Origin of the sequence: Kitasatospora sp. NPDC007106 (assembly GCF_040634455.1) — a bacterium.
GTDB lineage: Bacteria > Actinomycetota > Actinomycetes > Streptomycetales > Streptomycetaceae > Kitasatospora > Kitasatospora arboriphila.
The window spans coordinates 1-46,689 of record NZ_JBEYFP010000008.1 but is presented as its reverse complement, the minus strand read 5'-3'; the positions used below and the strand labels follow the sequence as shown (position 1 = coordinate 46,689).

The window sequence follows — 46,689 nt, the reverse complement described above, 5'->3', positions numbered from 1 at the left end:
CCGCTTGATCGAGTCGATCCCCAGATCCGCCTCCACGTCCATGCCCAGTTCGAGCATCTCCGCCGGGTACCCGGTCTTCTGCGCCACCACCTCCAACAGCGCGGCCGACACCTCGGAGGCACCGAAAGCCGGAGCAGCAGCAGCCGGGGCCGCAGCGGCAGGCGCCGCACCCGCGACCCCCACCATGAAGTCCACGATCTGGCCCAGCGTCCGCAGCTCACCCAACTGCTCCGGACCCACCGGCACCTCACTCGGGAACCGCTCCGAGAGCACACCCAGGATCTCGACCCGCTTGATCGAGTCGATCCCCAGATCCGCCTCCACGTCCATGCCCAGTTCGAGCATCTCCGCCGGGTACCCGGTCTTCTGCGCCACCACCTCCAGCAACGCGGCCGACACCTCGGAGGCACCGAAAGCCGGAGCAGCAGCAGCCGGGGCCGCAGCGGCAGGCGCCGCACCCGCGACCCCCACCATGAAGTCCACGATCTGGCCCAGCGTCCGCAGCTCACCCAACTGCTCCGGACCCACCGGCACCTCACTCGGGAACCGCTCCGAGAGCACACCCAGGATCTCGACCCGCTTGATCGAGTCGATCCCCAGATCCGCCTCCACGTCCATGCCCAGTTCGAGCATCTCCGCCGGGTACCCGGTCTTCTGCGCCACCACCTCCAACAGCGCGGCCGACACCTCGGAGGCACTCACCGACGGTGCCGGAGCCGCCGGCGCCACCGGTGCGGGCGCGGGGGCCGGAACCGGGGCCGGCGGCAGGGCCGGTGCGACCGGGGCTTCGGCGGCGGGCAGCGGCTCGGCGGCCACCGGCACGAACTCGGCGACCGGGGCGGCGGCCGGCAGTGCGGGGACGGCCACCGGCGGCGCCGCGGCGGCAGCCTGCGGCTGGGCGGGCGCGGCCGGTGCACCGCCGAGCTCCAGGGCGGCGAGGTCGCGGAGGATCTCGTTGGCCCGCAGGTGGGTGCGGCCGATGGCGAGGCCGTGCTCCTTGACGGCGGTGACGCCGGCGAGCACCTCGTCGACCCGGCCCTGCCCGGCGGCGTTCTCCAGCAGTCCGGCGAGCCGCTGGGCGCTCTGCAGCTGGCCGTTGAGGTAGTCGTCGTGGAGTGCGAGGTGGTCGGCGATCAGCTCGGGCAGTCGGTCGGGTGCCGCGGCGGCGGCGTGGTCGTGGTCCACGGGTGCGTTCTCCTGGACGGCGTTCCTCGCGGGGAGGGGGACGGGTGCGGGCTCCGGCGGTACGGCGGCGGGCGGCGGCACGGGGACCGGTGCGGGTGCGGGCGGGGCAACCGCCGCCGGAGCGGGGGCCACGGGCTCCACGACCGGCGCGGGCACCGCCGGTACGGCCGCCGGGGTGACCCGGTAGCCGTTCTCCAGGGCCTCGCGGTAGGCGGCCTTGCGGGCGTCCGAGACGTGGTTGATGCCGTTCAGCGGCACCGTCATGCCCTTGCTCGGGAGTGCCTCCGGCGCGGCCGCGGCGTAACGGTCGGCGACGGACAACGGGATTCCGAGGACGGCGAGTTGGGCGACGGCCCGCTTGAGGGCGAGGTCGGCGTCGGCGCCCGGTCCGCCGTCCAGCCGGACGGCGTGGTGCGGGCGGTCGCCGAGGATGCGGGCGACCAGCTGGGTGAGGACGCCCTTGGGGCCGAACTCGACGAAGGTGCGGAATCCGGCCGCGTACATCTCCTCGACCCGGTCGGCGAAGTGCACCGGGTTGATCAGCTGTTCGGCGAGCAGGGCGGCGTTGGCCGCGGGGTCGTCGCCGTAGCGGCCGCCGGGGGTGTTGGCGTACACGGGCCGCAGCGGCGGGCGGACCTCCACCCGGTCGACGGCGGCGCGGAAGGCCTCGACGGCGTGGCCGACGAAGGGGGTGTGGAAGGCGGCGGAGACCGGCAGCCGGGAGATCCGCAGCCCGGCTCCGGCCGCCGAGGCGACCAGCCGTTCCACCGCGGCGGTCGGGCCGCCGACGACGATCTGGTCGGCGGCGTTGCGGTTGCACACCACCAGTTCGGGGTGGTCGGCGAGCAGTTCGGCGACCTTCGCCTCGGGGGCGCTGACGGCGGCCATCGCGCCGGCGTCGAAGCCGGGGTCGGTGGGCGGGGCCATGGCGGCGCCGCGGGCCCGGGCGAGGGCGAAGTAGGCGTCGTCGGTGAGGGCGCCGGCCGCCCAGAGGGCGGTCAGCTCGCCGAAGCTGTGGCCGAGGTGGCCGTCCGCGGCGAAGCCGAGTTCGCCGAGGTAGCGGTACTGGCCGGCGGCGAGCGCGCCGATCGCGGGCTGCGCGTACGCGGTGCGGCGCAGCGACTCCTCCTGGGCGGTGCGGGCCGCGGTGGAGAAGGCGGGCGGCGGGAAGGCCACCCGGGAGAGCAGTTCGGCGCCGTCGAACTCGCGGTTGGCGCGGTCGAAGGCGGCGCGCAGCGGCGGCAGGGCGAGGACGGCGCGGTGGCCGGGGTTGACGTACTGGCTGCCCTGGCCGGCGTAGAGGGCGCCGACCTTGCCGTGGTCGGCGGCGCGGCGGCGGTACCAGAGTCCGCGGGGGTGGGCCCAGTCGGCGGCGTCGGGCTTGGCGCGCAGCTCGGCGGCGGCGAGGGCGCGCAGCTCGGCGAGTTCGGTGTCGTCGCGGGCGGCGAGGGCGAGCCGGGCGTGGTCGGCGGGGGCGGGGCCCTCGGCGGCGGGGGCGCCGTCGGCGAGCTGCGCGCCGAGGGCGGCCGGGTCGGCGGCGTGCCAGAGGTGGACCCGGGCGACGGGGAACATCACCTTGAGGTCCTCGCCGTCGCCGTGCTCCTGGAGCACGAAGTGGAAGTTGGTGCCGCCGAAGCCGAAGGAGGAGATGGCGGCGCGGCGGTCGGTGCGCCGCGGGTCCTTGATCCAGGGCCGGCTCTCGGTGTTGACGTAGAACGGGCCGGCGGTGAAGTCGATCGCGGGGTTGGGCTCGTCGACGTTGATGGTGGGCGGGAGCACCTTGTGGTGCAGGGCGAGCGCCAGCTTGATCATGCCGGCGGCGCCGGCGGCGGCCTTGGTGTGGCCGATCTGGGACTTCACGCTGCCGACCGCGGCGTACTGCCGCTCCCCGGTGGCGTCGGCGACGACGGCGGCGAGGGCGGAGAGCTCGGTGGCGTCGCCGACGGCGGTGCCGGTGCCGTGCGCCTCGAAGAGCTCGACGCTGTCGGGGGTGCAGCGGGCGTCCTCGTACGCGCGGCGCAGGGCGACCATCTGGCCCTCCTTGCGCGGGGCGTAGATGGACTTGAAGCGGCCGTCGCTGGAGGAGCCGATGCCGCGGATGACGGCGTAGACCTCGTTGCCGTCGCGTTCGGCATCGGCGAGGCGGCGCAGCGCGAACATGCCGATGCCCTCGCCGATCAGGGTGCCGTCGGCGTCCTTGTCGAAGGGGCGGATCCGGCCGGCCTTGGAGAAGGCGGGGGTCTTGCTGAAGCAGAGGTACATGAAGATCGTGTTCTCGGCGTCGCAGCCGCCGGCGATCATCGTGTCGGCGCGGTGCTCCAGCAGTTCGCTGACGGCGGCCTTGGTGGCGGCGAGCGAGCTGGCGCAGGCGGCGTCGATGGTCATGTTGGTGCCGCCGAGGTCGAGCCGGTTGGCGATCCGGCCGGCGACGACGTTGCCGAGCATGCCGGGGAAGGAGTTCTCCTCCCAGGGGGCGAAGGCGAGCTTGAACTTCTCGGCGATCTCCTCGGCGTCGCGCTCGCTGAGGCCGCAGCTGCGGACGACCTCCTTGAGCACGGGGGTCTGCAGCCGGGCGGAGAGCGGCTGGGTGAGCTGGTTGGCGCCGGTGACGCCGAGCACCACGCCGGTGCGGTCGGGCCGGTACCAGGGGCGGTCGGCGCCGGCGTCGCGCAGCACGTCGCGGGCGACGACGAGGCTGAGCAGCTGGAGGACGTCGGTGACCTCCAGGGTGGTCGGCGGCAGCCCGAACTCCATCGGGTTGAACGGGACGGTGGGCATGAAGCCGCCCCGTCTGGCGTACGTCTTGTCGGGCACGGACGGGTCCGGGTCGTAGTGCTCGGAGACGTCCCAGTGGGTGCTCGGCACGTCCTCGATGCAGTCGGCGGCGGACATCACGTTGCCCCAGAACTCCCGCAGGTCGCGGGACTTGGGGAAGAGCGCGGAGAGGCCGACGATGGCGATCGGCTCGTCCGCGAGCCGGCGGCCGAGTTCCGCGTCGGGCAGGGGGCTGGTGGGCTTCGAGGTGTTCACGGCAGGGCTCTCTCGAACTCGGAGGGCCGGGCGCCGGCCTGGGCTTGCGGGCGGCCGGGCCCGTACGGACGGGCCTGCGTCAGACCTTCGTTGCGGGTGCGAGCCGCGCGGGGGCGGCGGGGCGGACCAGGCGCGCGATCACGGCGGCGGCGTCCGGCCGGCTGAGCATGGTGTAGTGGTCGCCGGGGCTGCGGTGGACCTCCAGCCCGTGCGGGGCGAGCGGCCCCCAGCCGAGGGTGCGGTCGCCGGGCAGCAGGCTGCGTTCGGCGGTGACGAGCACCAGCGGGACGGAGGAGGGCCGGGCGGTGTAGGGGGCGGTGAGCCGGTTGTTGCGCAACAGCCCGTCCACGTAGGTGTCGTAGAGCTTGCGCAGGCCGGCCGGTGCGGTGTCGGCGGGCAGGGCGCCGCCGGCCGCGGCGGCGGCGAGGACGTGGCGCAGGCCGTCCTCGGTGCCGCCGCCGGCGAGCAGTTGCGGGTCGACGTCGACCGGTCGGCCGCGCTTGGCGCCCAGGTACATGGCGAACCAGCCGAGCAGCAGCGGCGGTTCGAGGGCGTCGTCGGGCTGCTGGTACTCGGGGGTGGGCGCGATGCTGTCGAGCAGGACGAGCCGGTCGGGCCGGCGCCCGGCCGGCATCCGTTCGACCAGGGCCTGGGCGACCACACCGCCGAAGGACCAGCCGGCCAGGGTCCGCGGCCCGCCGCCGTCGAGGGCGTCGAGTTCGTCGCCGATGCGGTCGGCGAGCTCCTCGACGGTGGTGTCGGCGCGACCGCCGGTGAGTGCGGCCTCCCAGTAGGCGGGGTGCCCGGACAGGTCGAGGACGGTCAGTCCGGTGCCGGGCGGCAGGGCTTCGGCGAGGGTGCGGTGGACGCCGGCGGCGAGTGCGCCGGGGTGGACGAGGAAGACCGTGCCGAGGCCGTCGCCGGCCTCGGCCAGCCGGTGGACGACGGCGGGGCCGGCGTCACGCCGAGGCCGCATGGTTCTCCCCGGCGCGTGCGGCGGACTCCTCCGCGATGTACTCGGCCAGGTCCTTGATGCTCGGGTGGTACCAGAGGGTGGTGGTCCCGAGTTCGAAGCCGAGCCAGTTCTCCATCTCCCCGGCGAGGATGAGCGCCTCGGTCGAGTCGAGGTCGAGCTCGTCGAAGTACGTCTCCGGCGGAACGTCCTCCGAGGGCACTGAGAGCCGGTGGGCGATCTTCTCGATCAGCCACTGCTGGGCCTCAACGGCGGTCACGACAGGCACGGTCGATCCTTCCCCAGGGTACGGTGATTTCGTCCGGTCGGAACATTTCCGATAGCCACCCGCAGGTAAATCGGCGGCAAAGCCGAGACTGCGGGAAGGCAGCCCGAATCACGCGCTCGCAGCGCGCGGCAGACACGGAATCCGGGCTCTTCACACGATGGTTCGACCGGCCGCGACCGGCGCCGGACAGGCCGCGGCCTGCGACAACTCCGGTACGGCGGACGATCGTTCAGTGGGTGAGCGGTGACGGTGGGCGCACAGCGGGCAGTTCCGCCGCGTCCCGGGTCAGGACCGTACGCGAGTGACATTCGCGCATGCAACCAACTCCGCGTAAATCAACGCGGTTGCAACGCCAAAGAAATGTACTGACCGGACGGAATATCCCGTCGAAACTCGTCCCGAAAAAAGAAAATTGATGCGCCGTCCGACTCGTGCTTCGAATACGCACGCGCCTTGCCGCGTCCGGTCGGCGGGCGGCGGCGGCCCGGGCGGCCGGCGCCGCCGGCATGGTCCAGAGTTCAACGACACCTTGCAGGCCGCTCCGGCGCCTGGCTATGGTCACGTCAGCGCGCCGCGGCGACCCCGCGGCCGTGCGCCGACCACCGCACGGAGGGGGATCGAGGACGCCATGCCCGCGGACCGGCAGGGGAAACGGCCGCCGGGCGACGGCCCTCGGCCCGGACTCCCGCGGCGGCGAACGACGAAGGGCGGGCCCGCCGCCCGGCAGGCCCGCCCCTCCGACACCTTCTCAGCCCAGCTGCACCACGGCTCGGGACATGCCGAGCACCTTCTGGCCGCCGCTGGTCGCCAGCAGGTCGACGCGCACCCGGCGGCCGTCCAGCAGCGCCGCGACCTTGCCGGACACCTCGATCACCGCGCCGACGCCGTCGTTCGGCACCGGCACCGGCTTGGTGAACCGCACGCCGTACTCGACCACCGCGGCCGGGTCGCCGACCCAGTCGGTGACGACGCGGACCGCCTCGGCCATGGTGAACATGCCGTGCGCGATGACGTCCGGCAGGCCGACCTCCAGCGCGAACTTCTCGTTCCAGTGGATCGGGTTGAAGTCGCCGGAGGCGCCCGCGTACTGCACCAGCGTGGCGCGCGTCACCGGGAAGGACTGCGCCGGCAGCTCGGTGCCGACCTCGACCTCGTCGAAGCTGATCGCCATCGGGTTCACTCCCCCGCCTCATCGGCCGCACGAGCGACCAGGGTCATGACCGACGTCACCACGTGCTCGCCGGACTCGTCGTTGACCTCGCCGCGCACCGAGAGCACGTCGTTGCCGGCCAGCGACTTGATCGAGTCGATCGTCACGGTGACGGTCAGCCGGTCACCGGCCCGCACCGGGCGGGTGTACGCGAACTTCTGGTCGCCGTGCACCACCCGGCTGTAGTCCAGGCCGAGTTCCGGGTCGGTGACGACCTGCGCGGCGGCGGCGTAGGTGATGACGAACGGGAAGGTCGGCGGCGCGATCACGTCCGGGTGGCCGAACGCCTTGGCGGCCTCCGGGTCGGTGTACGCGGGATTGGCGTCGCCGACGGCGACGGCGAACTCGCGGATCTTCTCCCGGCCGACCTCGTACGGCGCGGTGGGCGGGTAGGTCCGCCCGATGAAGGAGGGGTCGAGCGGCATGGGCAACTCCTCTGATCAACCGTCATGCAGACATGCAGAAATGACTCCAGGCCGCGCCCCACGAGGGGGAGCGGCCTGGAGTCGAGGCAAAGTCAGCGGGTCTCGCGGTGCGCCGTGTGGGCGTTGCAACGCGGGCAGTGCTTCTTCATCTCAAGACGGTCCGGGTCGTTGCGCCGGTTCTTCTTGGTGATGTAGTTCCGCTCCTTGCACTCCACGCAGGCCAGCGTGATCTTCGGGCGGACGTCGGTGGCAGCCACGGGAGTGCCTTCCTGGGACAACGAATAAGAACACAGACAAGTGTAGCCGATCGGGAGGATGACCCCCCGATCGACTACGCGGGGTAGCGGTGACCGGACTTGAACCGGTGACACAGCGATTATGAGCCGCTTGCTCTACCAACTGAGCTACACCGCTTTGATGAGCGACCTCCCGCCGGAGCGGAGGGCCTTTCACCAGAGCCCCCATGCGGAATCGAACCGCAGACCTTCTCCTTACCATGGAGACGCTCTACCGACTGAGCTATAGGGGCGAACGAGGAAGAGATTACACGGTTCCGGGCCAGAGGTGAAATCCGTATCCGACACGGAAGATCCCAGGTGGGGCGGGCCGCACGGACACCCGCAGGCCGTGCGGCCGTTCGAGGCTCCGCGCATCCCGGCGGCCCGACCGATACGACTTTCGCCCGCCTCCGCGGCGACCGTGCGCCTGCGTCCTAGGCTCGACCGGCAGGCCGCGGCCGACAGGATCCGGAGGAGCGCCGATGACCGGGGCAGACGCACCCGCCGACGGGCCGCCCGGCCGGGAGCCCGTCCTGCTGCTCACCGGCGCCCGGCTCGCCGACGGCCGGGTGGTGGACGTCCGGATCGCCGGCGAGCGCATCCTGGCGGTGGGCACCCCGGGCGGCCTCGGTCCGCTGCCGCCGGCCTCAGGGGCGGCGGACGGCAGCGGCGGGACGCGGATCGACCTCACCGGCTACCTGCTGCTGCCCGCCCCGGCCGAGCCGCACGCCCACTACGACACCGCCTTCTCCGCGGCGCTGCCCGGCCCGCCGCCGGACGGCCCGCCGGAGCTCGTCCGCCGGGTCACCGAGGCCGCGCTCACCGCACTCGCCTACGGCGCCACCGCCCAGCGCACCCACGTCCGGATCGGCGACGTGCACGGGCTCGGCCGGCTGGAGGCGGTGCTGACCGCGGCGCAGGCGCTGCGCGGCCTGACCGACCTCCAGGCGGTCGCCATGCCCCGGCTGCTCACCGGCCGGGCCGGCGCGGACGGCCGGGCGCAGCTGCGCGAGGCGCTCCGACTGGGCGCCGCGGCGGTGGGCGGTTGCCCGGAGGCCGACCCCGACCCGGTCGGGTACGTGCAGGTGCTGCTGGAGGCCGCCCGCGAGGCGGACCTCCCCGTCGACCTGCACTGTTCGGGCGCCGACCCGGGCCGGCTCGCCCGGATGACGGGTGTGCTGGCGCCGCTCCGGCCGAGGGTGACACTGGGTCCGTGCGACGCGCTGGCCCCGGGCGCGTCCACCGTGCTGGCGAGCGCGGGCGTCCGGGTGGTCTGCCTGCCGCAGTCCGGCGGCTGCGCCGGCGGCGAGCGCCCTCCCGGCGGTCTGCGGCCCTCCGTGGTGCGCGAGTTGACGCAGGCCCGGGTGCCTCTGGCGGCGGGCAGCGGGGCGCTGCGCGATCTCGCGGCGCCGGTCGGGCGGGCCGATCCGCTGGAGGCCGCCTTCCTGCTGGCGTCCTCGGGGGCGCTCGGCCCGGAGGACGCGTACGACGCGGTCGCCGGCCGGGCGCGGGCCGTGCTGGGGCTGCCGCCCGTCCGGGTGGACGCGGGTTTCCCGGCCGAGCTGCTGGCGGTGCGCGGCGACGACCTGGCCGGGGTGCTGGCGGGCGGGCACAGCCGGCTGGTGGTGCACCGCGGCCGGGTGGTGTCCCGCACCAGCGCCGTCCGGGAGTTCGCCGACACCGTGGCCCTGGCCCTGCCCCGGCAGCCCCTCCCGGAGGACTGACCCGCCGGAGCCGGACGCCGGGCACGCAGCGCGGGCGGACCGTCCCCCGTGGCCGGCCCGCCCGCGCTGCTCCCCCGTGGCCCCGTGCGCTCACCCCCGGGCGCGGCTCCCCCGTGCCGCGCTCCGCGGGTGAGCTCCCGTCAGCGGCCCCAGGCCGAGAACTGGACGCTCGCGTTGTTGCCCGAGCCGCCGCTCCGCGAGACGTAGAACTTCAGGTCCGTGCCCGAGGAGTCGTACGAGTTGGAGCCCGCGTACGGGTCGTTCCAGTGCACCCGCACCAGGCGGCCGTTCAGCACCGGGTCGGCGCAGTTCTCCGAGAAGAACCGGGCGTAGCCCTCGGTGCCGGTGGCGAAGCCGTTCGACTCGGAAGCCCAGCTGCCCGTGCCCTGGTCGTAGATCCGGACGGGCGGCTGCGCCGTCCAGATGCCGTGGCTGAGGCCCCACTCCTCGCGGGTGAGGGTGCAGCCCGTCCAGTTGCTGAACGACACGTTGACGCTGCGGGCGGCCGAGGCCAGTGCCGGCGCCTCGGCCGCCTTCGCGCCCTTCGCCGTCCTCGCCGTGTCGGCGGCGGAGGCCGAGCCGGCCGCGCCGAGCGACAACGCCCCGGCGGCGGCCAGCGCGAGTGCGGCTGTTCCGATCCTGCGTGCGGTTCCCATCGTGATTCCCCCGTACGGTCCGGCCCCGGGACTTCCCCGCGGCCCGGCAACCACTCTGCGCTCGACGGATAAACACCGGATCGGCAACGGCTGAGCGCACCGTCGACGCCGGGACGTCGTTCCTCACCGACGGGACGCGGACCCGGCTCACGGCCGAGGACCGCGCCCGGGGCCCGAGGTGGCGGCCGGGGTGCTCGCGGCACTGGCCCGTTCGCCGCGCGCCTTCGCCGCGTCGTTCGGCGACATGGCCCCGCCCCTGCAGTTCCAGAGCGAGCCGTACCGGCGGCTGCTCACACCGGCGCTGCTCTGGCGGGTCGACGCCCGCTGAACCCCGCCGGCCGTGCTGACGCCACGCGGCCCGCGGCCCGGACCGGGCGTCACCTCCGGGCGCCTCCTGGGTTGCCGGGCGGTCGGGACCGTGTGGTGATTGCTGACGGAAACGAATCGGGCTGCGGCGGCCCACGTGCGGCGACGGTCGGCTGGAGGTCAGGGATGGCGAAGCAGGCGGCTCCGGCGGCAGGGGGACGGAGGGCCGCAGCGAAGATCGTCTTCGCGCTGGGGCTGGTGCTCTTCGCACAGGCCCTGCTCGCCCTGTGCCTCGTCAGTGCCCAGCAGCTGCTCGTTCCGCGGAACATGCCCTTCGGCGTGACCGGGCCTCCCTCGCCCGTGGTCGCCGCGGTGGCATCGCGGACGGGGCTCGACCTGGCCGGCTATCCGAGCGCCTCCGCCGTCACGGACGCGGCCGATCGGGGCGAGCTGTACGGCGCGTACGTCAGCGGCGGTGCCAGTGACACGCTGATCGTGGTTCCGTCGAAGAGCTTCTTCGCCCAGACCGAGCTGGAGCCGGCGTTCCTCGACGCGGCCCACAAGCTGGGCCGGCCGGTGACCGTGCAGACGGTCAAGCCGCTCGCCTCCACCGACCCGGTCGGCGCAGTGACGTCGCTGTTGCTGCTGCCACTGCTGATCGGCGGTTACCTGGCCGCGGTGCTGGTCTACAAGGCTGCCCACGGCGTCGCCGCCGCACCGTGGCGCGCAGCCATCCTGATCGGATACGCGCTGGTGGGCGCGCTGCTGACCGACCTGATCGCCGGCCTGGGGATCGGCGCGTACTCCAGCAGCCACTTCTGGCCGCTGCTGCCGTGCTTCTGGCTCGTCACCTCGGCCGTGGCGCTGAGCGCCGCCGCGATGCAGGCCCTGGTCGGGAAGATGGGCACGCTGCTGGTGGCGGTGCTCTTCATCGTCATCGGCGGACCGCCCGCGGGCGGGCTGGGCACCTACCTGCTGCCGGTCTACTGGCGCAACATCGGCGTGGTCCTGCCACCGCAGAGCGCGGTCACCCTGATCAACCACGTGCTCTACTTCGGCGGGAGCGACATCTCCACCCCGCTGGTCGTCCTGTTCCTCTACGCCGCGGCCGGAACGGCCGTCATCGGCTGGTACGGCCGGATCAGACCGGCCCGGGCGGCCGCCCGCGCCGCCGGCGCGACGGCTCCGGCCGCCGCCGCGGCGCCCCCTCCCGACCGCCGGCGCGCCGTGATCGGAATGCTCGCGGCGCTGGGCATCTGCGCGGTCATGCAGTGCCTGTTCGCGACCAACTACATGAGCGCCTCGCACGCCCCCAAGGCCACCGACCTGCCGTTCGGCGTGGTCGGCACCTCGCCCGTCCTGCCCGCGGCCCAGAAGACCATCTCCCTGAAGGTCACCCAGTACCCGAACGAGGCGGCGGCCAAGACGGCGATCGACGAGGCCCGGATCTTCGGCGCGCTGGTCTCCTCCGGCACCTCGAACACCCTGATCGTGGTGCCGTCCATGAGCGACCTCGCGCCGCTCGACCTCGCGGTGAAGTTCGAGGAGGCCGCGAAGGCCACCGGCCAGAAGGTGGCCCTGCAGCAGTACGCGCCGACGCCGCTCGCGGCCAAGGACCCGTTCGGCCTGGTCCAGGGGCTCATGCTGGTGCCGCTGCTCATCGGCGGCTACATGAGCTCGACCCTGCTCATGGCCGCCACCGGCAGGGCGGCGGGCCGCTGGCGGGCCGCCCAGCTCGCCGGGTTCGCCGTCGTGAGCGGCCTCGTCATCGACCTGATCGTCTGCTACTGGCTGCAGGGGTTCCCCAGCCACAAGTTCTGGATCACCTGGCCGATCTGCTCGTTGATCGTCGCCGTGGTCGCCTTCGTCGCCGCGATCCTGCAGAAGCTGCTCGGGCCCGTGGGCACCCTGGTGACGGTCGTCGTGATGATCCTCTTCGGCAACCCGTCCTCCGGCGGCGCGTCCGGCGTGCCGTACCTGCCCGCCTTCTGGCGCGACATCGGCCCCTACCTGCCGCCGCGCAACGGCTACATCCTGCTGCACCACACGATCTACTTCGACGGCCACGGGACCGGCCAGGCACTGACCACCCTGCTCGTCTACCTGGGCGTCGCCGCCGCCGTCCTCATCGCGCTCGACCTGCGCCGCCCCGAAGCCGCCGTACCCGTCGACGCCACCGAGGCCGCAGCCATGTCCGTCCCCATCGGCGCCACCCCCTGAGCAGAGACGGCCCGACACGACGAAACAGCCCCCGACCTGCGTTTCCGCAGATCAGGGGCTGTTTTCTATCCTGTGGCTGGTGCAGGGTTCGAACCTGCGTAGCTTGCGCGACAGATTTACAGTCTGCTCCCTTTGGCCGCTCGGGCAACCAGCCAGGATGGTGTCCCCCGGGGCGCTGCCCCGTTCGACGCGGTAAACAATACCTGATGGATGGGGGTGGTTCGCCACTCGGTTGCCGGGGGCGCGATCACGGGTCGGCCGCGGCGGACGGGGGCAGCGCGGGGCCGCGCTGGATAGGCTTGGGCGGTGCCCGCGCCGTACGGCCGGGCAGTGACCGTGCAGCCAGTACCCAAGGAGACCAACACCCATGGCCGACTCCAGTTTCGACATCGTCTCGAAGGTCGAGTGGCAGGAGGTCGACAACGCGATCAACCAGACCTCCCGCGAGATCGCCACGCGCTTCGACTTCAAGGGCGTCGGCGGCGAGATCAGCCGGTCGGGCGACAAGATCGAGATGAAGGCCAACGGCGAGGAGCGGGTCAAGGCGATCCTGGACGTCCTCCAGAGCAAGTTCATCAAGCGCGGGCTCTCGCTGAAGGCCCTGGACGCCGCCGACCCCCAGCTGTCCGGCAAGGAGTACAAGATCTTCGCGGACGTCAAGGAGGGCATCACCACCGACGACGCCAAGAAGGTCGCCAAGATCATCCGCGATGAGGGCCCGAAGGGCGTCAAGGCGCAGGTCCAGGGCGACGAGCTGCGGGTCAGCTCGAAGAGCCGTGACGACCTGCAGGCCGTCCAGGCGCTGCTCAAGGGCAAGGACCTCGACTTCGCGATCCAGTTCGTGAACTACCGCTAGTCGTTCCGGCCCGGGAGGGTGCATCGGGGCGGAGTGCCGGAAACGGCCCCCGCCGCCCTCGATGCGCCCTCCCGCCGCATGTGCGCCGGGTGTTGAGCGCCGCCGGCGACCGGTCGGGTCGGCCGCCGCCCGGCCGTCCCGCGCCACCCGGAGCGCTCCGCCCGGGCGCAGGACCGGGCGACTCGCCGCTACCGCCACCACAGCGGAACCGGCCATGCCGCCGATGCGAACGAGCCAATCGGATCGCCGTCGAACGACCCTTGGGGTGCAAGGGGATAGCGTCGCCTGCGTCTGCCGCCCGGCCTGGGCGAGGGCCCGGTGCGGGACGTTGCGGCAGTCGAGGGGGGATCGTGATGCGTTCATCGCTCAGGCATGCGCTGGCTGCGGGTTTCACCGCGTGCCTGCTCGCGGCGGCCTGCGTCGGCACTGCCCAGGCGGCGCCCTCGGACGGCCGGACGGCCGGGGCGGCACAGCCGGCACCGGCCGTACAGGCGTCGAAGCACGTGCCGCCGGCCGGCGCGACGGTCGTCAGGATGACGGTCCGCGGCGTTGACCGGAAGGTCGCGGAGTCGCACGGCTTCGAGGTGGTGACCGGCCCGGCCGGCCGCGAGCGCGTGGTACCGACCGCTTCGGCGACCAACCCGGACGGCAGCCCCTACCGGGCGAAGGCCGGCGTCGGAGCGGCGGCGGTGAGTCCGCACAACGTCGTCGAGGGGGACTGCGGCGACGCCTACCTGTGGATCCACCCGGTCGGCGGTTTCGTCTCCGAGATCGAGACCGGCTTCGACCTCAACACGGGTGCGGTCGCCTACCACTGGCAGGTCAACAGGTCCGACAAGTACGGCTCGGACTCGCACTCGTGGGGTGGCGGCCTGGGGGTGGACACGTCCTGGCGCGGCGAGTGGGACGTGCGGAGCGGTGGTGTGACCTGGGAGACCGCGGGCGTCACCCCCTCCAGCGACGCGCTGCTGTGGGACGGCGAGATCTGCTCCAGCGGCGGTCCCAGCGACCGCGACTACGTCGTCTGATCGGAGGATGACCGCATGACAGCGATGTCGGGCGCGCCGTGGTCGGTGTCCCTGGACTACTCGCACGACGCGGCGTTCGCGCTGGCGATCCGCGACGCGCTCGGCATCGCCGGCCCACCGGGGTTGCCTCCGGTGGCGCCTCCACCGGAGCTGGCCGTCGACCCGGCCGCCCCGGCCGACGGAGCCGGCGCGGCGTGGCGGCACTGGTGGGACCGCGCCCTGCCGCCGACCGGGCAGGACGGACCCGGCTCCCCCGTCCTGCCGGATGCTCCGCTGGACCGTGTCGTCACGGAGAACTTCGCCGCCCTGCAGGCGTGGAGCGCCGCCCGCAAACGTGAGGTCGCCCGCGCCACCAGCCCCGGTCGCGCCGTTCCCCGGATCCGGGACTTCCTGCGCGAGCACGAGCGGGCCACCGGTGTCCGGCTGGCCGGGTTCCGGCTCGACGTGACCGCGCTCCCCGTCGCGGGCTCCGTCTTCCTGCCGCTCGGCGGGCACCGGATCGCCGTCAGCGTCGTGCTGCTGTCCGACCGGGCGGAGTACCTCAGGCGCATCCTCGCGCACGTCGGCCCCTGACCGGGAGCCGCAGCCCCGGAGCAGCCTCCGGCCGGGCGGGTCAGCCGCGGACCCAGTCGGCCGAGTGCCGCTGCGCCCCGAGCCCGACGGCGTCGAACTCGTCGAAGCGCCCCTCCGGCACGGTCGCGCCGAGCCGGCGCAGCGCCTGCGAGATGGGGGTGCCGTCGGCGGACCGCGGCTCGTCCTCCTCGATGCGCAGCGGTCCGAGGTCGATCCGGCCGTGCAGCCAGACGGCTGCCTGCTGGGTGCCGGCGCCGCCGAAGAAGTCGGCCTCGACGTAGGCGATCGGGCCGGCCTGCGACCAGGCCTCCAGTCTGCGGCCGAATCCGGCGGGGAAGCGGGTGAAGCCCGGCTCGGCACGGTCGCCGGGGACGTTCAGGACGCCGTGCAGCCGCTCGGTCATCGGGATCAGCGCCAGGCCCTGCGCCAGTCGCGCGACCTGCGCGACCGGCACTTCGGCCGCCACCACGTCGAGCAGGTCGGCGGTGGCGAGCAGAGCGTTGAGTTCGTATGACATTCCGTCATTCTGCGCTGCTCAGCGCCGCCGGGTCAGCCGAATATTCGAACTGACTATCCATCGGTCAGGATGGGGGCATGACGAGTCCCTTCCGCCGTCCGACGGCCGAGGAGCTGGCGGCCGCGCACGACGCGACGATCCCTGACGTGGCGGCTCCCGGGCTGCGGGTGCTGTTCTGCGGGATCAACCCGGGCCTGTGGTCCGGCGCCACGGGCCGGCACTTCGCGCGGCCGGGCAACCGCTTCTGGCCCGCGCTGCACCGCTCGGGGTTCACCCCGCGGCAGTTGCGTCCCGACGAGCAGGACGAGCTGCTCGGGTACGGCCTCGGCATCACCAACGTGGTGGCGCGCACCACGGCCCGGGCGGACGAGCTGACCGCGGACGAGTACCGGACGGGCGGGGCCGCCCTGGTCGAGCGGGTCGGGCGACTGCGGCCCGAGGTCCTGGCGGTGCTCGGCATCGGCGCCTACCGGGCCGCGTTCGGGCGGCCGAAGGCCCGGGTCGGGCCGCAGCCGGAGGGCATCGGCGCGACCGCGGTCTGGGTGCTGCCCAACCCGAGCGGGCTCAACGCGCACTACACGCCGGACGGCATCGCCGCCGAGTTCCGTCGGCTGCGCGAGGCCGTCGAGGCGGATCAGGAAGGCGAGCGGGACGGCCGCTGAACGGCCGCCAGCCCGGTCGGCAGCGGCGCCGATCGCAGCTCGCGGACGAGTGCGCGGACGGCCGCGGTGCGGGCGAGCGCGGGAGTGGTGACGTACCCGATCCGGCGGCTCGGCGGTCTCGGGCCGAGGTCGGTGACGGCGAGGCCGGGCGGGGCGCCGAGCAGGCTGAGTCCGGGTACTACGGCCATCCCGACGCCCTGGGCGACCAGGGAGAGCACCACGGTGTCGTCCTCGACCCGGATCGTGGCGGGCGGCAGCCAGTCCTGCTCGGACCACCAGCTCCTGGTGTAGGAGCTGCAGTTCTCGTCCCAGTCGACCAGCGGGAGCTCCTTGGGCCGGGTGTGGCCGACCGGGTGGACGAGGGCGTAGGACTCCTCGAAGAGCGGCACCACGACGAGGCCGGGTGGGGGTCCGGCCTCGGGGTCGACGGTGGCGATGCCGAGGTCGGCCCGGCCGTCCGCGACCTCGCCTGCCGTGCCGGGCCCCAGCTCCCGCACGATCCGCACCTGCGGGGCCAGCCCCGGGTGCCGGGCGGTGACCCGGGCGATCACGGCGGGCAGCAGCAGCTGGGCGGCCGCCCCCGACGGCGTCGACGTCTAACTTCGACAACGTCGGCGGCGACCACCTGGAGGGGGCGATCGAGGTGCTCCGCGACCACGGGCGGATCGCCTGGTGCGGCGCCGTCGCCCAGTACAACAGCGCCGAGCCGCCCGCCGCGCCGCGCAACCTGTACGACGTCGTCGGCAAGAGCCTGCGGCTGGAGGGCTTCCTCGTCCGCAACCACCTGGCGGTGCGCGACGAGCTGTACGGGTTCCTGGTGCCCCACCTGCGAAGCGGCCTGGTCCGGTCGGACGAGACCGTGGTGGACGGCTTCGACCGGATCGTGGACGCCTTCCTCGGCATGCTGCGGGGCGAGACCGTCGGCAAGGCGCTCGTCCGGGTGTGAGCGCCGCCCGGCCGGTCAGTCCGCGGTGACGGGGGCGGGTTCGCCCGCGGTCAGGTGCAGCAGTTCGCGGTAGGTCAGCGGGAGGACGGTGTGCGGGTGGCCGGCGGCCGCCCAGAGCACCGGGTGGGCCTCCAGTGCGGTGTCGACGACGGTGCGCAGCGGCGCCGGGTGGCCGACCGGGGCGACGCCGCCGATCGCCTGCCCGGTGGCCTCGCGGACCTGCTGCGCGCCGGCCCGGGTGATCGGCCCGGTGCCCAGGCGCTCGGCGAGGAAGGCGGTGTCCACCCGGTGCGCGCCGCTGGTCATCACCAGCAGCGGGGCGCCGTCGCAGACGAAGACCAGGCTGTTGGCGATCGCGCCGACCTCGCAGCCGAGGGCGGCCGCGGCCTCGGTGGCCGTCCGTGCCGAGTCCGGCAGGACCCGGATCGCGGCGCCGACACCGGCGGCGGCGAGGGCCTCGGCGACCGGACGGCTGCGCTCGGGCAGACCGGAGGGGTCGGCGGCCGGGTCGGTGGACGGTGTCGCGGTCATGGGACTCCTCGCTCGGGGGCGGCGCCGATCCGTACTGGGCGCCAGCCTGCTCCGCGGGCGGGCGGGTTGTCCAACCGTTTCAGGGGCGGCGGCGGGCCCGGGCGAGGATGCGCAGCGGGGCGAGGAGGCCGTAGCCGATGTCGCGGCGGAGGGCGCCGGCGCCGGCCCGTTCGACGGCGGTGAGCTGGTGGGCCATCAGGTCGGTCATGGTGCGGCCGACGGCCCGCAGACCGGGGTCGGCGTGGTCGACGACGTCCGCGGAGGCGTCCAGGGCGCGGCGGGCCCGGGCGCACTGGTCGGCGAGCAGGGCGCGGACGGCGGCGGTGTCGCGGGCCGCCCGCAGGTCCTCGGGGGTGACGCCGTGCTCGACGAGGCGTTCGCGGGGGATGCAGAGCCGTCCGGCGGCGAGGTCGCCGGCCAGGTCGGCGAGGAAGTCGACCCGCTGGGCGGCGTCGACGAACCGGCGCCAGGCCCGGGTCTGCTCCCCGTCGGGGCCGCCGGCGTACTGCAGGCCGGTGAAGACCAGGATGCCGGGCAGGGCGTAGGCGTCGAGGTAGTCCTGGTAGTCCTGCTCGGTGCCGAAGCCGGTGAAGGCGGCCTCGGCGGTGGCCGCTCCGGCGAGGAAGCCGTGCACCCAGTGCTCGGGGAGTCCGCGGGTGCGGACGGCGTGCGCGTAGGCCCGCAGCACCGGGTCGGTGCTGCGGGCGGGGGTGTCGAGCGCCTCGGCGGTGCGCTCGGCGAGGTCCTTGAGGCCGTCGGCCCGTTCCCGGGCGGTGCCGTTCTCGGCGGTGTCGTCGACGAGGTTCATGAAGGCGAGCCCGGCGGCCAGGTAGGGCACCAGGGGCGGGGCGGCGAGCAGCCGCAGCGCCAGGTAGGGGGCCTGCTCGCGGCGCAGGACGCGCCGGGCGGCGGCCGTGTAGTCGGCACGCAGCGGCGCCTCGGTGACGGCGGCGGCGGTCAGGGTGGCGCGCCAGCTGGGCACGGCTCTCCTCGGCGGCGGGGCGTGGGGACCGGCCCACCGTAGCGCGTGCCGTGCGCCGCCCCGGCCTCCCGGTGCCGGGGCGTCAGGTCCGGGCGGGCGCCCGGGCCTTTGGCCGCGACCCGGGGCCGGGGCCGGGGCTCACCAGCCGGCGAAGCGCTCGTCGGTGCTGACGACCTCGCGGCCGAGCGGCGCGAGCGAGATCGGGATCATCTTGAGGTTCGCCCAGCCGAACGGGATGCCGATGATCGACAGGAAGAGCGGGATGCTGGTCACGAAGTGGGCGATGGCCAGCCACCAGCCGGCGAAGATCAGCCAGATCACGTTGCCGACGCAGGAGGCGGGACCGGCGTCGGGGTTGTCCACCGTCGTGCGGCCGAACGGCCACAGCACGTAGCCGGCGAGCCGGAAGGACGCGATGCCGAACGGGATCGTGATGATCAGGATGAAGCAGATGATCCCGGCCACCGCGTAGCCGATCGCCATCCAGAGGCCGCAGAACAGCAGCCACAGGACGTTGAGGATGAGCTCGATCACCTTCATACCGTCCAGCCTGGCATGCGCCGGGCCGGGCGGCCATCGAGACGTCCGCGATCCGCCCGGGCAAGCCGCTTTACCTTTTTATTACTATAGGACGGCCGATTCCGCATCCTGGCACCGCGCCCCGCGCGGCAGTCCGCGCTGCGCGCTGCCCGGATCCGCTGACGAGAGGACAGACGCCATGCCCGTTCCCCGAGTCCGGACGACCAGCCTGCCCGGTGTGGGCATCCAGTACGACCTGACGACCCGAGAACACCGGCACCTCTCCGTCATCGCCCACCGCGACGGCACCCGCAGCCTCAACGTCTACCGCGCCGACGACCCCGACGCCTGCGCGCAGGCCCTGCACCTGACGGCGGACGAGTCGACCGCCCTGGTCGACGCGCTGATGCCCGCCCACCACAGCCCCGGCGTGCTGCACACCACCGACCTCGGGCTGGTCGCCGAACGCATCCCGCTCGGCGGCACCTCGTACTGGAACGGCCGGCTGCTCGGCGACACCAGGATGCGCACGGCCACCGGCGTCTCCATCGTCGCGGTGCTCCGCCGCACCGGCGCGGTGCCCTCCCCCGGCCCGGACTTCCGGCTGGCAGGCGGGGACACCCTCATCGTCATCGGCACCCGCGAGGGCGTGGACGCCGCCGCCGCGATCCTGGGACGGGAGTGATCGGGTGCACACCGCCACCGTCTTCATCGAACTCGGCACCGTCGTCCTCGTCCTCGGCCTGCTCGGCCGGCTCGCGAGCCGGTACGGGCAGTCCCCGATACCCCTCTACCTCCTCGGCGGCCTGGCCTTCGGCCACGGCGGGCTGCTGCCGCTCAGCTCCAGCGAGGAGTTCGTCGCGACCGGCGCCGAGATCGGCGTCGTCCTGCTGCTGCTCATGCTCGGCCTGGAGTACACCGCCGCCGACCTGGTGACCAACCTCAAGCAGCAGTACCCGGCCGGCGCCGTCGACTTCGCGTTCAACGCGCTGCCGGGCGCGGCCGCCGGACTGCTGCTCGGCTGGGGTCCGGTGGCCGCCGTGGTGCTGGCCGGCGTCACCTGGATCTCCTCCTCCGGAGTGATCGCCAAGGTGCTCGGCGACCTCGGCCGGCTCGGCAACCGGGAGACCCCGGTGATCCTCAGCGTCCTGGTGCTGGAGGACCTGTCGATGGCCCTCTACCTGCCGATCCTCACCGCCCTGCTGGCCGGCGCCGGACTGCTCGCCGGCAGCATCACCCTGGCGATCGCCCTCGCCACGGCCGGCGCGGTGCTCTTCGTCGCACTCCGCTACGGCCGGGTGATCTCGAAGTTCGTCTCGCACGACGACCCGGAGAAGCTGCTGCTGGTGGTCTTCGGCCTCACCCTGCTGGTGGCCGGCATCGCCCAGAAGCTGCAGGTGTCGGCTGCGGTCGGCGCCTTCCTGGTCGGCATCGCCCTCTCCGGCGAGGCCGCCGAGGGTGCGCACACGCTGCTCAGCCCGCTGCGGGACCTCTTCGCGGCGGTCTTCTTCGTCTTCTTCGGCCTGAGCACCGACCCGACCTCGATCCCGCCGGTGCTGCTGCCCGCACTGGCCCTCGCGCTCGTCACCGCGCTCACGAAGATCGCCACGGGGTACTGGGCCGCCCGCCGGGCCGGCATCGGACCGCGGGGACGCTGGCGGACGGGCGGAGCGCTGGTCGCCCGCGGCGAGTTCTCCATCGTCATCGCCGGGCTGGCGGTCACCGCCGGCATCGAACCGGACCTCGGCCCGCTGGCCACCGCCTACGTGCTCATCCTGGTGATCGTCGGCCCGCTGGCGGCCCGCTGGACGGAGCCCGCGGCCGGACGCCTGGCCGCACTGCGCACCCGCCGGTGGATGCCGGTCCGGCAACGCGGTGCGGCGCAGCCGGCACCGGACGAGGAAGCGGTGGAGCCCGTGCAGTCCTGACGTACGGTCACCGTGGCGGGTCGGTCCCGTACGGTTCGCCGCATCCGGATTGCGCAGTTCTCCCCAGCCTTCGGCCGGGAGGTGCCTCACGCGCCCCTGGGGGGTGCGCCCAGACCTGCCTGGGGCGCCCTCCGGCTTCGAGTCCGTCAGCCGAGGGCCTTGGGGGGTTCGGTCGGGTGGGGGATCTCGGGGGTGTCCGGGGCTTCGGCGAGGAGGGTGCTGAGGCGGTCGCGGAGGCGGCCGGAGGCGGCCCGCAGGCGTTCGGCGCGGTCGGCGCGGGTCCCGGTCGGCTCCACGGGGACGACCGGGACGCCGTGGGCCTTCGCGGTGGCCACCAGGCTGTCGGCGGCGGCCGGCAGGGCGGCGAGCGCGGTGGCGGCGAACAGGCCGCCGCCGAGCTGCCGCGGCCGCCCGAGCAGTCCGCGGTGGACGATCTCGCAGGGCAGCAGCCGCTCCTCGCGGCCGGCGGCCTCGGCCGCCTCCGCGGCCGCCATCACCAGGGTGAGCAGGCCCTCGGCGGCGCGGGCGACGACCCACTTGCGGCCGGGCACCGGCGGCAGGAACTCCCTGATCCGGTCGACCTCCTTGTCGAGGACGACGTCGGGCAGCAGGTCGAGCGTGGAGTGCAGGCGCAGTTCCTGCACCTTCGTCCAGGGGACGTCCTCGCCGTCGAAGCCGACCTTCTCCGGGCCGAAGGCGACCTGGCCGAGCCCGTCCAGCTGGTGGAGCAGCCAGACCGCCGGTCCGGGGACGCGCGGGTGGCGGCCGATCAGGGCGGCGATCGACACCTCCCAGTCCTCGGTGGCCGGTGCCTCGGGCGGCGGCAGGGTGGCGAGCGCCCGCCGGACCCAGTCGCCCTCGCCGACGACGTTGCGGGCCTTGGCCCGGCCGGTCCGCGCGGCCGTGCCGAGCGCCGTGCCGGCCCGGCGGCCGAATTCCTGCGCGCCGTCGCGCACCCCCATGTCCCGCTCCCCCTCGGCCGGATGACGTCCTGTCCAGTCTGCCCGAACGTCAGGGACCGGGACGCTCCGGTGGGGCGGGTCGGCCGTCCGCGGCCCGGGCGCTCTCCGCGGCGCGGGCGAGCAGTACGCCGCGCTCGCGGGCGTTGCGGGTGAGGCCGGCGGCGCGGGTGAACTCGGCGGCGGCCTCGCCGTGCCGGCCGAGCCTGGCCAGCAGGTCGCCGCGGACGCCGGGCAGCAGGTGGTAGCCGCGCAGGGCGGGTTCGTCGGCGAGTTCGTCGGCCAGGTCGAGGCCGGTCTGCGGGCCGAAGGCCATGCCGAGCGCGACGGCCCGGTTGAGGTCGACCACCGGTGAGGGGCTGCGGGTGGCGAGGGCGGTGTAGAGGGCGGCGATCCGCACCCAGTCGGTCTGTCCGGCGGTGCCGGCCCGGGCGTGGCAGGCGGCGATGGCGGCCTGCAGGGCGTACGGGCCGGGCGGGGTGCCCTGCTCGGCGGCGAGGGCCTCGGCACGGTCGTGGGCGGCGAGGCCGCGGTGGATCAGCAGCCGGTCCCAGCGGCTGCGGTCCTGGTCGAGCAGCAGAACCGGCTCACCGCCCGGGCCGGTGCGGGCGGGGGTGCGGGAGGCCTGGATCTCCATCAGGGCGATCAGGCCGTGCACCTCGGGTTCGCGGGGCATCAGGCCGGTGAGCACGCGGCCGAGCCGCATCGCCTCCTCGCAGAGGGCGGGCCGCATCCAGTCGTCGCCGGCGGTGGCGGCGTAGCCCTCGTTGAAGACGAGGTAGACGACTTCGAGCACCGAGGCGAGCCGCGGGGCGAGTTCCTCGCCCTCCGGCACCTCGAAGGGGACTTCGGCCTTGGCGAGGGTGCGCTTGGCACGGACGATCCGCTGGGCGACGGTGGCCTCGGCGGTGAGGAAGGCGCGGGCGATCTCCTCGGTGGACAGGCCGCCGAGCAGCCGCAGGGTGAGGGCGACCCGGGCCTCGGTGGAGAGCACCGGGTGGCAGGCGGTGAAGACCAGCCGGAGCAGGTCGTCCTCGATCTCGTCGGCGAGGACGGCCTGCTCCGGCTGCGGGCCCTGCGGCGGGTCGGTCTCCAGGTCGTGGCCGACGAGGCGGAGCTTCTCGGCGAGCCCGGCCTCGCGGCGGATCCGGTCGACGGCGCGGCGGCGGGCGGTGACGGTGAGCCAGGCGCCCGGGTTGTCGGGCACGCCGGCCTCGGGCCACTGTTCCAGGGCGGCGACCAGCGCGTCCTGGGCGGCCTCCTCGGCGAGGCCGACGTCGCGGACCAGCCGGGCCAGGCCGGCGATGATCCTGGCCGATTCGATCCGCCAGACCGCTTCGACGGTGCGGTGGGTGTCGGGTGCCGTCACAGCTCCCCATCACAGCAGTCCGGGGCCGCCCGCGGCCAGCGCGGCGCGGCCCCGGACGGGCCGGGACGGGGTCAGCCGGTGATCGGCTTCTGGTGCTCGTCGCGCCAGGCCTGCTCCTTGGCGGCGTCCTCCGGGTTGAGGATCTCGGCCGGGAAGTCGGAGGCCTCGAAGACCTTGCGGAGCTCCAGCACCGCGCCGTCCTCGAACGGGGCGCGGCCGGCCCACTCCAGGGCCTCCTCGCGGGAACTGACGTCGAGCACCCAGAAGCCGGCGATGAGTTCCTTGGTCTCGGCGAAGGGCCCGTCGGTGACGGTGGCCTTCCCGCCCTTGAAGGTGAGCCGGGCGCCGTTGGAGCTGGGGTGCAGGCCGTCGGCGGCGAGCATGATGCCGGCCTTGATCAGTTCCTCGTTGAACCGGTTCATCGCGTCCATCGCCTCCTTGGTCGGCATGACGCCGGCCTCGGAGTCCTCGTTGGCCTTGACGATCAGCATGAAGCGCATGGTGGTGCCTTCCTCGGTGTCGGACTCCGCCCGGTGCGGGCCGGGGCGCCGGTCGTTCCGGCTTCCGTCTGTGCGTCGAACGGGACGGGCCCGGATCGACACGGCCGCGGAAATATTTCTGAGGATTCCTCCGCCGGGCCGTCAGCGGTGCTCGCGGCGGGGTTCGACGGCGTTCTGCAGGCGGTCCCACTCGGCGATGTCGGGGTGGTGGAGGTCGAAGGCGGGGCTCTCCGAGCGGATCCGGGGCAGTGCGGCGAAGTTGTGCCGCGGCGGCGGGCAGGAGGTCGCCCACTCCAGCGAGCGGGCGAAGCCCCAGGGGTCGTCCTCGGCGACCTTCTCGCCGTACTTGGCGGTCTTCCAGACGTTGTAGAGGAACGGCAGGATCGACAGGCCGAGCAGGAACGAGCCCACGGTGGAGAGGCTGTTCAGCGCGGTGAAGCCGTCCCCGGCGAGGTAGTCGGCGTAGCGGCGGGGCATGCCCTCGGCACCCAGCCAGTGCTGGACGAGGAAGGTGGTGTGGAAGCCGATGAACAGCGTCCAGAAGCAGATCTTGCCGAGCCGTTCGTCGAGCATCTTGCCGGTCATCTTGGGCCACCAGAAGTGGAAGCCGGCGAACATCGCGAAGACGACGGTGCCGAAGACCACGTAGTGGAAGTGGGCGACGACGAAGTACGAGTCGGAGACCTGGAAGTCGATCGGTGGGGAGGCCAGCAGCACGCCGGTGAGGCCGCCGAACAGGAAGGTGACGAGGAAGCCGATGCTCCAGAGCATCGGGGTCTCGAAGCTGAGCGAGCCGCGCCACATGGTGCCGACCCAGTTGAAGAACTTCACCCCGGTCGGGACGGCGATCAGCAGGGTCATGAACGAGAAGAAGGGCAGCAGCACCTGCCCGGTCACGAACATGTGGTGGGCCCAGACGGTGACCGACAGGCCGGTGATGGCGATGGTGGCCGCGATCAGGCCGGTGTAGCCGAAGATCGGCTTGCGGCTGAAGACCGGGATGACCTCGGTCACGATGCCGAAGAACGGCAGCGCGATGATGTACACCTCGGGGTGCCCGAAGAACCAGAACAGGTGCTGCCAGAGGATCGGGCCGCCGTTGGCCGGGTCGAAGACGTGCGCCCCGAACTTGCGGTCGGCCTCCAGGGCGAACAGCGTGGCGGCCAGCACCGGGAACGCGAAGAGCACCAGGATGCTGGTGAAGAGGACGTTCCAGACGAAGATCGACATCCGGAAGACGGTCATGCCGGGCGCCCGCAGGCAGGCGATGGTGGTGATGAAGTTGACCGCGCCGAGGATGGTGCCGAAGCCGGACAGCGCCAGACCCATGATCCACATGTCGCCGCCGATGCCGGGCGAGTGGACCACGCCGGAGAGCGGCGTGTAGGCGAACCAGCCGAAGTCGGCGGCGCCGTCCGGGGTGAGGAAGCTGCCGACGACGATGATCGAGCCGAGCAGGTAGAGCCAGTAGGCGAGCGCGTTGAGCCGGGGGAAGGCCACGTCCGGGGCGCCGATCTGCAGCGGCATGATCCAGTTGGTGAAGCCGGCGAACAGCGGGGTCGCGAACATCAGCAGCATGATCGTGCCGTGCATGGTGAACAGCTGGTTGTACTGCTCGTTCGACACGATCTGGGTGCCCGGCTGGGCCAGCTCGGCCCGCATCACCAGGGCCATCACGCCGCCGATCAGGAAGAAGGCGAACGAGGTGGTCAGGTAGAGCGTGCCGATCTGCTTGTGGTCGGTGGTGGTCAGCCAGCCCACCAGCTTGCGTCCGCGGCCACCGCGGCGGGCCGAGCCGAAACCGCGGCGGGGCTCACGCGGCGGGGGCCGGTGCTCGGTGTCGGTCGGGAGAATCGTCACTGCACCACTCCTCCGCGCCAGGCCCACCGGCCGTTCAACGGGTAACCGGCCCATCAGTACCAGCCGGGTCCCCGGACGGACGGAGGCGCGCCGGAGCGGTGGACGGAGTCACCCGCTTCGCCCTGGGAGGTCGGGATCACCTCAGGGGCGCGTGGTAACCTCACGCGCCCCTGGTGGCCCTCCCGCCCCCGGGGAGCGGGGTGCCCGAGCCGTCAGCGGCCGGCCATGCGTTCCAGGCGGGCGATGCGTTCGGGCATCGGGGGGTGGGTGGAGAAGAGCTTGGCGCCGACCTCGCCGGGCCGGAACGGGTTGGCGATCATCATGTGGCTGGCCGTCTGCAGCTGGGGCTCGGGCGGCAGCGGCAGGCGCTGGGTGCCGGTCTCCAGCTTGCGCAGTGCGCTGGCGAGGGCGAGCGGGTCGCCGGTGATCCGGGCGCCGTCGGCGTCGGCCTGGTACTCGCGGGAGCGGCTGACGGCCAGCTGGATCAGCGCGGCGGCGATCGGCCCGAGGATCATGATCATCAGCATGCCGACCAGGCCGGGGCCCTCGTCGTCGTCGCTGCGGCCGACCGGGATCAGCCAGGCGAAGTTCACCAGGAACATCACCACCGAGGCGAGTGCGCCGGCGACCGAGGAGATCAGGATGTCCCGGTTGTAGACGTGGCTGAGCTCGTGGCCGATGACGCCGCGCAGCTCGCGCTCGTCGAGCAGCTGCAGGATGCCGTCGGTGCAGCAGACCGCGGCGTTGCGCGGGTTGCGGCCGGTGGCGAAGGCGTTCGGTGCCGGGGTCGGCGAGATGTAGAGCCGGGGCATCGGCTGGCGGGCCGAGGTGGAGAGCTCCCGGACGATCCGGTAGAGCTGCGGGGCCTCGATCTCGCTCACCGGCCGGGCCCGCATCGCCCGCAGGGCGAGCTTGTCGCTGTTCCAGTACGCGTAGGCGTTGGTGGCGATCGCGATGACCAGGGCGACCAGCAGCCCGGTGCGTCCGAAGAAGCTGCCGATCAGCAGGATCAGTGCCGACAGGCCGCCGAGAAGTACGGCCGTCCTCAACCCGTTGTGCTGGCGGTGCACGGCAGGCCCTCCGTGGTGGTGCGACGGGGAGCCCGGTGGCGGCGCCCTCGTGGGAATCAACGGAAGGATGCCGCTCGTTCGTTCCCCGCCGCACGTCGGGCGGGCCGCCCGGGTGCCCCCCGGACGGTCAGAACAGACTGCCCCCGACCACCTGCAGGACCAGCTGCGGAGCGACCGAGAGCACCACCGCGCCGCCCGCGGTGAGCGCCAGCGCGGCCGCCAGCGGACCGGGGGTGCGGACCGCGCGGACCTCGGCCCCGGCCTCCGCCGGGGCGAACAGCCGGGCCGTCCACAGCAGGTAGTAGTAGAGGGCGATCACCACGTTGACCGCCATCACGACGGCCAGCCAGCCCAGCTTCGCGTCGACGGCGGCGCGGAAGACCACGACCTTGCCGAACAGGCCGATCACACCGGGCGGCAGGCCGGCCAGGCAGAGCAGGAAGAAGGCCATCGCGAGGGCGCTCCACCGGCCGCGGGCGAACAGTCCGCGGTGGTCGTCCAGCCGGGTGCCGGCCGTCCTGGCCACCACGGCGGCGACGCCGAACGCGCCCAGGTTGACCACGCCGTAGATCAGCGCGTACGCGACGGTCGCGCCGAGCGGCTGCGGCGAGCCCTGGTAGCCGGCGGCGGCCAGCGGGACGAGCAGGTAGCCGGCCTGGCCGACCGAGGACCAGGCGAGCAGCCGCACCGCGCTGAACGGGGTGTCGCCGCGCTGCCGGACGGCGGCGACGTTGCCGGCCGTCATGGTCAGCGCGGCCAGCACCGCCAGCACCAGGCCCCAGGTGTGCCCGTACGGGTGGAAGGCGATCGTGGTGACCAGGGCGAGCCCGGCCAGGCCCGCCGCCTTGCCGACCACCGAGAGGTAGCCGGCCACCGGGATCGGCGCGGCGGTGTAGGTGTCGGGCAGCCAGAAGTGGAAGGGCACGGCCGCGACCTTGAAGGCGAAGCCGACCAGGGTGAGCACCGCGCCGGCCTCGGCCAGCGGCTTCAGCTGCCCGGGCACGTGGGTCAGGCCGTCGGCGATCGCCACGAGGTGGATCGAGCCGGTCGCGGCGTAGACGAAGCCGACGCCGAGCAGCATCACGGCGGTCGCGGTGACCGAGGAGAGGAAGAACTTCAGCGCGCCCTCGGCGCCGCGGCCGTCCCGGCGCAGCGCGACCAGGGCGAAGGCCGGCAGCGAGGCCACCTCCAGGGCGATGATCAGCGTCGCCAGGTCGCGGGAGGCGGGCAACAGGACGGCGCCGGAGGCGCTGGAGAGCAGCAGGAACCAGTACTCGCCGCCGGGCAGCCGCTCCTCGTCCACGGTGTGCAGGGAGAGCAGGACGGCGATCAGCGCGCCGCCGAGCGCGAGCAGCTGGAAGGCGAGCGCGAAGTGGTCGGCGGTGTAGCTGCACGCCCCGCCGGCCGCCTTCAGGCAGAAGGTGGAGCGGGCGTCGCCGCGCACCAGCGGCAGCATCGACAGCAGGGCCAGCAGCAGGCCCGCGGCCGAGGCCCAGCCCAGGACGCGCTTCTGGCGGGCCGGCAGGAAGAGGTCCGCGACCAGCACGGCGAGTGCGGCGAGCGCCGCGACCAGCGGCGGCGCGACGGCCACCCAGTCGACGGACTGGATGAGGCCGCCGGGGTCGGCGACGGCGAGTGGGTTCATGGCGGGCTGCCCCAGGAGAGGAGATCCGAGCGGGGTGCTGATCACGGCTCAGCCACCCCCGAGCAGGTGCTTGACGGCCGGGTCGGACAGGCTGAGCAGCAGGGCCGGCCAGACGCCGGCGACCAGGGTGAGCGCGGCCAGCGGTGTCCAGCTGGCCGCCTCGTACGCCTTGATGTCGGGCAGCTCGGTGACGAGTGCGGGCTGCTTCGGGTCGCCCATGCAGACCCGGCGGACGACGACCAGCAGGTAGCCGGCGGTCAGCAGGGTGCCGAGGCCGGCCAGCACCATGTAGGTGACGAACGCGGGCCGGGAGAGCCCGGCGGCCGGGTCGAAGGCGCCGAACATGGCGAGCAGCTCGCCCCAGAAGCCGGCCAGGCCGGGCAGGCCGAGGCTGGCGACGGCGGCGAAGGCGAGCAGCGCGCCGATCCGCGGGGCCCGGCCGTACAGGGCGGCGCCGGTGGCGCCGGCCAGGGTGTCCAGGTCGGAGGTGCCGTAGCGGTCCTTGACCGCGCCGACGAGGAAGAAGAGCAGGCCGGTGATCAGGCCGTGGGCGATGTTGCCGAACAGCGCGCCGTTCACCCCGGCGGGGGTGAGCGTGGCGATGCCGAGCAGCACGAAGCCCATGTGGCCGACCGAGGAGTAGGCGATGAGGCGCTTGAGGTCGCCCTTGGCGCCCTGGCGGGCCAGGGCGAGGCAGGCCAGCGAGCCGTAGAGGATGCCGACGGCGGCGAACGCGCCCAGGTAGGGGGCGAAGGTCGCGGCGCCCTCGGGGACGACCGGCAGCAGCACCCGGACGAGGCCGTAGGTGCCCATCTTCAGCAGCACGCCGGCCAGCAGCACCGAGCCGACGGTCGGTGCGGCGGTGTGCGCGTCCGGCAGCCAGCTGTGCAGCGGCCAGGCGGGGGCCTTCACGGCGAGGCCGACCAGGATCGCGAGGGCCGCGACCACCTGGGTGGTGTGGCTCAGTCCGGCGCCGTGGGCGGCGGCCAGCCGGGTCATGTCGAAGGTGCCGGCGTTGAAGCCGATCAGCAGGAAGCCGAGCAGCATCACGGCCGAGCCGAGCAGCGTGTACAGGATGAACCGGTTGGCGGCCGGCACCTTCGCGCCGCTGCCCCAGCGGGCGATCAGGAAGTACATCGGGATCAGCACGACCTCGAACGCCACGAAGAACAGCACCAGGTCGAGCACCGCGAAGGTCGCCAGCATGCCGACCTCCAGCAGGAGCAGCAGGCCGGTGAACGACCGCGCGGAGGGCACGCCCTCGCCGGCGGGCAGCCGGCGGGTGGAGTACAGCGCGCAGAGGAAGGTCAGCAGCGCGGTGAGGACGAGCAGCGGCAGCGAGATGCCGTCCACGCCGAGGTGCAGCCGGACGTCGATCGCCGGGATCCAGCGGACGTTCGTGACGGCCTGCATCACGGCGGGGCGGTCCTGGTCGAAGCCGACCGCCAGGGCCACGGCGAGCGCCAGGGTCGCGCCGGTGACGCCGGTGCCGAACCGCAGGGCGCGGCGGTCGGCGGCGGCGCGGTCGGCCCCGAACGGGACGAGGGTGGCGGCGGCGCCGGCCAGCGGCAGCAGCAGGAGGGCGATGAGGACTGCGTTCATCGGGGGCTCCAGGTTCGTGCTGCGGCGGGTCGGGTCGGGTGCGGGCTGCGGGTCATGTGCCGACCGCCACCAGGACGGCGAGCAGGACGGCCCCGGCGAGCAGCGCGCTGAGGTAGCTCTGGGCGTTGCCGGTCTGGGCCCGGCGGACGAGCCAGCCGAGGGCGTTGGTGCCGTTGCCGGCGCCGCGGACGTACGTCTCGACGACCTCGCGGTCGAGGAAGTTCACCAGCCGGGCGGCGGCCGCGGTCGGGCGGACGAACAGCGTGCTGTACAGCCGGTCGACGCCGAAGCCGTACTGGGCGAACCGGTGCACCGGGCCGAGCAGCAGCCGGCCGGGATCGGGCACGGCCCCGGCGGTGGCTGCCTGCCGGGCTCCGGCCGCCCGCCAGGCGGCGTAGGCGATCAGGACGCCGGCCAGCGCCAGGCCGGTGCCGGTGACCGAGGTGGCCGGGGTCGGGCGCAGCGAGCCGCCGTCGAGCAGCGAGGGCAGCCAGCCGTCGCGCAGCCCGAGCAGGCCGAAGGCCATGGTCGGGACGGCGAGCACCCAGAGCGGCCAGCGCATCGCGGCGGGCTCGGCGGTGGCCGGGTCGGCCTCGTCGATCTCGGGCGAGTACGGGGCGCCGGCCTCGGCGGCGGGCGCACCGGCGGCCGGCGCCGCGGCGGCGCGGCCGTGGAAGGCGACCAGCCAGAGCCGGGTGGAGTAGGCGGCGGTGAGCAGCGCGGTGAGGCCGGCCGCGACCAGGACGATCCAGCCGGCCGCCTCGGGCACCGCCGAGGCGGGGCCGACGCCGCGGGTGAGCGCCTCGCCGTGGGCGGCGTGCTCGGCGGCGGTGAACACCGACTCCTTGGAGAAGAAGCCGGTGAACGGCGGCAGGCCCATCAGCGCGACCAGGCCGATGCCCATCGCCCAGTAGGCGTCCGGCACCCGCTTGCGCAGGTCGGGCATCCGGGACATCGCGGAGATCGAGTTGGTGTGCGCGGCGTGGATGACCACGCCGGCGGTGAGGAAGAGCAGGGCCTTGAAGACGCCGTGGCCGACCAGGTAGAAGACGGCCGAGTCGCGGTCGCCGGAGGCGAGGGCGCCGGCCATGTAGCCGAGCTGGCCGACGGTCGAGTAGGCGAGCACCCGCTTGAGGTCGTCCTGGGCGAGGGCGCAGAGCGCAGAGCCGACCATGGTGACGGCCGCCATCGCGGCGAGCACCACCAGGGCGGCGGCGGAGAGCAGGAAGACCGGCATCAGCCGGGCGACCAGGTAGATGCCGGCCGCGACCATGGTCGCGGCGTGGATCAGCGCGGAGACCGGGGTGGGGCCGGCCATCGCATCGGGGAGCCAGGTGTGCAGCGGGAACTGCGCGCTCTTGCCGGCGACGCCGCCGAGCAGCAGCAGGGCGGCCAGGGTGGGGTGGCCGAGCCGTCCCTCGGTCGCGGCGGCCAGCACGTCGGTGATCCGGAAGCTGCCGGCGTCGGCGCCGAGCACGAAGATGCCGAACACGAACGGCACGTCGCCGAGCTTGGTGACCAGGAAGGCCTTGAGCGAGGCGGAGCGGGCGTCCTCGGTCTCCCAGTGGTGGCCGATCAGGAAGTACGAGCAGATGCCCATGATCTCCCAGGCGACCAGCAGCACGATCAGGTCGCCGGAGTAGAGCACCAGGAACATCGCCGCGGTGAACAGGGAGACCAGCGCCGCGTACGAGGGGTAGCGGGGGTCGTCCTTGAGGTACGCGGTGGAGTAGATCTGCACCAGGGTGGCGACCAGGCCGACCAGCAGCGAGATCAGGACGGAGAAGCCGTCCAGGTGGAGGGCGAGCGAGACGTCGGGGCCGCCGGTCGGGGTGAGCCGGGTGGCCGCGTCGAGGCTCCGCCCGGTGCCGAGCTGCAGGGCGACGACCACGGCGAGCACCGCGGAGGCGGCGACCGGCAGGACGGCCAGCGGCCGGGCGAGGCCGGCGTACTTCTTGCCGGTGGCGAGGCCCGCGGCGGCGCCGAGCGCCGGCAGGGCGGGGACGAGGAGGGGCAGGGCGAGGTTCATGCGGCCCGGCCCTCCGGCTCGGTCGCGGCGGCCTCGGGGGCCGCCTCGGACGGGTCGCCGAGCAGGGTGAGCCGGTCGACGTCGGCGGTGCCGCGGGTGCGGAAGACCAGCAGCACGATGGCGAGGCCGAGGCCGATCTCGGCCGCGGCGACCGTGATGGTGAAGAGGGTGAGCGCCTGTCCGGCGTGGACGGCGTCGCGCAGCCAGGCGTCGAAGGCGACCAGGTTGAGGTTGACGGCGTTGAGCATCAGCTCGACGGACATCAGCACCAGGACGACGTTGCGCCGGGCGAGCACGCCGTAGACGCCGACGCAGAACAGCAGCGCGGCGAGGACGGCTGGGTAGACGAGGTGCATCGGCGTCAGCGCTCCTGCGCGGGGGCGGTCGGGGCGGTCGCGGGGGGATTGGCGGTGGCCGGAACGGTCGGAGCGGTCGCCGCGGGGGCGGCGGGCCGGCCGACGGGCTTGCCGGCGCGCAGCTTCCCGGCGCGCGGCCGGGGCAGCGTGCCGGAGGTGCTGCGGGAGAGCACGATCGCGCCGACCAGCGCGGCCAGCAGCAGCACCGACAGCGCCTCGAAGGGCAGCACCCAGTGGCGGAAGAGGTACTCGCCGGTGGCGCGGGTGGAGCCGCCGCCCGCGGTGAGGTCGATCCAGCTGGTGCGGAAGGCGTCGGCGACGAGGGTGACCAGGGTGCCGGCGGCGGCCAGCGCCACCAGCAGGGCCGCCCAGCGGTTGCCGGAGTCGGCGTCCGGCGAGCGGCCGATCGGCGCCCGGGTGAGCATCAGGCCGAACAGCACCAGCACGACCACCGAGCCGAGGTAGATCAGCACCTGCACCCAGGCGATGAACTCGGCGGTGAGCAGCAGGAACTCCACGGCGAGCCCGCCGAGCGCGACGACCAGCCAGAGCGCGGCGTGCACCAGCTGCTTGGTGGTCACCGAGACGACGGCGGCACCGAGCACGGCCAGGCCGACGAGCAGGAAGACGACCTCGGCCCCGGTCGGGGAGAGGAAGGACCGGGCGGCCGGCTCCAGCGAGCCGGTGGCGGCGAGCAGGGTGCTCATGCGTCCTCACCCTCCTGTGCGGCCGCGGCGGCCAGCTTCTCGGCCGCCTTGCGGGCGGTCGCGATCTCCTTGGGCTCCTCGGCGGCGGGGTCGAGGGCGGGCGGCGCGGGCACCGTCCACATCCACTCGCGCAGCCGGTCCCGTTCGTGGGTGAGCTCCAGGATGTCGGTCTCCGCGTACTCGAACTCCGGGGACCAGAACAGGGCGTCGAAGGGGCAGACCTCGATGCAGATGCCGCAGTACATGCAGAGCGAGAAGTCGATCGCGAAGCGGTCGAGCACGTTGCGGGTGCGGGCGCGGGCGTTCGGGTCGGCGGCGGGCAGCGTCTCCTTGTGGGAGTCGATGTAGATGCACCAGTCCGGGCACTCGCGCGCGCAGAGCATGCAGACCGTGCAGTTCTCCTCCAGCAGCGCGATGACGCCGCGGGAGCGCGGCGGCAGCACGGGCTGCACCTCGGGGTACTGCGCGGTGACGCTCTTGCGCGTCATGGTCCGCAGGGTGACGGCCAGGCCCTTGGCGAGGCCGGTGCCGGGGATGTTGAGAGCCATCAGGAGATCGCCACCTTGACGATGCCGGTGAGGGCCAGCTGGACGAGCGCGAGCGGGATCAGCACCGTCCACGCGAAGCGCATCAGCTGGTCCTCGCGCAGCCGCGGGTAGGTGACCCGGATCCAGATCACCACGAAGGCCAGCGCGAAGGTCTTGAGCAGCGTCCACAGCCAGCCGAGCGAGTCCGGCAGCGGGCCGTGCCAGCCGCCGAGGAAGAGCACCGTGGTCAGGCCGGAGACCACCAGGATGCCCGCGTACTCGGAGAGCAGGAAGAGCGCGAACCGCAGGCCGGTGTACTCGGTGTAGGCACCGAAGATGATCTCCGAGTCGGCGATCGGCATGTCGAACGGCGGCCGCTGGAGCTCGGCGAGGCCGGCGGTGAAGAAGACGAAGGCGCCGATCGCCTGCCACGGGATCCACCACCAGTGGAAGGCGTCCACGATCCCGGGCAGCGACACCGTGCCGGCGGCCATCGCCACCGAGGCGGCCGCGAGCAGCATCGGCAGCTCGTACGACATCAGCTGGGCGGCCGTGCGCAGGCCGCCGAGCAGCGAGAACTTGTTGGCGGAGGCCCAGCCGGCCATCAGCGAGCCGAGCACGCCGATGCCCATCACGGCCAGCACGAAGAAGATGCCGGCGTCGATCGCCTGGCCGACGAAGCCGTTCGGGCCGACCGGGATCACCAGCAGCACCAGCAGGTAGGGCAGCAGGGCGACGGCCGGGGCGATCCGGAAGATCCGCCGGTCGGCACCGGCCGGGACGACGTCCTCCTTCTGCGCGAACTTGACGCCGTCGGCGACGAGCTGGGCCCAGCCGTGGAAGCCGCCGGCGTACATCGGGCCGAGGCGGCCCTGCATGTGCGCCATGACCTTGTGCTCGGTCTGGCCGATCACCAGCGGCAGCACCAGGAAGACCACCAGGGTGGCGACGCAGCGCAGCAGCGTGTCGAGGAGGTTCACGCGCCGTCTCCGTCCTGGCCGGGGGTCTGCGGGGTGTCGGGGTCCTGCGGGGCTTCGGGCCCGGCGGGCTCGGGCTTCGCGGGCTCGGGCTTCGCGGGCTCCGCCGGGGATTCGTCGTGGGCCGGGACGGGTGCGTGCCAGGGTGCGTCCGAGGACTGCGTCCGGGCGGTCCGGCGCGGCCGCTCCTCGGCGGGGGCCGCGGGTGCGGCGGGTGCCTCGGGCTGGGCCGCGGGTGCCTCGGGTGCGGTCTGGCTGACCGAACCCTCGCTGATCGAACGGGTCCGCCGCGGCCGGTCGGCCCGGACGGGGGCGCCCTCGGCCCCGGCGGCGGCCGCACGGGGACCGGCTCCGGCGGCGCGGGGGGCGGCGCCGGCCGCGCGCGGGGTGCGGGCGGCCCGGGCCGGGCGCTCGGCCACCGGCGGCAGGGTGCCCTTGAGCGGGCCCCACTCGTTGGGGTCGGGCACGCCGGGAGGCTGCATCTTGCGGCGGGCGGGGCCGTCGCCGTGGTCGGACTCGCCGGGCTCCTTCGCACCGGGCCAGGCCTTGGCGACCCGGGCGGCGAGCACGAAGTCCTTGCGCAGCGGGTGGCCCTCGAAGCCGTCCGGCAGCAGCAGGGTGACCAGGTGCGGATGGTCGGCGAAGTCGATGCCGAACATCTCGTGGGTCTCCCGCTCGTGCCAGGCCGCGCCGGCGTACACGCCGACGGCGGTGGGCAGGGCGGCCTTCTCGCGCGGCACCCGGGTGCGCACCAGCAGGTGGCGGACGGCGCCGGGGGTGGCGACGTCGGCGAGGTGGACGGAGACGGAGAAGCCCTCGGTGAGCTCGTCGACGGCGCTCAGCCAGTCGAAGTAGCTGAGTCCGAGGCCGTCGCGGGCGGCGGTCAGCGCCTCGATCCAGTGCTCGGCCGGGACGTCGACGGTCAGCAGGCCGTACGCCTCGGTGGCGCTCGCCCAGGGGCCGATCCCGGCGGCCGTCCGCTCGGCCGGGGTCGGCTCGGCGGCGGGCTGCTCGGCGACCGGCTGCTCGGCCGCGGGCTGCCCGGCGGGGGCGTCCGCGGCAACGGCGGGCTCGGCGCCCGGCACCGGCTCGGTCCCGGGCTGCTCGGGGGTGGTCACTGCGCGCCCTCCGGTCCGGCGACCAGCCCGCGGCGGAGCGCGGAGGCAGGCGCGGTGTAGCGCTGCGGCAGCGACTCGGCGGCGATCTTCTCCTGGAGCTTGAGGATGCCCTGGAGCAGCGCCTCGGGCCGCGGCGGGCAGCCCGGCACGTAGACGTCGACCGGGACGATCTGGTCGACGCCCTTGGTCACGGAGTACGAGTCCCAGTACGGGCCGCCGGAGTTGGAGCAGGCGCCGAAGGAGATCACGTACTTGGGCTCGGGCATCTGCTCGTAGAGCCGCTTGACGGCCGGGGCCATCTTGTCGGTGACCGTGCCGGAGACGATCATCAGGTCGGCCTGGCGGGGGCCGGGCGCGAACGGGATGACTCCCATCCGGATGAAGTCGTGCTTGGCCATCGACGCGGCGATGAACTCGATCGCGCAGCAGGCGAGGCCGAAGTTGAAGCACCAGAGGCTGTAGCGGCGGCCCCAGTTGAGGACCACCTTGACCGGGTCCGGCGCGAGCCGGGCCAGCGGGCCGAGCCGGCGCGGCTCGACGGCGCCCGGGTGGGCCGGGTCGGGGATGCCGAGCGGCACGGGGCCGTCGCCGCCGTGCGCGTGGGCGTGGGTCACGTCCATTCCAGAACGCCCTTCTTCCAGGCGTAGAGCAGTCCGACCGCGAGGAAGCCGATGAAGACGAACATCTCCACCAGCGTCGCCGCCCCGTACCCCGCGGCGGCGAAGACCGTCGCCCACGGGAAGAGGTAGATCGCGTCGACCGCGAAGATCACGTAAAGGAAGGCGTAGACGTAGTAGCGGATGTGGGTCTGCGCCCACCCCTCGCCGACCGGGTCCACTCCGCACTCGTACGCCAGCAGCTTCTCCGGCGAGTACACCACCGGGCGCAGCAGGCGGTTGGCGGTGAACGACACCGCGACGAACAGCACGCCGACGACGGCGAGCATGCCCACCGCCGCGTACGCGTCGAAGTAGCCACTGCCCGCGGCAGGGCCGGCAGCAGCCAGCTGCCCCTCCATGCGTTCGCCTCCACATCGGCCGGGCCCGCCGCGCGGCGGGATCCGATCTCTTTACGCGCTCATAACCATTACTCAGGCGTGAGTCTAAGTGCACCGCTCGTCTACTCCTGAACCCGCCCGATCCGCAAGACGCATGCTGGACACCCGCCCCGCTGGCACCGCCCGGAGCGGGTGTCCCGGGGGTGGGGTTAACCCCCGGGCGGGGACGGCGTCCACCCCCATGGCGGCGGCCCGCGGCGACCCGCGATGCTGGTCGGGCAGCGGACGGCGGGGCGCCGAGGGGGCGCCCGGTCCGCCGGCGGTGACGGGGCGAGGTCCGTCGGGAGGGCGGTGCACGGATGAAGGACCAGGTCGGCCAGGAGGAGAAGGCGGCCCGGCCCTCGCTGTACGGGCGGCCGCTGTGGCTGCAGGTGCAGCACATGCTGCTGAACCTGCCGCTCGGCATCGCCGGCTTCGTCTTCACGGTGGTGACGCTCTGCGTCGGCCTGGGCCTGGCGGTGACGGTGCTCGGCCTGCCGCTGCTGGCCGCGGGCCTGGCCGGCAGCCGCTGGCTGGGGGCGCTGGCCCGGCGGCGGGCCCGGGCCGCGCTGGGCTCGGACGTGCCGGAGGCCGCCCCGCTGGCGCCGGTGCGGCCGGGGCCGGCGGGCTGGGTGGTGGCCTGTCTGACGGACGGGCTGAGCTGGCGCTCGGTGCTGTTCGGGGTGCTGCTGCTGCCGTGGGGGATCATCGGCTTCGCCGTGACGCTGGTGCTCGTCCTGGTCGGCTGGCCGGTGCTGCCGTGGGCGATGCGGGGGCTGGCGGCGGTCGAACGGATGCTGGTCGGGTTGCTGCTGTGCCCGAACGCGCTGACCGAGCGGGTGCGGGAGCTGGAGGAGGACCGCGGCGCGGTGGTCGACACCGCGGCGGCGGACCTGCGCCGGATCGAGCGGGACCTGCACGACGGCGCCCAGGCCCGGCTGGTGGCGCTGGCGATGGACCTCGGCCTGGCCCGGGAGCGGCTCTCCGAGAGCCGGACGCCGGAGGAGGTCGCGGGGGCCGCGCGGATGGTGGACGCGGCGCACGGCGAGGTGAAGCTGGCCCTGCGGGAGCTGCGGGACCTCGCCCGGGGCATCCACCCGGCGGTGCTCACCGACCGCGGGCTGGACGCCGCGCTCTCGGCGGTGGCGGCCCGCTGCACGGTGCCCGGCGGGGTGAAGGTGCACGTCGACCTGAAGGGGGCCGAGCGGCCGGACCCGGCGGTCGAGGGGATCGCCTACTTCACGGTCAGCGAACTGCTCACCAATGTCTCCAAGCACGCCGGGGCGCGGACGGCGACGGTGGACGCCTGGCGGTCCGGCGACCGGCTGATGCTGGTGGTGCAGGACGACGGCCGGGGCGGGGCCGACCCGCGCACCGGCAGCGGACTGGCGGGCCTGGCCGAACGGGTGGGCGCGGTGGACGGGGTTTTCCTGGTGGAGAGCCCGGCCGGCGGCCCGACCTCGGTGACGGTCGAGCTGCCCTGGCGGACGCGGGCCGCCCGGACCTGACCGGCCCCACGGCGTGCCTTCGAGGGCGATCGGGCACCCAGGGGCGCGTGGGGGCCCTGGATCAACCACCCGACCGCCCTTCGACGACATGCCCGAGCGCCGAGCAGCCGATCGCCGGAGGGCCGGGCGTTGGAGGGCCCGGCGGCCGCCACCCTTGCGCGGTGCGGTCGCCGGGCCCGGCCCCGGTGGCGGGGGTCAGCCGCCGGTCGGCACCCGGAGCCTCGGCCCGGTGGGGCGCGGGCCGGCCGGGGACGGTCGGGTGGGTTCCTTCTTCGGGCGCACCGGGGCTCCTCCCGAGGCTGTGCGCGGGCGCGACGGACAGGCCGACTTCGTCAGCATTTCAGCTGTATGTCCGAATCACCGCCGCGGCGCGCCCGAGCACGCCGCACCTGCCCGGCTCATGCCTCCAGCAGGGCGAACAGCTCCTCCCACCGGTCCAGCACCCGCTCCGGCGAGTACCGCACGATCGCCTCCCGGGCCCGCGCCCCCATGGTGTCGCGCAGCTCGTCGTCGTCCATCAGCCGGCCGAGCTGGCGGGCCAGCGCGGAGGTGTTGCCGACCGGGGCCAGCAGGCCGTCCTCGCCGTCCCGGACGATCTCGTGCACGCCCGGTGCGCAGTCGAAGGCCACACAGGGAACGCCGCAGGCCATCGCCTCCATGAGCGAGATCGGGAAGCCCTCGCCGCGCGAGGAGAGCACGAAGATCCCGGCACCGGCGAGCGCGCCGGGCACGTCGTCCGTCCGCCCGCAGAACTCGACCGAGTCGTCGAGGCCGAGGGCGGTGCACTGCGCGCGCAGCGCCTCCTCCTCCTCGCCGAGGCCGTAGACCTTTAGCCGCCAGCCCTCGCGGCCGCGGATCGCCTCGGCCCAGGTCTCCAGCAGCAGGTCGACGCCCTTCTCCTGGGCGAGCCGGCCGATCGAGACCACGGTGCGGGCGGCGGGGGCGGCCGTCTCCGGCACCGGGAAGGGCAGCGGGTTGGGGATGCCGCAGGTCGAGTTCATGCCCTGGCGGATCCAGGCGTCCGCGTCCTCGTCGGTGAGCACCACCAGGCGGTCGACGTCCGCGTAGTGGCGCTGCACCCGGCCGAACCGCGAGGAGGCCCGGCAGGTCTCGAAGGACTCGTGGCTCATGCCGACGACCTGGAGGCCCTTCAGGTCGGCGAGCGCGACCCACTCCATCGCCCAGACCTGGGTGACGATCACCACGGCGCCGGGCCGGGCGGCGCGGAACATCGCGCTCATCCGCTCGGCGGCCTCGCGCATCCCGGCCGCGCGGACGGACTGCCGGCGGCGGGCCGCGACGTCCAGCCGCTGCCAGGGGTAGGCCGGCGTCCAGGCGGCGGGCGGCTGGCCGTCGTACAGGGTGGTCATCCCGTACGGCAGGCCGTCGCCGAAGTCCTTGTGCAGCACCGCGGGGCAGATGCCGATCAGTTCGACCCGGTGGCCGCGGCCGGTCAGCAGCTCGGCCATCCGGTGCGACCAGCTGGCGACGCCGCCCAGTTCGTCGACGCTGTTGCTGACGATGAAGATGTCGCGGCTCACCGGCCGGCCTCCCGCTCCTGCTGGTCCTGCTCGTCGTGCCCGGGCCGTGCGGCCGCCGGGGCCGGCCCGAACATCAGGTCGGCGATCCGGGCCGCGGCGTCGCCCCGGTCGTACTCGCCGTAGGCGGCGGCGAACTCCCGCCGCCGGTCGGCGTACTCCTTGCCGGTGGCCTCCAGCTCGTCCAGGGCCGCGTACAGCTCGCCGGCGTCGCGCAGCACCGGGCCGGGCGCCTCGCGCAGCAGGTCGAAGTAGGTGCCGCGGACGTCCTCGGCGTACTCCTCCCAGTCGTGGGCGAAGAACAGCATCGGCCGGTCGAGCAGCGCGTAGTCGAACATCAGGGACGAGTAGTCGGTGATCAGCGCGTCGGAGAGCAGGTACAGCGGAGTGACGTCCTGGACCTCGGAGACGTCGATCACCCGGCCGCGGACGGACGGCGGCAGCACCACCCGGTTCAGGTAGTGGCAGCGCACCAGCAGGGTGAGCCGGTCGCCGAACCGCTCGGCGAACTCCTCGACGTCGAACGGCAGCTCGAAGGCGCGGACCCTGCCGCGGGCGTCCGCGCGGAAGGTCGGCGCGTACAGCACCACCGGCTTGGTGAGGTCGATGCCGAGCTCGCCGGCGAGCTGCCGGTCCTTGCCCGCGTCCTCGCGCAGCAGCACGTCGTTGCGCGGGTAGCCGACCCGCAGCAGCCGCTCCTCGCCGATCCGGTACGCCGGCGCGAGGGTGCGCACGTCGTGCTCGGAGCGGACGACGAAGTGGTCGAAGCGGTTCAGCCCGGACAGGTACTCGGCCTGCTGGACGGGCGTCTGCCGCTTCAGCGAGGCCAGGTCGAAGCCCATCTTCTTGAGCGCCGAGCCGTGCCAGGTCTGGATGTAGGTGGTCTCCGGGCGCTTGCGCAGCCGGTACGGGTAGCCCTGGTTGTCCACCCAGAACTCGGCCTGCGCCAGCGCCCGCAGGTACTTCCAGGACCAGCGGCGCACCAGGGCGGCACCGGACGGGAAGCCCTCGGTCGACTTCGCGTACGACCAGACCGGCTTCATCGGCGCACCGCGGCGCACCAGCTCCTCGTAGACCGCGCGCGGGCTGTCGCTGAACTGCCGGCCCTGCTGGCTCTCGAAGACCACCTGGCCCTTGACCACGGGCAGCCGCTGCAGCAGCCGGTGGTAGACCTTCAGCTTGGTGTCGCCGTTGTTCAGGGTGCGCTTGAGCTGCAGCGCGCCGCGGGCGGTGCGCCGGGCCCGGTCGGCGGCGGTGTTGGCGAGCGCGGAGGCCTCGCCGCGCAGGGCCCGCTCGACGAGGTCGGTGCCGCGGCGGGCGGCGGCGCCCTCCGCGGCGATCTCGAAGGCGAGGTGGCCGCGGGCGGTGGCGTGCGGGGCGAGCCGGTCGCCGGTGAGCCGGGTCAGCCGGGGCCGGACGGCGGGGGCGGCCGCCGAGGCGAGGTCGAGGTCGCCGACGGTGAGCCGGGTGGTGGTGCGCTCGCCGTTGGCGGTCAGCACGCAGCGGACGTCCCAGACGGCGTCCAGGATGCCGAGCGGGCGCAGCCGGCGGGCGAGGTCGGCGGTGGCGCGCCAGGCGATGCCGTCGCCGTCGTGCCGGACGTCGGCGACCGGGAAGGTGAACGACTTGAGGCCCTTGCGGCGCGGCGAGAACTCCAGCCGGGCGGCGAGCTTGGCGTCGGCGGGGATCCGGCCGAGCGGGTTGACGATCCGGCCGGCCAGCTCGACGCCCTGCGGCCCGGCCGCGTAGTGGGTGAGCCGGTTGCGCAGGAAGAGCTTGCGCAGCGGGGCCGCGTGGTAGCCGTGCGCCGTGACGTCGAGCACCTTGCGGCCCTCGGGGTCGTCGAGGTGGTCGGCGCAGAAGTACACCCGGCCGTCCTGCTCGGTGAGCGGGGCGGCGAGCTTGTCCCGGTTGATCAGGGTGTCGACGGCGGGCAGCAGGTTGTCCCAGTCGTCCTGCCCGAGCAGGTAGGCGCAGATCCGCTGCGGGCTGCCGACCTCCTCGTACGCCTCCGGGGCGAGCCCGGCCAGGTAGCCGCGGGCGTGCTCGGCGAACTCCTTGCGGAAGTCCTCGGGCAGGAAGGGCAGGTCGCGCAGGTGCAGCACCAGGTCGTGCTTGAGGAACTTCACGTCCTTGCGGTACTTCAGCTCGACCATGCCGCGGTCGGCGAGCATCGCGTCGATCCGGCGGTGGATCTCCAGCCGGTCGGTGAAGTTGCGGATCTCGTGGCGGCGGTTGGAGAGCGAGCGCTCGCCCTTGGTCGGCGGGGCGACGTCCCACCAGTAGACCCGGTTGGGGATCAGGGTGATCCGCTCGGCGGCGAGGTACGCCTGCGAGGAGAAGAGCAGGTCCTCGTAGAGGATCCCGACGGGGAAGGTCAGCGCGTGCTCGGCGAGGAAGGTCCGGCGGTAGGCCTTGTTGGTGGAGAGGGTGTCCCAGACCAGCAGGTCGGGCAGCTCGGCGATCGACTCCAGGGTGCGGGTGCGCGAGTAGATCCACGGGTACCAGGCGTCGGTCTTGCCGTACCGGTTGCCGAGGAAACGGCGCACGCTCAGGCCGGAGACCAGGTCGGCGCCGGTGCGGGAGCCCGCCTCGTACAGGTTGCGGGCGGCGTGCTCGGCGAGCTCGTCGTCGCTGTCCAGGAACATCACGTACTCGCCGCGGGCCTCGGCCACGCCGTGGTTGCGCGGGGCGCCGCAGCCGCCGCTGTTGGCGGGCAGTCGCAGGGCCCGCACCCGGCCCGGGTTCTCCTGCTCCAGCCGCCGGGCCACGGCGAAGCTGTCGTCGGTCGAGCAGTCGTCGACGATCAGCACCTCCAGGCCGCGCAGCGACTGTCCGAGGGCGGAGGCCACCGCCCGGGGCAGCCGGGCGGCGTCGTTGTAGACGATCACGATGACGCTGACCAGCGGCTGCGCCTGACTGGAGGGCATGGACGGGGGTCCTTGTCGTCGGGTGGTGCTTGAGGGTGCGTGCTGAGGGTCTCCGACGCTGCCGCGGCGGCTCTGCCGATTGAGCCACGGCATCATGGGAATGGGATGAATTCTCCCACCGCGCGGGGAGTGCCCCGTCCCGCGGGCGCCCCGACGGCCGTCGTACGCCCGGCCCGGGCGGGCCGTTCGCCCTCAGCCGAGGCGGGCCAGCACCCGGCGCAGCCGGGCCCGGACGACCTCCCAGCCGCCGCGCACCCCGTCGGCGACCCGCATCCCGAGCTCGCCGTTGGTCGTCCCGTACGCCTGGACGAGGGCGAGGCGCAGCAGCGGCCGGTACACGACGGCGTGCCGCTTGCCGAGGCCCGGGGCGCGGACGGCGGTGGCGGCGCGGTCGCCGTTCTCGAAGCCCAGCACGACCCGCAGCGACCAGGCGGTCATCTCGCCGACGTCGCGCAGTTCGAAGGCGTCCACGGTGGTCTCGGCCGTCCAGCCGCCGTCGGGGTGCGCGTCCAGCTCCAGGGCGCGGCCGACGGTGAGCGGCGGGCCGAGCCGGGTGCGCAGCTCCAGGCGGACGTGGACGGGGCGGGCGGCGGAAACCAGCCCGTACGGGTCGTGCAGCCGCAGCCGGACGCTGCAGACAGGGCCGAGCCGGACGGTGCCGTCGACGGCCAGCGGCAGCCCGGCCGGGGGCAGCTCGTCGAGGCCGGTGAGCGGCACTCCGTCGACCAGGACGGGGCGGCCGTCCTCGTCGGCGAGGTAGGGCGGGGCGAGCCGGGGCGGGGCGGCGGCGAGCTCGCAGGCGCGGGCGAGGTCGGTGCCCTCGACCGGTTCGGGGCGGGCCAGCAGCAGTTCGCTCAGCCAGCGGCCGGCCGGGGTGGCGCCGCGCAGCGGGGCGGGGCCGAAGCCGGCCAGGTGGGTGCGGGCGATCCGCCACCAGGCGGCGCGGTAGGCGGCGGGCTTCTGCCGCAGTTCGCGGATGTACATCCGCAGGTCGTGGTCGATGAACTTGGTGCGGGCGGCGTCCGCGAGGTCCGGCTCGCCGGCCTCGGCGAGGATCCGCACCACATCGGCGTGCGCGTCCACCCGGTCCTGCCAGTTGCGGACCTCGTCCCGGCGGAGCGAGATGGACTGGCGGCCGGCCTCCCGGCGGACGTGCCACAGGTAGACGGTGTCGCCGACGGCGACCAGCCGCGGCCGGGCCGCGTACAGCCGGGCGGTGAAGACGAAGTCCTCGTAGTGCACCGGGCCCTCGGCGAACCTCACCTGGTGCTTGTCGAGGAAGTCCCGCTGGTAGAGCTTGTTCACGCAGAGGGTGTCGCGGAGGAACTCGGGGCGCTCGCCGATGCCCTCGTAGCGGCGGGACGGGGCGCCGGCCGCGGGGAAGAGGTCGCGCTGCCAGGGGGTGTCGGTGCCGGCGGGCAGCTCGCGGCGGACGCAGACCCCGGCGACCACCTCGGCCTGCTCGGCGACGGCGGTCTGCAGCAGCGTCCGGGCGGCGTCGGGGGCGAGCACGTCGTCGCTGTCGAGCAGCATGACGTACGGCGAGCGGGCCGCGGCGAGGCCCTGGTTGCGGGGGGTGCCGCAGCCGCCGCTGTTCTCCGTGCGAGTGATCACTCTCACGCGGGGGTCGGCGGCGGCGAGCCTGGCCAGGCGTTCGGGTGTGGCGTCGGTGGAGGCGTCGTCGACGACGATCACCTCGGCCACGGAGTCCCCCTGGGCGAGCGCCGAGCGCACCGCAGCGGTGATGTGCGCGGCGTCGTCGAAGACGATCACCACGACGCTGACCTGGGGTGACGTGCTGGGCGCCGTGCCGGGAGTGCTGGCGGTCATCCCGCGACCTGCTCCTCCCGCTGACGATAACCGCCTGCGATCGTACCGGACCGTACTTATCGGGGTGTCGGACAACTCGACTCGAACACGCCCGGCCCGCACCGGCCGCCGGTCACCGGGGTTTCGAACGGGTGCCGCATAGGATCTCGGGCATGACTTGGTTGATCACGGGCGGCGCCGGTTACATCGGCGGACATGTCGTGCGGCAGCTGGCGGAGGCCGGCGAGCGGGTGGTCGTCCTCGACGACCTCAGCTCCGGCTCGGCCGACCGGCTGCCCGCCGGGGTGCCGCTGGTGGTCGGTTCGACGCTCGACCGGGAGCTGCTGGACGCGGCCGTCCGCGAGCACGGGGTCACCGGGGTGCTGCACGTCGCGGCCAAGAAGCAGGTCGGCGAGTCGGTGGCGGAGCCGCTGCTCTACTACTGGGAGAACGTCGAGGGCCTGCGGACGGTGCTGGAGGCGGCCGTCGCGGGCGGCGTCCGCAAGGTGCTGTTCTCCTCCTCCGCCGCGGTCTACGGCATGCCGGACACCGACCTGGTGACGGAGTCCACCCCGTGCGAGCCGATCAACCCGTACGGCGAGACCAAGCTGATCGGCGAGTGGCTGCTGGCCGCGGCCGCGAAGGCGTACGGGCTGTCGGCGGTCTCGCTGCGGTACTTCAACGTGGCCGGCGCGGCCTCGCCGGAGCTGGCCGACGACGGGGTCACCAACCTGGTGCCGATGGTCTTCCAGCGGCTCACCGACGGCCTGCCGCCGCTGGTCTTCGGCGACGACTACCCGACCCCGGACGGCACCTGCATCCGCGACTACATCCACGTGGAGGACGTGGCGGCCGCGCACCTGGCCGCCGTCCGCCGGCTGGACGCGGCCGGGGAGCCGGTGAGCCTGACCCTGAACATCGGCCGCGGCGAGGGCGTCTCCGTCCGCGGCATGCTGGACGCGATCGCCCGGATCACCGGCCTCGCGGTGGAGCCCGAGGTCACCCCGCGCCGCGCGGGCGACCCGGCCCGGGTGGTCGCCGCGGCCGACCTCATCCACAAGGAGCTGGACTGGTCGGCGCGGTACGGCGTCGACGACATGATCGAGTCCGCCTGGGCGGGCTGGCGGGCCCGCCACCCGGGGCTGTGACGGGCCGGCCCCGGGGCCTCCCCGCGTCCTACTGCGGCACCGCGGTGCCGTAGTAGGAGTCCAGCGCGTAGACGCAGCGGTCCTTGCTGCCCGCGAACACCCGTCCCGCGACGGCCACCGGCGAGCCGGTGAGCTCGCCCTTGGTGCCGAGCTCCCAGCGGAGCCGGCCGGTGGCGAGGTCCACGGTGTGCAGCGAGTGGTCCCGGCTGCCCAGGTGCACCAGGCCGTCGGCGACGGCCGGGGAGCCGACGATCTCGCCGCGGGCGGCGTACCGCCAGCGCTCCCGCCCGGTGGCGGTGTCGAAGGCGTGGAGGGTCTCCCCCGAGCCGAGCAGCACGGCGCCGTCGGCGACCACGGCGGGCTCGGCGCCCTGCCGGCTGCCCGTCCGCCCGCGCCAGCGCTCCCGCCCGGTGGCGAGGTCGACGGCGTAGAGCGTGCCGAGGTAGTCGGCGACGTAGGCGGCGCCGGCGTCCAGCGCGGGCGGCGTGAACAGCACCACGGGCGCGTCGAAGCGCCAGCGCTCGGCGCCGGTGGCGGCGTCCAGGGCGTACACCCGGGGGCCGGCCGTGACGTACAGCACGCCGCCGCGCTCGACCGGGCGGGAGGGCACGTCCTCGCCGACCGGCACGGACCAGCGCAGCCCGCCGCCCCGCGGGTCGACGCAGCGCAGCCGCCCGCCGCCGTAGTAGTAGGCGCAGCCGCCGACCAGGGCGGGCCCGGACTGCGGGTTCTCGTAGTCCTGCTGGGCGTCGTCGGCGCGCCACAGCTCCGCGCCGTTGGCGGCCGAACGCAGTTGCACGCCGCCGCCCCTGATGCCGCAGCAGAGCACCCCGTCGGCGGCGTCCAGCGAGTAGACCCAGCCGTCGAGGGAGTTGCGCCAGCGCTCGGTGCCGTCGGCGACGTCCACGGTGTAGAGGTGCGGGCCGTCGGCGGCGTGCACCCGGCCGTCGGCGACCGCGAGCGCCCAGGCGACGTCGCGGGTCTTCCAGCGCCGCTCGCCGGAGGCGATGTCCAGGGCGTGCACCTCGAAGCTGGAGACGAAGAGCGTGCCGTCGGCGACCACCGGGGTGCCCCAGACGTCGTTGGACATCCGGAACCGCCAGGGCCGCCAGCGCGGCGCCGGGGCGGGCGCCGGGACGGGTGCGCGGCGGACCCAGTCGGTGGCCGCGGGCGCGGCCGGCGCG

Annotated in this window: 42 protein-coding genes, 3 tRNA genes and 1 pseudogene; 12 read left to right on the top strand and 34 right to left on the bottom strand. The window is 73.9% G+C overall.

What is annotated here, in order from left to right; genetic code table 11:
* The 8 genes from ABZ641_RS02120 to ABZ641_RS02085 form a co-directional block, all read right to left on the bottom strand.
* Positions 1 to 4,215, bottom strand: a 4,215-nt coding sequence (locus ABZ641_RS02120; RefSeq protein ID WP_359978465.1) for a beta-ketoacyl synthase N-terminal-like domain-containing protein, incomplete at its 3' end; no start/stop codon positions are given.
* Positions 4,216 to 4,294: 79 nt separating this feature from the next.
* Positions 4,295 to 5,191 carry an alpha/beta fold hydrolase gene (locus ABZ641_RS02115; RefSeq protein ID WP_344621430.1) on the bottom strand — a complete coding sequence of 299 codons (897 nt, stop codon included), beginning with the start codon at positions 5,189 to 5,191 and terminating at the stop codon, positions 4,295 to 4,297.
* Positions 5,175 to 5,447 carry an acyl carrier protein gene (locus tag ABZ641_RS02110; RefSeq protein WP_234443387.1) on the bottom strand — a complete coding sequence of 91 codons (273 nt, stop codon included), beginning with the start codon at positions 5,445 to 5,447 and terminating at the stop codon, positions 5,175 to 5,177. Before ABZ641_RS02110 ends, ABZ641_RS02115 begins: the two co-directional genes overlap by 17 nt.
* A gap of 757 nt (positions 5,448 to 6,204) precedes the next feature.
* A complete protein-coding gene (locus ABZ641_RS02105; protein WP_030263677.1) occupies positions 6,205 to 6,627 on the bottom strand; it encodes a MaoC family dehydratase in 423 nt (140 codons plus the stop codon).
* Positions 6,628 to 6,632: 5 nt separating this feature from the next.
* Positions 6,633 to 7,091 (bottom strand): MaoC family dehydratase N-terminal domain-containing protein, encoded by a 459-nt coding sequence (locus ABZ641_RS02100; RefSeq protein WP_344621427.1) that lies wholly within the window; start codon positions 7,089 to 7,091, stop codon positions 6,633 to 6,635.
* A gap of 92 nt (positions 7,092 to 7,183) precedes the next feature.
* On the bottom strand, positions 7,184 to 7,348 hold the full coding sequence (gene rpmG, locus ABZ641_RS02095) for a 50S ribosomal protein L33 (RefSeq protein WP_004571794.1): 165 nt from the start codon (positions 7,346 to 7,348) through the stop codon (positions 7,184 to 7,186).
* An 84-nt stretch (positions 7,349 to 7,432) separates the two neighbouring features.
* Positions 7,433 to 7,505, bottom strand: a tRNA-Met gene (locus ABZ641_RS02090).
* 42 nt (positions 7,506 to 7,547) lie between these two features.
* A tRNA-Thr gene (locus tag ABZ641_RS02085) sits at positions 7,548 to 7,620 on the bottom strand.
* Positions 7,621 to 7,851: 231 nt separating this feature from the next.
* Here ABZ641_RS02085 and ABZ641_RS02080 point away from each other — a divergent pair.
* Complete coding sequence (locus tag ABZ641_RS02080; protein WP_344621426.1) at positions 7,852 to 9,093, top strand: hydrolase; 1,242 nt, start codon at positions 7,852 to 7,854, stop codon at positions 9,091 to 9,093.
* A gap of 140 nt (positions 9,094 to 9,233) precedes the next feature.
* Here ABZ641_RS02080 and ABZ641_RS02075 read toward each other — a convergent pair whose 3' ends face one another.
* A complete protein-coding gene (locus ABZ641_RS02075) occupies positions 9,234 to 9,749 on the bottom strand; it encodes an aegerolysin family protein (RefSeq protein ID WP_344621425.1) in 516 nt (171 codons plus the stop codon).
* A 190-nt stretch (positions 9,750 to 9,939) separates the two neighbouring features.
* Between ABZ641_RS02075 and ABZ641_RS02070 the strand changes: the two genes are divergently transcribed.
* Complete coding sequence (locus ABZ641_RS02070) at positions 9,940 to 10,077, top strand: hypothetical protein (protein ID WP_344621424.1); 138 nt, start codon at positions 9,940 to 9,942, stop codon at positions 10,075 to 10,077.
* A gap of 164 nt (positions 10,078 to 10,241) precedes the next feature.
* Positions 10,242 to 12,275: a hypothetical protein gene (locus ABZ641_RS02065; protein ID WP_359978457.1), complete on the top strand. Its 2,034-nt coding sequence runs from the start codon at positions 10,242 to 10,244 to the stop codon at positions 12,273 to 12,275.
* Positions 12,276 to 12,348: 73 nt separating this feature from the next.
* Here the strand turns inward: ABZ641_RS02065 and ABZ641_RS02060 are convergent.
* Positions 12,349 to 12,429, bottom strand: a tRNA-Tyr gene (locus ABZ641_RS02060).
* Positions 12,430 to 12,642: 213 nt separating this feature from the next.
* Between ABZ641_RS02060 and ABZ641_RS02055 the strand changes: the two genes are divergently transcribed.
* The 3 genes from ABZ641_RS02055 to ABZ641_RS02045 all read left to right on the top strand — a co-directional run bounded on the left by ABZ641_RS02055 (position 12,643) and on the right by ABZ641_RS02045 (position 14,732).
* Complete coding sequence (locus ABZ641_RS02055; RefSeq protein WP_344621422.1) at positions 12,643 to 13,131, top strand: YajQ family cyclic di-GMP-binding protein; 489 nt, start codon at positions 12,643 to 12,645, stop codon at positions 13,129 to 13,131.
* Positions 13,132 to 13,664: 533 nt separating this feature from the next.
* Complete coding sequence (locus ABZ641_RS02050) at positions 13,665 to 14,159, top strand: hypothetical protein (protein WP_359978454.1); 495 nt, start codon at positions 13,665 to 13,667, stop codon at positions 14,157 to 14,159.
* Positions 14,160 to 14,174: 15 nt separating this feature from the next.
* Positions 14,175 to 14,732 carry a hypothetical protein gene (locus ABZ641_RS02045; protein WP_359978451.1) on the top strand — a complete coding sequence of 186 codons (558 nt, stop codon included), beginning with the start codon at positions 14,175 to 14,177 and terminating at the stop codon, positions 14,730 to 14,732.
* A gap of 40 nt (positions 14,733 to 14,772) precedes the next feature.
* Here the strand turns inward: ABZ641_RS02045 and ABZ641_RS02040 are convergent, their stop codons facing one another.
* Positions 14,773 to 15,249, bottom strand: coding sequence for a hypothetical protein (locus ABZ641_RS02040; protein ID WP_344621419.1), 477 nt, complete (start codon positions 15,247 to 15,249; stop codon positions 14,773 to 14,775).
* A gap of 77 nt (positions 15,250 to 15,326) precedes the next feature.
* Here ABZ641_RS02040 and mug point away from each other — a divergent pair, with 77 nt between their 5' ends.
* Positions 15,327 to 15,911: a G/U mismatch-specific DNA glycosylase gene (gene mug / locus ABZ641_RS02035; RefSeq protein ID WP_344621418.1), complete on the top strand. Its 585-nt coding sequence runs from the start codon at positions 15,327 to 15,329 to the stop codon at positions 15,909 to 15,911.
* Here mug and ABZ641_RS02030 read toward each other — a convergent pair.
* Entirely contained in the window at positions 15,884 to 16,462 is a 579-nt protein-coding gene (locus ABZ641_RS02030) for a LysR family transcriptional regulator substrate-binding protein (RefSeq protein ID WP_359978447.1), read from the bottom strand. The genes mug and ABZ641_RS02030 overlap by 28 nt on opposite strands.
* 22 nt (positions 16,463 to 16,484) lie before the next feature.
* Here ABZ641_RS02030 and ABZ641_RS02025 point away from each other — a divergent pair.
* A pseudogene (locus tag ABZ641_RS02025) lies at positions 16,485 to 16,857 on the top strand (zinc-binding dehydrogenase); the annotation flags it as partial.
* Between the two features lie 15 nt (positions 16,858 to 16,872).
* Here ABZ641_RS02025 and ABZ641_RS02020 read toward each other — a convergent pair.
* From ABZ641_RS02020 to ABZ641_RS02010, 3 genes are all read right to left on the bottom strand, one after another.
* Positions 16,873 to 17,388: a YbaK/EbsC family protein gene (locus ABZ641_RS02020; RefSeq protein WP_359978444.1), complete on the bottom strand. Its 516-nt coding sequence runs from the start codon at positions 17,386 to 17,388 to the stop codon at positions 16,873 to 16,875.
* Positions 17,389 to 17,467: 79 nt separating this feature from the next.
* Positions 17,468 to 18,370, bottom strand: a complete 903-nt coding sequence (locus tag ABZ641_RS02015; RefSeq protein WP_344621415.1) for a squalene/phytoene synthase family protein — start codon at positions 18,368 to 18,370, stop codon at positions 17,468 to 17,470.
* Positions 18,371 to 18,508: 138 nt separating this feature from the next.
* Positions 18,509 to 18,910, bottom strand: a complete 402-nt coding sequence (locus ABZ641_RS02010; protein ID WP_344621414.1) for a YccF domain-containing protein — start codon at positions 18,908 to 18,910, stop codon at positions 18,509 to 18,511.
* A 178-nt stretch (positions 18,911 to 19,088) separates the two neighbouring features.
* Between ABZ641_RS02010 and ABZ641_RS02005 the strand changes: the two genes are divergently transcribed.
* Positions 19,089 to 19,574 (top strand): TrkA C-terminal domain-containing protein, encoded by a 486-nt coding sequence (locus ABZ641_RS02005; RefSeq protein WP_344621413.1) that lies wholly within the window; start codon positions 19,089 to 19,091, stop codon positions 19,572 to 19,574.
* A gap of 4 nt (positions 19,575 to 19,578) precedes the next feature.
* Positions 19,579 to 20,817: a cation:proton antiporter gene (locus tag ABZ641_RS02000; protein WP_344621412.1), complete on the top strand. Its 1,239-nt coding sequence runs from the start codon at positions 19,579 to 19,581 to the stop codon at positions 20,815 to 20,817.
* Positions 20,818 to 20,963: 146 nt separating this feature from the next.
* Here the strand turns inward: ABZ641_RS02000 and ABZ641_RS01995 are convergent, their stop codons facing one another.
* From ABZ641_RS01995 to ABZ641_RS01925, 15 genes are all read right to left on the bottom strand, one after another.
* Complete coding sequence (locus ABZ641_RS01995) at positions 20,964 to 21,779, bottom strand: hypothetical protein (RefSeq protein ID WP_344621411.1); 816 nt, start codon at positions 21,777 to 21,779, stop codon at positions 20,964 to 20,966.
* A 49-nt stretch (positions 21,780 to 21,828) separates the two neighbouring features.
* The gene (locus ABZ641_RS01990) at positions 21,829 to 23,145 is read right to left on the bottom strand and encodes an RNA polymerase sigma factor (RefSeq protein WP_344621410.1); all 1,317 of its coding nucleotides are present in this window, start codon (positions 23,143 to 23,145) and stop codon (positions 21,829 to 21,831) included.
* 71 nt (positions 23,146 to 23,216) lie between these two features.
* Positions 23,217 to 23,645, bottom strand: a complete 429-nt coding sequence (locus ABZ641_RS01985) for a YciI family protein (protein WP_344621409.1) — start codon at positions 23,643 to 23,645, stop codon at positions 23,217 to 23,219.
* A gap of 141 nt (positions 23,646 to 23,786) precedes the next feature.
* A complete protein-coding gene (ctaD, locus tag ABZ641_RS01980) occupies positions 23,787 to 25,499 on the bottom strand; it encodes a cytochrome c oxidase subunit I (RefSeq protein WP_344621518.1) in 1,713 nt (570 codons plus the stop codon).
* A 218-nt stretch (positions 25,500 to 25,717) separates the two neighbouring features.
* The gene (htpX, locus tag ABZ641_RS01975) at positions 25,718 to 26,575 is read right to left on the bottom strand and encodes a zinc metalloprotease HtpX (RefSeq protein WP_344621408.1); all 858 of its coding nucleotides are present in this window, start codon (positions 26,573 to 26,575) and stop codon (positions 25,718 to 25,720) included.
* Between the two features lie 127 nt (positions 26,576 to 26,702).
* On the bottom strand, positions 26,703 to 28,220 hold the full coding sequence (locus ABZ641_RS01970; RefSeq protein WP_344621407.1) for an NADH-quinone oxidoreductase subunit N: 1,518 nt from the start codon (positions 28,218 to 28,220) through the stop codon (positions 26,703 to 26,705).
* Positions 28,221 to 28,268: 48 nt separating this feature from the next.
* Entirely contained in the window at positions 28,269 to 29,822 is a 1,554-nt protein-coding gene (locus ABZ641_RS01965; protein WP_344621406.1) for an NADH-quinone oxidoreductase subunit M, read from the bottom strand.
* 52 nt (positions 29,823 to 29,874) lie between these two features.
* Positions 29,875 to 31,851 (bottom strand): NADH-quinone oxidoreductase subunit L, encoded by a 1,977-nt coding sequence (locus tag ABZ641_RS01960; protein WP_359978437.1) that lies wholly within the window; start codon positions 31,849 to 31,851, stop codon positions 29,875 to 29,877.
* Positions 31,848 to 32,207: an NADH-quinone oxidoreductase subunit NuoK gene (gene nuoK, locus ABZ641_RS01955; protein ID WP_344621404.1), complete on the bottom strand. Its 360-nt coding sequence runs from the start codon at positions 32,205 to 32,207 to the stop codon at positions 31,848 to 31,850. Before nuoK ends, ABZ641_RS01960 begins: the two co-directional genes overlap by 4 nt.
* 5 nt (positions 32,208 to 32,212) lie before the next feature.
* A complete protein-coding gene (locus ABZ641_RS01950) occupies positions 32,213 to 32,914 on the bottom strand; it encodes an NADH-quinone oxidoreductase subunit J (RefSeq protein WP_359978434.1) in 702 nt (233 codons plus the stop codon).
* A complete protein-coding gene (locus ABZ641_RS01945) occupies positions 32,911 to 33,462 on the bottom strand; it encodes an NADH-quinone oxidoreductase subunit I (protein ID WP_344621402.1) in 552 nt (183 codons plus the stop codon). Before ABZ641_RS01945 ends, ABZ641_RS01950 begins: the two co-directional genes overlap by 4 nt.
* Positions 33,462 to 34,421: an NADH-quinone oxidoreductase subunit NuoH gene (gene nuoH, locus ABZ641_RS01940; protein ID WP_359978432.1), complete on the bottom strand. Its 960-nt coding sequence runs from the start codon at positions 34,419 to 34,421 to the stop codon at positions 33,462 to 33,464. The genes ABZ641_RS01945 and nuoH overlap by 1 nt, the downstream gene beginning before the upstream one ends.
* Positions 34,418 to 35,383, bottom strand: a complete 966-nt coding sequence (locus tag ABZ641_RS01935; RefSeq protein ID WP_359978468.1) for an NADH-quinone oxidoreductase subunit C — start codon at positions 35,381 to 35,383, stop codon at positions 34,418 to 34,420. The genes nuoH and ABZ641_RS01935 overlap by 4 nt, the downstream gene beginning before the upstream one ends.
* Positions 35,384 to 35,532: 149 nt before the next feature.
* Entirely contained in the window at positions 35,533 to 36,156 is a 624-nt protein-coding gene (locus ABZ641_RS01930; protein WP_344621399.1) for an NADH-quinone oxidoreductase subunit B family protein, read from the bottom strand.
* Positions 36,147 to 36,554 (bottom strand): NADH-quinone oxidoreductase subunit A, encoded by a 408-nt coding sequence (locus ABZ641_RS01925; protein ID WP_359978431.1) that lies wholly within the window; start codon positions 36,552 to 36,554, stop codon positions 36,147 to 36,149. The genes ABZ641_RS01930 and ABZ641_RS01925 overlap by 10 nt, the downstream gene beginning before the upstream one ends.
* Before the next feature lie 338 nt (positions 36,555 to 36,892).
* Here ABZ641_RS01925 and ABZ641_RS01920 point away from each other — a divergent pair, with 338 nt between their 5' ends.
* Positions 36,893 to 38,080 (top strand): sensor domain-containing protein, encoded by a 1,188-nt coding sequence (locus ABZ641_RS01920; protein WP_359978429.1) that lies wholly within the window; start codon positions 36,893 to 36,895, stop codon positions 38,078 to 38,080.
* Positions 38,081 to 38,478: 398 nt separating this feature from the next.
* Here the strand turns inward: ABZ641_RS01920 and ABZ641_RS01915 are convergent, their stop codons facing one another.
* From ABZ641_RS01915 to ABZ641_RS01905, 3 genes are all read right to left on the bottom strand, one after another.
* A complete protein-coding gene (locus ABZ641_RS01915; protein ID WP_344621396.1) occupies positions 38,479 to 39,621 on the bottom strand; it encodes a glycosyltransferase in 1,143 nt (380 codons plus the stop codon).
* Positions 39,618 to 42,548, bottom strand: coding sequence for a bifunctional glycosyltransferase family 2 protein/CDP-glycerol:glycerophosphate glycerophosphotransferase (locus ABZ641_RS01910; RefSeq protein ID WP_344621395.1), 2,931 nt, complete (start codon positions 42,546 to 42,548; stop codon positions 39,618 to 39,620). The genes ABZ641_RS01915 and ABZ641_RS01910 overlap by 4 nt, the downstream gene beginning before the upstream one ends.
* 192 nt (positions 42,549 to 42,740) lie before the next feature.
* Entirely contained in the window at positions 42,741 to 44,378 is a 1,638-nt protein-coding gene (locus ABZ641_RS01905; RefSeq protein WP_344621394.1) for a glycosyltransferase family 2 protein, read from the bottom strand.
* A gap of 152 nt (positions 44,379 to 44,530) precedes the next feature.
* Between ABZ641_RS01905 and galE the strand changes: the two genes are divergently transcribed.
* Complete coding sequence (gene galE, locus ABZ641_RS01900) at positions 44,531 to 45,505, top strand: UDP-glucose 4-epimerase GalE (RefSeq protein WP_359978427.1); 975 nt, start codon at positions 44,531 to 44,533, stop codon at positions 45,503 to 45,505.
* Between the two features lie 28 nt (positions 45,506 to 45,533).
* Here galE and ABZ641_RS01895 read toward each other — a convergent pair.
* Positions 45,534 to 46,689: PQQ-binding-like beta-propeller repeat protein (locus ABZ641_RS01895; protein WP_359978424.1), on the bottom strand; the 1,156-nt coding region annotated here is incomplete at its 5' end.

Excerpts from the sequence above, each read along its gene's own strand:
- ABZ641_RS02050 (WP_359978454.1), top strand. The coding sequence starts at position 13,665 with ATGACGGTCCGCGGCGTTGACCGGAAGGTCGCGGAGTCGCACGGCTTC.
- ABZ641_RS01905 (WP_344621394.1), bottom strand. The coding sequence starts at position 44,378 with ATGACCGCCAGCACTCCCGGCACGGCGCCCAGCACGTCACCCCAGGTC.
- ABZ641_RS01950 (WP_359978434.1), bottom strand. The coding sequence starts at position 32,914 with ATGAGCACCCTGCTCGCCGCCACCGGCTCGCTGGAGCCGGCCGCCCGG.
- ABZ641_RS02075 (WP_344621425.1), bottom strand. The coding sequence starts at position 9,749 with ATGGGAACCGCACGCAGGATCGGAACAGCCGCACTCGCGCTGGCCGCC.
- ABZ641_RS01925 (WP_359978431.1), bottom strand. The coding sequence starts at position 36,554 with ATGGAGGGGCAGCTGGCTGCTGCCGGCCCTGCCGCGGGCAGTGGCTAC.
- nuoK (WP_344621404.1), bottom strand. The coding sequence starts at position 32,207 with ATGCACCTCGTCTACCCAGCCGTCCTCGCCGCGCTGCTGTTCTGCGTC.
- ABZ641_RS01985 (WP_344621409.1), bottom strand. The coding sequence starts at position 23,645 with ATGCGCTTCATGCTGATCGTCAAGGCCAACGAGGACTCCGAGGCCGGC.
- ABZ641_RS02005 (WP_344621413.1), top strand. The coding sequence starts at position 19,089 with ATGCCCGTTCCCCGAGTCCGGACGACCAGCCTGCCCGGTGTGGGCATC.
- ABZ641_RS01960 (WP_359978437.1), bottom strand. The coding sequence starts at position 31,851 with ATGAACCTCGCCCTGCCCCTCCTCGTCCCCGCCCTGCCGGCGCTCGGC.
- ABZ641_RS02105 (WP_030263677.1), bottom strand. The coding sequence starts at position 6,627 with ATGGCGATCAGCTTCGACGAGGTCGAGGTCGGCACCGAGCTGCCGGCG.
- ABZ641_RS02100 (WP_344621427.1), bottom strand. The coding sequence starts at position 7,091 with ATGCCGCTCGACCCCTCCTTCATCGGGCGGACCTACCCGCCCACCGCG.
- mug (WP_344621418.1), top strand. The coding sequence starts at position 15,327 with ATGACGAGTCCCTTCCGCCGTCCGACGGCCGAGGAGCTGGCGGCCGCG.
- ABZ641_RS01995 (WP_344621411.1), bottom strand. The coding sequence starts at position 21,779 with ATGGGGGTGCGCGACGGCGCGCAGGAATTCGGCCGCCGGGCCGGCACG.
- ABZ641_RS01910 (WP_344621395.1), bottom strand. The coding sequence starts at position 42,548 with ATGCCCTCCAGTCAGGCGCAGCCGCTGGTCAGCGTCATCGTGATCGTC.
- ABZ641_RS02040 (WP_344621419.1), bottom strand. The coding sequence starts at position 15,249 with ATGTCATACGAACTCAACGCTCTGCTCGCCACCGCCGACCTGCTCGAC.
- ABZ641_RS01965 (WP_344621406.1), bottom strand. The coding sequence starts at position 29,822 with ATGAACGCAGTCCTCATCGCCCTCCTGCTGCTGCCGCTGGCCGGCGCC.
- ABZ641_RS02045 (WP_359978451.1), top strand. The coding sequence starts at position 14,175 with ATGACAGCGATGTCGGGCGCGCCGTGGTCGGTGTCCCTGGACTACTCG.
- ABZ641_RS02115 (WP_344621430.1), bottom strand. The coding sequence starts at position 5,191 with ATGCGGCCTCGGCGTGACGCCGGCCCCGCCGTCGTCCACCGGCTGGCC.
- ABZ641_RS01930 (WP_344621399.1), bottom strand. The coding sequence starts at position 36,156 with ATGGACGTGACCCACGCCCACGCGCACGGCGGCGACGGCCCCGTGCCG.
- ABZ641_RS01920 (WP_359978429.1), top strand. The coding sequence starts at position 36,893 with ATGAAGGACCAGGTCGGCCAGGAGGAGAAGGCGGCCCGGCCCTCGCTG.
- galE (WP_359978427.1), top strand. The coding sequence starts at position 44,531 with ATGACTTGGTTGATCACGGGCGGCGCCGGTTACATCGGCGGACATGTC.
- ABZ641_RS02010 (WP_344621414.1), bottom strand. The coding sequence starts at position 18,910 with ATGAAGGTGATCGAGCTCATCCTCAACGTCCTGTGGCTGCTGTTCTGC.
- ABZ641_RS01945 (WP_344621402.1), bottom strand. The coding sequence starts at position 33,462 with ATGGCTCTCAACATCCCCGGCACCGGCCTCGCCAAGGGCCTGGCCGTC.
- ABZ641_RS02065 (WP_359978457.1), top strand. The coding sequence starts at position 10,242 with ATGGCGAAGCAGGCGGCTCCGGCGGCAGGGGGACGGAGGGCCGCAGCG.
- ABZ641_RS02080 (WP_344621426.1), top strand. The coding sequence starts at position 7,852 with ATGACCGGGGCAGACGCACCCGCCGACGGGCCGCCCGGCCGGGAGCCC.
- ABZ641_RS01970 (WP_344621407.1), bottom strand. The coding sequence starts at position 28,220 with ATGAACCCACTCGCCGTCGCCGACCCCGGCGGCCTCATCCAGTCCGTC.
- ABZ641_RS02055 (WP_344621422.1), top strand. The coding sequence starts at position 12,643 with ATGGCCGACTCCAGTTTCGACATCGTCTCGAAGGTCGAGTGGCAGGAG.
- ABZ641_RS02020 (WP_359978444.1), bottom strand. The coding sequence starts at position 17,388 with ATGACCGCGACACCGTCCACCGACCCGGCCGCCGACCCCTCCGGTCTG.